Below are 57,671 nucleotides of genomic sequence, written 5' to 3' on the forward strand. Positions count from 1 at the left end.
AACATCACGGTGACGCCATCCACGCCGCCGGGTACCGCCGATTTCCTGCTGACCGACCTGTCCCCGCTGGAAGTGGATGGTCAGATTTCGGTGCCATCCGGAAATATCTTCCTGTCGTCGGCGGACCCGGGCGGCATCACGGTCTTCGGTCCGATCAACGCATCCGGCCGGGTCGGGCTGCAGGCGGACTCGGTGAATCTTGAGGCCAGCATTACCGCGGGGGTCTTCGAGCTGGCGCCCTTCACTCAAGGCGGGACGCTGACCCTGGGGACGTTCGTGGAAACCGGCTTGGCCCTCGACTCGCTGACAGTGGGTGAGGGTTCCTCCATTCAGGCGGGGCTTCTCCGTTTCGGTGCGGTAACACTGCCGGGCTCGGCCGCGCCCACCACCACGGCCGGCTCGATCGTCGTGGCCGGCACATTCGACGTCCTTGGTACGAACCTGGAACTCGACGCCACCGGCGGGATCAGCGAGACAGGGGGGGCTTTGCTCAATGTCGGAACACTCACCGGCACCGGCGGCGCCTGGACGCTGACCGACCCCGGCAACACGATCAATGTTCTGGGCAACATCACCGCCAGCAGCTTTGTCCTGAATGACACCGTGCCGCTTGGCGTAAATGGCACCCTTTCGGGCGGATCGAACGCCACGATCACCGATACCGCGGACCTGTCGGTCGGCGGCACGATCACCGCGGCGGCGGTGGGCCTGACGGCCACCAACCTGGCGATCGCCGGTCTGGTCAGCGCCACGACGGCAAACCTGGTCGCCACGACAGGGTCCATCGTCGAAACCGGTTCGTTGGTTGTCGGCACGCTGACCGGCACGGCAGCGGCCACGGCCAACCTGAACGGAGCCGGTCCGTCGGCCAACCAAATCACGACGCTGCAAAATTTCAGCGCGGCAGACCTGACACTACGCAACGGCACCGATCTATCGATCGCGGGCTCGTTGACAGCATCGAACATCACCTTGCTCGCGCCAACCAGTCAGATTTCCCTTCAGGACGGCGCGACCATCGTGACCGGGGGGACCGCTCGGCCGGCGGGACCGATTACGGTGTCGTTGGAACCCGCGAATGGCGGACCCGGCACATTCATCCAGGCCGCTGGCTTTACCCAGGTCGGCAGCAGTTCAATCCTTGGTATCGACGGTCCGGCCACGCTTCAGGTCAGCGTCACCGGCAATATCCAATTTGACCCGCCGCTCGGGCTGACGGGGAACACCACCTGGCTCATCCTGAATCTGACGAACGGAACCGCGGCCGGCAACGTGTTCGTCAACGCGCTGGACCTCAGCTACACGCAGCCCGGCGCAGCCACACTTTTGGGCAGTGTCGCGGGCAACGCCACCAAAACCGCGGCGATGCTTGCCTCCATCCAGCCGGCGGTCAACAACAACTACACACTCAATGGCTGCATCATCGGCGCCACCATATGCCAGCCGATCGTGGTGCCGCCGCCGATCGTGGTGCCGCCACCGATCGTGACACCGCCGCAGCAGCAGAAACCATCTCTTTCGCTCTACACATCGGTTCTCGGCTCGCTCTACTCGTTCTTGCCCGGCACACCCGCGCCGCTGGTCGCCCTGCCCAACTTCAAGCTGGTCGCACTGCCGGTTCTGCCGGCCCCGCCCGGCCAACTGACCGACCCCGATGTCGTACCGCCCAACATCTCGTATCAGGACTATTGACCATGCGCTCGAAGTCCGGGACCTGGCGGCACGTCCGCGAATTGCTTTCCGCGCTGGCGTTACCCCAGTTGGCTCTATTCTGCGTGGCCCTGTGCGTCGTGGCCGCGTGCGAGGGACCGCCACCAAGCGCCTATATCGGCGGCGCTCCCTCGGGGCGGGCGACGAGTCTTGGAACCGACGCCGGCGGCGATGCGTGCAATCTGCTGCCGTCAGGCGTTGCCAACTCCGCCGACATTTATTGTGGCACCTGGCAGGCGCCGGCAGCGCACGTACGCGTCGCCGGGTCGGGCGACCCGGCGTCTTTGCGTGCCCTCGCGACCACCGGACCCTGGCGTGAGACGTTGGACCTTCGTTACGCGTGCGATGCCCCGGTACCGACCACGATCCTGGGTGGTGAACCCGCGCTGGTGATGCAATGCACCCGCCGCGTTGGCGGTTGGCCGCAGATCGCGCTTGCCGCGGCGATTAACGGCAAGGCCTATCTGGCCGACGGCATCCTGCCGATATTGCCGGTGATGGAGCGTGCGATCGGTGTGCAGTCCGGACGCGTGACGGGCAATGTCACCTCACTGCAACGGTCTGCAATGGATGCGTTGCTCACCCGGCAACTTGCCGCCCATGCCTTCAGTGCCAGCGATGTCGGCGATTACGAGAAGCTGATGGCCCTGGGCGCGCGGAACAATCTGGCCGAGAATTTCGCAGCCGCCGAAACCGCATACCGAGCGGCCTTGGCTTTGCAGCAGAAGGCGCTTGGCGACGCCAATCCAGACACGGTCGATGCAATGATGAGCCTGGCGCTGCAGCTCTCCGACCAGCAGCGCTTCGCCGAGGCCGATGCATTGTTTCGGCGTGCAGAGCCGCTCGTATCGAGGGCCACCGACAAGGCCGCCCCGGCCCGCCTGTGGCACTATGAGGCACTGAACGACCTCAACCAAGGTCGGAACGCGCAAGCATTGACGCTGTTGGATCGAGCGGATGTGGGATACGCATCTCTGGTCCCGGCCGGCAGTCTCAGCGGCGCATCCAGCCCCGCGGCGGGCTTCGCCAGTAACGAGACCCAGGCGCAGGCTGTCGCGCCCGTGACCGATGCGCAACTGATGGTGGACCCCACCGCCCAATCCTCGTTGATGGGACTGATCGAGGTTCGCCGCTACAAGGCGATCGTCCTGCGTCTCCTCGGGCGTCCAGCCGAGGGTCAAGCTGCGATAGACTCGGCTGAAACACTGGCCAGAACGAACAGTTTGCTTGTCCCGTTGGTGGCCGCCCGGCTGATCCGCACCGCGGGCAATATCGATGCGGCGTCTGGCGAAACAGGTGCGACCGCGGCGTTGGCGCGATCGCAGCAGAATTTTTCCGATGTACTCCCACAGACAAGGCCGGTCGCCGAGACAGCACTGTTGCAGGCTCGGGAGTACGCCGCGCACGGCGACACCGACAGGGCAATCGCCCTGTGTCGTGGCGCGGCGACGCTGCTGCGGGAACTCCGGTCTGGTACCGACTCGGCCTTACTCGAACCGTGCCTCGCATCCTATGCGCTGGCCGCCAACAAAGATCCGGCGGCGCAGCAGGGTTTGCTGCGGGACATGTTCGAGACCGCTGAACTGGCGCAGGGCAGCATCACCAGCCGCGAAATTGGCGAGGCCGCGGCCAGGTTGGCCGCAAATGCGCGGGATCCCAAGGTTGCTGCGGCTATTCGCCGGCGCCAGGACGCCGCTGACAAATTGACCGGGCTGAATCGCCAGCGCGATGATCTCGCGCATCGCAATTCGCCGGATGCCGCGCCTCCCGCGGCAAGCGCCATCCCGCCGGCGGACCTCGACAAGGCAATCGCCTCGGCACAGGCCGATCTGGCAGACGCCGACGCGGCGTTGCAGGCAGCGGCGCCGAACTATGGCCAGTTGGTCCAGGAGGTCGTTCCGGCGAGCGACGTGCTGAAGTTCCTGCGGCCGGATGAGGCGTTCGCCGCCATCGTGCTCACCCACGACGGCGGCTGGACGTTCTTGCTACGCAACGGCCAGATCACCGCGGCGCCGATCCACGCTGATGCGGCTGCCATCACCGCCCTGGTTGTCCGCCTGCGCGCCAGTATCGAGGAGACCAGCGCGGGGGTGCCCGTGTTCGATATCGCGACCGCGCAGAAGATCTACGACGACACGTTGCGTTCGGTGGCGCCGGAGCTCGCGGGCACCAAGAGTTTGGTGGTGGCTCCATCAGGCGCCCTGCTGTCCTTGCCGTTTGGCGTGCTTCTGACCGGCCCCGCCGACCCGTCCAACCTCGCGGCGGCGCCATGGTTGATCCGGCAAGTGGCCGTCGCCCATGTGCCGTCCGCAGCCAATTTCGTCGCGCTACGCAAGGCTGGCGTGTCTCACGCGCCGAGGGCGTGGTTCGGCTTCGGCAACTTCCATCCCGTGACCTTGCGGCAGGCCGAAGCCACATTCCCGACCGCCGCTTGCCATGACAGCGCGGCGCTGTTCGCCTCATTGCCGCCGTTGCCCTCGGCACAGCGCGAACTCGACGCAGCGCGGGCGATCGTCGGCGGCAACGCGTCGGACCAGCTTATCGGTTCGGCATTCACCGCCGCCGCCGTGCAGCGCACCGATCTGAAACGGTACCGCATCCTGCACTTTGCCACCCACGCCCTGCTACCCGCCGAACTGCGCTGCCAGGATGAGCCGGCGATCGTGACGTCTGCGCCGACGGGTGCGGTGAACGCCACGGGTGCGCTTCTGACCACCAGCGACATCGTCAGCCTAAATCTGGATGCCGATCTGGTGATCCTGTCGGCCTGTAACTCCGGTGGGCCGGGCGGATCAACCGCCGGTGAGAGCCTGTCCGGTTTGGCTCGGGCGTTCTTCTATGCCGGAGCCCGCGCCTTGCTGGTGACACACTGGTCGGTGAACGACCAGGCGGCGGCTTACCTTGTGGTGGACACGTTGCATCGGCTGCAAACGGCGCCACAAGCCGGTCTGGCCGTGGCGCTGCAACAGTCTGAACTGAGTATGCTGAACGCCGCCGGCCACGGTATGCCCGCCGCCATTGCACATCCGTTCTTCTGGGCGCCGTTCGCGGTCACCGGCGACGCGGGTGCCCGGCTGCAGACCGCCACGCAGAAAAATCCGGAGAGCCCGTTTCCTGGTTGAATCCAGACCGTAGGAAAGACGCGGCCGGAGGCATCATGGCCTCCACGGATACACTCCGGCGCCGCGCGGGACGACGCAATGGACGGGGTCGTGTTCGTCGGCCTCCCGCAACGCCGCGTTCAGTTCGCGCAGCAGCTTGCCGCTGAGGGCGTTCCGCCACGCCCAGGGCAAGTGTTACGGCTTCCCGACTGCCCGAAACCACGCTACTCCCGCGTTACATGCCCCGGATCCATATCCTGGGAGCCTCTGGCTCCGGCACATCGACGCTTGGTACCGCCCTCGCCCGGCGGCTGCGTGTGCCGCATACGGATGCCGACAGTCTTTACTGGATGCCGACCGATCCGCCTTACACCACGCCTCGGGCGGCGGCTGACCGGCAGGCGCTGTTGCTGCGCACGCTTCCTGTCGACGGGCGCTGGGTGTTTTCCGGCGCGGCGACCAAGTGGGCAGCACCGTTGGAGGCGCATTACGACCTGGTGGTGTTCCTGCGGCTCGATCCGGCGCTGCGCATGGTTCGGTTGCGGCGGCGGGAAGCGGCTCGGTTTGGCGACCGGATCCTGCCGGGTGGCGATATGGCGGCGATCAGCGCGTCATTCTTTGCGTGGGCGGATGCTTACGATACCGCCGGGTCGTCGCGGCGCGGTCTGGTGACGCACGAGGCGTGGCTGGCCGATCAGCCCGCGCCGGTGCTGCGGCTGGATTCCGTTGCGCAGGTGGATGAGCTTGTCGATTCGGTGGTGGCCGCGATCGGATGCTTGGCGTCAAGCGGCGGTGGTGGTTGAACGGCGGAAAGCAGGGGGAAACCAATGGCTGACATTCTGATCGCCGGGGCAGGCCTGGGTGGGTTGACCGCCGCGCTGGCGCTGATCCAGCGTGGTCATCGGGTGCGGGTGTTCGAGCAGGCCAACGAATTGCGGGAAGTCGGCGCCGGCGTGCAGCTTGGCGCCAATGGGACTCGCGTCCTGATCGCTTTGGGGCTGGAGGCGGCGATGCAGCAGGTTGTTTGCGCCGCTACCAGCAAGGAAATGCGTCTCGGAACAACCGGCCAAAGCTGGCGGACATTCGACCTCGGGGAAACCTCGGTCGAGCGGTTCGGCGCGCCGTACTGGATGGTGCATCGGGGCGATTTCCACAAAGTGCTGCTGGATGCGGTTCGGGCCGCCAGCCCTGAGGCGGTCCGAGCAGGGAATGGCTGCGTGGGGTTCTCGCAGGCCGAGGATGCAGTGACCCTGCATTTGGCCAGCGGTGAGGCAGTCTCCGGCGATCTGCTGATCGGCGCGGACGGTGTTCACTCCCGCGTGCGCCAGCAGATGTTCGGCCCCGGCGCCGCGCGGTTCACCGGTATCATGGCGTGGCGCGGGCTGGTGCCGATGGAGCGCCTGCCGCCGCATCAGCGCCGGCTGGTCGGCGCCAACTGGATGGGGGTGGGCGGCCATGTCGTCACCTATCCGCTGCGGCGCGGCGAGATTCTGAACTTTGTCGGCGTGGTGGAACGCGACGACTGGCGAGTGGAATCGTGGAACGAGCCAGGCAGCCGTGAGGAATGCCTGCGCGACCTGGCGAACTGGCATGAGGATGTGAAGACGATCATCCGCAATATCGATACCCCCTACAAATGGGCACTGCTGGGGCGGGAACCGCTGAATCATTACGCTCAGGGACGGGCCTGCGTCATGGGCGACGCGGCGCATCCGACGCTGCCGTTCCTGGCGCAGGGGGCCAACATGGCGCTGGAGGACGCAGTGGTGATCGCGCGTTGCCTGGACCTGTGCGACAGCCCGGCAAAGGCGTTGCGCCGGTATGAGAATGCTCGGTTGCAGCGCACGGCGGCGATCGTGCGCGGGTCGTCGGACAATACCAAGCGGTTCCATAATCCGGCGCTGGGGAATGCCGAGGGGGCCGCGGCGTATGTGGAGCGGGAGTTCCAGCCGGAGAAGGTCCGGCAGCGTTACGACTGGCTGTACGAGTATGATGCGCTGACGGTGGCGCTGTAGGTTTATTCCGTCATCGGTTCGCAGAGGGGTTTGATCGGTTCCCCGGCCAGTATCTTGCGCAAGAAGGGGACGGAGTCCTTCAGCGATGCGTTCATCGTCTCGCCCTGGGCGAGGCCGGCATACAGGCACGCGGTACCAAAGTAGGCCTCGACGGGATCGGGCCGATCATCGCGAGGAAGCGAGCGTTCATGGCCTCACCACACGATTTGTAAAAAATGCCCGTTAGGGGATCCGGCCGCAGCGTGTGCCCAACCCGGGTTACATCTTTCGATTGTTCCGCCTATGAGCAATCAAAGCCAAATTCCGACGCGCCATCCAAAGGTTCCACAAATCCTTCGATGACCCATTGGTCGGCACAGCATGCGCCTTCAAACCGCCGCCGAAACTGCCACCGTCGGCACGCGGTGCGCACGGACGGTCATCGCGATCAACGCCGCGGCAACGCCAATCGCAGACGACGCGACATACAGCCATCCGTATCCGCGGAAATGGTCGAACAGCCACCCACCCACCGGCGCACCAAGCGCCATGCCCAGCGTCGAGATCATGGCGACAACACCGAAAACGCTGCCCATGATTGCCGCTGGAAAATACTCCCGCACCAGGATCGCGTACAGCGGCATCGCCCCGCCGTATGAAAAGCCGAACAACATAGACACAGCGTAAAGCGTGCTCAGGTCGCGGGCCGGCAAGTAGAGTGCGATCGCCACGGCCTGCAGCGCGAGGCACGCGACCAGGGTGTGTTTCGCCCCCATGCGGTCAGCCAGCAGGCCGCAGACGATGCGGCCGGACAGCGCCGCGAGGCCGGCTGCTCCGAGAACCGTTGCTGCTGTCAGCGGCGCCACCCCGCACTCAGCCGCATAGGAAACCATATGGAAGATCGGTCCGGAATGGGCGGCACAGCAGGCGAAATTTGCCAGTGCCAGGCTCCAGAACACCGGTGTCCTCAGCGCCTGTGCCAACGTCATGTCGGTCCGTTCCGCCACAATGGCGGTCGTGGTTTCACCAATAACCACAGGGCGCAGTAGCAGTGCGGCCGGCACGATGACCGCCCAGGCCATGAGGCCCAACGCACACATGGCAAAGCGCCAATCATGCGTGACGATCAGCCATCGGGCGAACGGCGCGATCAGCGTTGTGCCCAGCGCCAGACCGGCCGAGACCAGGGAGACAGCCAAGCTGCGATGGCGGGTGAACCAGCTTGCGGTGGCAGCGGTCAGCGGAACGTATACCGCCCCTACAGCGAGGCCGGCGACCATGCCGTAAGCCGCCAAAAACCAAGGAAGGCTTTGGGCCTGGCTCGCCAGCACGAGGCCAAGGCCTTGCAATAGTCCACCGAACAGGACGACGACCCGAGCGCCGTACCGATCGTATAGTCGGCCCCAGAGAAACCCGCCGATACCCATCGAAAGGAAGGCGAGGGTCGAACCGGTCGAAATTTCCGCGCGTGACCAGCCAAGGGAGTCGGCCATCGGCAGCAGGAAAACGCCGAACGACATCAGGCCGCCCATCCCGACGCAGCCGACGACCACGCCCACGGCGACAATCACCCAGCCATAATACAGTTTCATCTTGGACTTCCCTTGGTCGGTGACCGACAGCTTAACGCAAATCCGGAATTAACTCGATAGAAGTGGCCTGGATCAAAGACCGGCGCCCGGCATCTCCGACTCGATCTTGCCGATTGCCTGGCATGACTGAAAGGCGCGGATCTCTTGCAAAGGTATACCTTCGGTAAGGCGAAAGAATACTAAGCTGCGGATTGTGTTTCGTCGTCTTCTTATGATTTACCCCCCTGAATCATCGCACCGCCAGTCATGCAATCAGAAGACGAGCTTCGTCTGAAAGCCGAAAACCCACGCATCCGGGACGTGCTTGAACGTGAACGCGCTTGGATTGCCGACATATTGCACGTTCGGGTGGAGTAGCATCCAAGGGGTGACCTGCAGTCCGTACCCGATCTCCACATTGTTTTCGCCCAGTTCCAACGCCGGATTCTCTATGCCCTGTGCCTGCAGCAGGGCATTTTCCTTGCTGATCAAATTGCTATTGACGGTATCCCGGACGTAGCCAATCGCTATGAAATCATGTGGGCGGGCGGCGAACAAACCCTGCGCCACCAGCGCAGCGACATAATATGTCGGCATTTGTGCGGTCCTCTTGTCCGATACGGTCGCGTCCAACACCACGATCAGCCCGCGATCGGTTCCAGGCTCAAAACTCCAGACCATCTGGTCAATGAGAACGTAACCGCCGTATCGGCCAGAAAACGTGGCCTTCGTGTTCGTGACATCGGGCGCATCGGACGTATCGTAGTAACCGCCGATTTTGTAATGCCCGGGCAAAGTGCCCGCGCCGAGACTGACGGTCTTACCGAACTCGACCGGGATCAGCGCCCCGGTCGATCCCTGCAAGCTCAGCTTGAACCCGTTGTCGTGCTCGGCGTAGGTCGGGTTCACCTCGAACACCCCGGTCTCTGCATAGATGTCATCGGGCAGATTGAGCCGAACACGTGCGCCCCACTTTCCCGCGGGATAATCCGACCATCCGCTGTTGGTGGGGAGCGAATTCGCATGAGCGCAGAACGAGTCATTCTCGAAGTCGCACAGGAGCGCCGTCCGAGCGAAGTCATCGCCCATGACAACGAACCCCGCTTTCACGTTCAGGGTTTTGCCGAACAGAAACTGATCATAACTGAGTTCGGCCAGGCGGGTATTGTCTCCGTCGCCGTAGATCTCCTGGACGGCAATCTTGTTCCCGATGAAATCGGCCGACGTGCTGCGGCCCTCCCGGACATTGAAACTGACGTGAAAGGTGCCGCCGGTCAGATCGGCCACCTTGCCCATATCCACGTCCATTCCAATGGCGAGCTGTTGGGCGTAATCGCCGCCGATCCGTTTGCCGCCGGAAAAATTATAGGCATATTCGCCGATATAAGACGCCCTGAAGTTGAAACCATCCTGGCTCAGTCTGGCACGAAGACCCCCCCAGTCGCCTGTCATGGTCGATTGGGTCAGCCAGTTCTCCAGGGATTGGCCCAACGAGACCGTGGGAGGCGTCATGTTCGGAGAGCCAATTGTGACGGTTGGCGCGGATTGCGATTGGGCATGACCAGGTTGGCTGATGCAAATCACTAATCCCAGGGTGAGCAGTCGCAGAATGTGACCGCGGAATCTTCCGCCATGAACGGGATCGAACGATTGCCGACGTTCGATCCGGCAACGCATGATAGCTGTCATTGACGTTCCTCACCGTAACGAGTCGCTTTAGAGAGAAATGGACCACACCAGTTGACGCCGAACGCCAGCTTGTTGGACAGGAACCAAGGAACGGCCCAAGGAGACACATCATCGGGACCCAATCGACCGATCGCCTGGCAGTCAATTGGGCAGCCCTGAATGCAACCGGCTGGCGCTTTCGTCAACCGCTCGGCCCGCATTGCTTGCGGTTACGGTCGAATGTGGGCAGCCTGCTCCTCGAGAACGGAAATCCGCTATGACCCCGAGAACCAGTTGTAGCCCTGGTCTTCCCAGAAGCCGCCTGGATATGTGTTGGTTACGGAGATCGCCTGGATATTCTTGGCGCTCTTGAAACCAAGCTTGGTCGGTATTCGCAGGCGTACCGGAGCACCCCATTCAGGGGCGAGCGGTTGGTCGAGAAAATCGAGTGCCAGGATAGTTTGTGGATGCAACGCGCTCGGCATGTCGACACTGGTCGAATACCCGTCAAAGCACTTGAAGGACACATAGCGTGCCCTGAGGTCCGCACCGACCCTTTGCAGGAAGACATGCAGCGGCACACCGCTCCACTGTCCGATCTGGCTCCAGCCCTCAATGCAAATGTGCCGCGTCACCTGCATCTCGTTGGGAAGCGAGCGGAGCTTTTCCAACGTCCAGGGCGCCTTGTCCGCAACAAGACCCGACACTTCCAGCCGCCAATCCTCGGGCACGCCCCGGACCTGCCATTCCTCGTAATAGGCGTTGAACCGGAACGGTTTCGTTACGGCACTGGGTGGATAGGTTTGTGCAAGGCGCCGGCGGGAGAACAGCGCCGCCTGCACGCGGTCGTCGAATCGCAGCATCGCCCAAAGCGCCGCGTCGACACCGGAATGAGTGAATAGATCGCAGCCGGTCAACAGCGCCAGGCCACCGAGCGACAGCGCACGCTTGAGCGCGAAGCGCCGGCCGATCCGAATTAGGTCAGGCTGGATCTCGTCTTCCGTCACTGCCGCCTTTAGACGTTCCGTGTGAGGGCGGATCATCGTGCTGTCCCCTCGGGCTCGACGGCCACGTTCGCGACCATCGCGACAAGAGTGCGTGGGAAAATCGCCACCAGCGTGAGATGCACGATGAGGAACAGCGCGATACAGATCATCGCGGCGAGGTGGATGAGGCGGGCGATGGGATAGCCACCGAACAGGTCCGTGAGCCAGCCGAGTTGCACCGGCTTCCAGATCGACAGGCCGGTCGCGACCGCAACACAGATGGTCACGATAACGCCCGTGTAGAGCAGGCGCTGCACGGCATTGTAATGTCTGAGGCTGTGGCCGAGTTTGCCGGTCAGCGCGCCCCACATGTCACGGATGACCGCACGTGGCCCGCGTGGGCGGATATCCCGGCGGAAATGCCCGCTGCAGAAGCCATACAGCAGGTAGGCGCTTCCATCCACGAACAGCACCCACATAACGCTGATGTGCCATGCGATCCCACCCGCGAGCCAACCGCCCAGAGTAATCCAGCGGGGAAACATGAAGGGCAGGCTTGGCGACGCATTGTAGATGGCCCAGCCGCTCAGCATCATGCAGAGGACAGATACCGCGCCAACCCAGTGCATGATCCGGATCGGCAGGGGATGGGTCGGGCGCGCCGGCCCGTGTGTCGTGAGCACACGGGCCGCGTTGGCTTGGGACAGCGACGTCGTGCCCCGTCAGATCGGCGGAACCGCACCCTGAGTGCCGACAATGACCAGTCCGGCGGCGGTTTTGCCACCGTCCACGGCGGCATTCACGAATACCCCGACGCCGGGCTTGATATCGGACACGGCACCGAATTGCATCGTGACGATCTGTGCCGTAGGCGGCACAAGGACCCTCTGTTCGCCGCCCTTGTAGGTTATCGTCAATTGTTTGGCCCCACCGCTTGCCGACGCGGTCGCTGCCGTTCGTCATGGAGCTGTTCGTGGTCCCGCCTTGGGCAACGGCGGCGACGCTGCCGTTGGTCATGCTGCTGGCGGTGTGCGTGTCGCCGGCCAGGGTGGTGTCAGGCTCCTGTCCCAGCCGAAATGTCCTTCCGCCGCGCCCTTCATCGCCGGCGGGAAGATAATGATGTCGAGCGCCACATGCTTGCCACCGACGTCTTTGGCCGCCACGCCGATATAGCTGTCGGCCGTGATGTCTTTCAGGCCGGCGTGGACAGTCGTCAGATACTTTGTGTCGTCACTAACCGACATGGACACGTCGTCGGTCGCCGTATGCACTGTGACCTGGTTACCCGTAACCGTGGTCACGATACCGCGGAGCCGTTCGGGCTGGGGCGCTGCGCTGGCAGTGATCGCAGCGATGGAAATTCCCGCCGTGGCAACGAGAGACAGCCTGAAAGCTCGAATCATGGTGTTGTGTTCCTTATAAATTAGGACCCGGGAGCGGCTCGCCCATGGTGCCCGTTTCTGACCAGGCGACGTGTCGTGTTCGACCGCATGCACCACGCCGTGTCATGCTGTGCTACATCCCGATCCTCCGCGCATGAAGGCTGCGCTTCGGTTGGACCATGCCCGTGCTGCTGAGCAGAGAATAAGGTCAGTCAAGACGGAAGAAAATACTTGCTATTCGGCAGGCACTCCTTCGCGCCGCGATCGAATGACCGTTCATAGCCGCTCGGTGCAGGCGCCTACTGGCGCAAGTTCGCCCAGACGGAAGCGTCGGGGTTCTGTTACGACATTTTGTTTGGCCGAGAGCAGGACGGCGATGGTCTGGCCGCGGCTGTCGACTGCTCGATACAAGTACATGCAGCGACCTGTGACCCTGCCGTTGGTCATGCAAAGGTACGGTCGGATCCGCTTCTCCACTTCAACGGCATAGACCTGAATCCAGCGGAAGACGGTGGGGTGCTCCACCTTGACACCGCGATCCCGCAACATGAGTTCGAGATCACGATAACTGATGGGAAACATCAGATACCAACGAACCGCCCACAGGATCACCTCAGCAGTGACCTGCCGCCCTTTGAAGGCCTGATCAGCCGGTCGCCGCTGCTTCACCATGGCTTGGTTTGTATCCACCCCTCGCAGCGAAAAGTTGCAACAGAACCGGGTTGCGACGGTGCAAATGACTGTTTCGAGGACATCGGCAGCCCAGCGAAGATGCGGTGTCATCGGCCATATACGGGAGCTATATACTATCATCTATATAACGCATTATTATCATATAGAAACACATAGATAAATATACCGATAATATTTCTTTTTTACTTCCGGACCTCCGATATGAAATCGAATTTATAGATCATCCTGGTGCAATGTTGGGCACCAGTACGGGAACGGGATCATACAATCCGACATTTCGAGGGTGAACCCGCGGAATCCGGATGCCGGCGGCAAGATCAGGCAGTGTGTCGACGCAAAAAAGCGCGCGACTCACTGGCACGGGTCTTGCTGTCGCAATGATCATTGCCCCGAGGCGACAGGAGAGAGAAAGATGCGACTAACGTTACGTACTCACGGACCATTTGCCTGGCTTCTGGCAATGGCATTGTCTTCTGGAGCCGCCCTCGCGGCAGTATTGCCGGTAACGAGCCAGGACGCATCACCCTTCGACGGCACTTACCGAGGTATGAGCAGACTTGTCGAAACCAGCGCCGCACGCTGTGACGCCGGTACCGCGATCGATTTCCAGGTGAAACACAGCCAGTTTCATTTCGCTTGGCGACCCGGCCAGGATGCGATCGTCGATGTCGGTCCAAGGGGAACCTATTCGGCGATGTTGCGCGGCTCATTCGTCGCCGCGGACAAGCATATGGAAGTGCTGCCGCGCATCGACGGCCACTCGGACGGTCACGTTATGGCCGGCGAATATGGAACAAGGTGGTGTAAATACAGCTATCAACTCGATCGTATTTAGATCAAGGGCTGACCTGGGCGCGACACGCGCCGGGCGCTGTTCCCAAGGTTTGACCAGCGTTTCGGCCGCTGTCCGTGGATATGCGCGGCATCCAGATAACGCCGCGCGGCCTTACGTCACGGGACCGGAACGTCCCGGCGCAAGAAAAAGGATATAGAGAATGAAATTGGCCTTACTTGGTATTGCGGCCGCCTTTGGCGGCTGCGCCATGACGTTGCAAGGGGCATATGCCCAGCAGACTGAACCCGTGCAGGGTCCGGCAGTACCGCAAATCCAGATTGCCCAAGTTCCCCCCACGACGCCACCGGTTTCACCGCCGGCGACATGCACCGGCGCCCCCGATCCGTACAAGAATTACGCGTGCATGGATAATTATCTGGGTACCAGTGTCGCCGACCGATTCTACAACTATTATCGGTTGGAATGGGGTGAATCCGGCCCGCCGACCGATCCGAACGCACTGTCCAGCCGCAAGGCCGGCTGGGATCCCGCACCCGAGACGACACCGCCGATGCCGTTCACCGACTGGCCCTATGGCGGCACCACCGCGTTGGGGGGAAATCGTACCGGTTCGGTCGACAGCCCGTTGATGGTGGCCATCGCCAACACTGATGTCGGCAAATGGATGCAGGACACCGGCATCCAGCTTTATGGCTGGGTCGATCCCGGCTTCAATGTCAGCAGCAACACCGTCCGGAAGGGCGGCAATGCGCCGGTCGCTTACGCATACGATCCGAACACCGTGCAACTCGACCAGGCGGTAGTCTACCTTGAACGCACGCCGGACACGATCCAGTCGGATCATATCGACTGGGGTTTCCGGCTCTCGGCGATCTACGGCGAGAACTACCGCTACACGACCTCCTATGGCCTCGCAAGTTATCAGCTGCTGAAGAATAACCAGCAGAATGGCTACGATTTCCCGATGATCTACGGCGAGTTGTATATCCCGCAGGTCGCGGAAGGCCTGATGTTGCGCCTCGGCCGCTACATCTCTCTGCCGGACATCGAGGCACAGCTCGCGCCCAACAACTACATGTATACGCACTCCTTGACGTATGCATTCGACAACTACACTAACGAGGGCCTGCAGGCCTCGCTGGCGGTGACCCCCCACATCATTCTGCAACTCGGCTTCAATATCGGCACCGAAGCCACGGTCACGAATGTGGGGCAAACCATCCTCAATCCCTCGCCCGGCCCGCAGAACCTGCTGAATCCCGGCACCCGTCTGCTAAAAGACCCTGGCGCGCAGCCGTCATTCACCGCCTGCGCCCGTTTCGACTGGAACAACGGCAACGACAATTTCCAGCCATGCATGAACGGCATCAACAACGGACAGTGGGGGTATAACAACCTTCAGTGGTACGGCGCGACGTACTATCATAAATTCAACGACCATTGGCACATCTCGATGGAATCATACTACGAGTATGAAGACGGTGTGCCGAACCTCAACAATCCGGCCGTCGCCAGCGGGCTCGCCGCCGGCACGACCACAACGCCGTTCTCCATCCTGAACTTCAACCAGCCCGGCATGGCCCACTGCTCCAACCCGAACACGCTGCGCTGCGATGCGTATGCGATCGGCGCGGTAACCTACATCAACTACTCGCCCGAACCGCGGGACAATTTCTCGTTCCGGCCTGAAATCTATTACGATCCGCAGGGCCAGCGCACGGGTACGGCCGCGACCTACTATGAGTTCACGGTCGGCTGGCAGCATTGGTACTCGCCGCAGGTCGAGGTGCGGCCGGAAATCGGATACTACCACTCGAACGGTGCCAATGCCTTCAACGGCGGCACCAGGAACTTCACCCTGATCGGTGCCGGCGACGTCATCTGGCACTTCTGAACGCGGAACCGGCGGGCCGTTGTCTTTGGCCCGCCGCTCTTCCCGACCGGGCAAGATACAAGACAATTCGTAGTCGAACAGTTCGATAAATACGAGAAGGATGCCATGGATCAACAGGAACCCATTGCCGACCTGCAGCGTCCCGACACCACACCGGCCGCACCCGTGCCTGGCCTGTCCCGGACGGCGCAGGTCGGTGCCTTGCTGGTCGTCGCCGGTCTGCTGATCGGCGGGTTCGTCGCGACCCACGCGGTGTTTGGCGTGCAAGTGGCAAAGCCGGTGGTCGAGGCCGATCAACCGGCCGGCAACGACCAGTCGTTCAAACTGACCGACCGGCAATGGGCGACCTTGAAATTGCAACGTGTCGCTGTTCGGGCGTTTCAGGACGCCACCACTACGGATGGCAAAATAACCATCGACGACGATCTGGTGACGCCCGTGTTCTCGCCATTCTCCGGCCGCGTCACCAAGCTCATCGCTCGGCCCGGGGATACCGTGGCCCGTGGCGATCCGCTGTTTGCCATCCAGGCCAGTGAACTGGCGCAGGGTCAGAACGATCTGATCACCGCGATGGCGGCGCTGCGTACCAGCAAGGCACAGCTCAACCTGGCGCAAACCAATGAAAAGCGGCAGCACGCTCTGTTTCAGGCGCAGGGCGCGGCCTTGAAGGACTGGCAGCAAAGCCAGGTGGATCTGGCCAACGCCCAAGGAAGCCTGGCTGGCACATCGATCGCCCTTGCCGCGGTCCGCAACCGGCTGCGCATCCTTGGCAAGAGCGACAGCGACATCGACGCGATCGAAACCACGCCGGATCTTCTGAAACTCAACGCCGACAGTTTCGTCAGGGCACCGATCGGCGGCACCGTCACGCAACGTCAGATTGGTCTTGGGCAGAATATCGTCAGCGCGTCATCCGGTGCATCAAGTCCTGTCTACCTAATCGGCGATCTGTCAACAGTCTGGCTGGTCGCCAACGCTCGGGAAGAGGATGCGCCTCGGCTGCACACGGGCGATCCGGTCGAAGTCGATGTGCTGGCGTTCCCGGGTCACCCATTCAATGCCCGGCTGACCTACGTCGCCCCCTCGATCGACCCCACCACGCATCGCCTGCCGGTTCGTGCCGAAGTGACCAACCCTAATGGTGAGTTGAAGCCGGAAATGCTCGCCACGTTCCGCATCGTCACGGGTGAAGACAAGCCGACCCCCGCGGTGCCGGAAGACGCGTTGGTTTACGAGGGCGACACCGCGCATGTGTGGGTGGCCGATCCCGCGACCAAATCGCTGGCGATCCACCCAGTGCAGGTGGGCCGGTTGCGCGACGGGATGGCACAGATCCTGCATGGGCTGAGGGATGGTGAGATGGTCGTGACGGCGGGCGCCGTTTTCATCGATCGCGCCGCATCCGGAGACTAGGCCGGTTCGGCCGTACGAGACTGACTTGAACACCAGCAGGTTTATGACGTGAACAGTATCATCGTCGCGGCGCTGCGCCAGCGCATTCTGGTCGTTGTGATGCTCCTTGGCGTCTTCGCCGGCGGCATCGTGGCGTTCATGAATTTGAACATCGAGGCTTATCCCGACCCGGTGCCACCCCTGGTGGACATCATCGTCCAGAGCCCCGGCCAATCGGCGGAGGAGATGGAGCGATACATGACCATCCCGGTCGAAATCCAGATGGCCGGCATCCCGCATGTCAACGCCATTCGTACGATTTCCCTGTTCGGACTGTCCGACATCAAGGTGCAGTTCACCTACGACTTCACCTACGAACAAGCCGAACAATGGGTCATCAACCGGCTGTCGCAGTTACCGCCGCTGCCGAATGGCGCAACGCCGCAGATTTCCCCTGACAGCCCGATCGGCGAAATCATGCGCTACCGGGTGGTGGGGCCGCCCGGCTACTCGGTGCGAGACCTGAAGACTATCGAGGACTGGATGCTGGAACGCCGGTTCAAGGCAGTTCCCGGGGTAGTCGACGTCAACGGCTGGGGCGGCAAGACAAAGTCGTTCGAGGTGACCATCGATCAGGCCAAGCTGGCCGGCTACGGGCTAACCATTCCGCAGGTCATCGCCTCGATCAACAACGCCAACGTGAACGTCGGCGGCCAAACAGTAAACTTCGGCGACCAGGCGGCGGTGGTACGCGGCATCGGCCTGATCCACACGGTGGACGAAATCGGGGCAACCATGGTCGCTCCGAACAACGGTTCGCCCATCCTGGTGCGCGACATCGCCACCGTCACGGTCTCGAACCTGCCGCGCCTGGGTATCGCCGGGCAGGACAACGACGACGACATCGTCCAAGGCATCGTGCTGATGCGGCGCGGCGCCGAAAGCATGCCCACCATCAAGCGGGTCGAGGCGTTGATCGACAGTATCAACCATTCCTCCATCCTACCGCCGGGCGTCCATATCGAACGGATCTACGACCGATCCGACCTGATCAACGTCACCACGCACACCGTGCTGCACAACATGGTCGAAGGCATGGTGCTGATCTTCATCCTGCAATGGGTGTTCCTCGGCAATCTGCGCAGCGCCGTCATCGTGTCGGTGACCATTCCGTTCGCCCTGGCGTTCGCTATCGGCCTGCTGCTGCTGCGCGGCGAGTCCGCCAACCTGCTGTCCGTGGGAGCCATCGATTTCGGCCTCGTGGTGGATGCGACGGTGATCATGGTGGAGAACATCATCCGCCGCCTGTCACAGCCGCCGGCCACCCGTTTCCAGCGATCGCCTTCCGTGCAGCGCGGACGGGCGGCGGTAGAACTGCGCGGCAAGTTCTCGGTGATCGCCAATGCGGCAACCGAGGTCAACAAAAGCATCTTCTTCTCCGCCGCGATCATCATCGCCGGCTTCGTGCCGCTGTTCACCATGAGCGGGATCGAAGGCCACATCTTCGGCCCCATGGCGAAGACCTATGCCTATGCCATCGCCGGCGGATTGCTCGCCACGTTCACCGTGACGCCCGCTTTGTCGGCCTTGCTGCTGCGCGACCAGGAGACGGAACAGGACACCATCGTCGTTCGCGTCCTGCACCGGCTCTACGAACCGACCGTGCGGTTTGCCTTGGCCAATCGCATCCTGACCATCGGCATGCTGATCCTGATGCTGGCCCTCGCCGGCCTCGCGGTTCGCTCGCTCGGTCTTGAATTCCTGCCGAAATTGGAAGAAGGCAATTTGTGGATTCGTGCGACGATGCCAACCTCGCTCTCGCTCGAAGCCGGCGACGGCCCGGTCAACCGCATGCGGCAGATCATGAAAAGCTATCCGGAGGTGATCACCGTTGTTTCCCAGCATGGCCGGCCGGACGACGGCACGGATGCGACGGGCTTCTTCAACGCTGAGTTCTTCGTGCCGCTGAAGCCGTTCGATACCTGGCCCGCCGGGATGGACAAGGACAAGCTGGTCGCACAGTTGACCCAGCGGCTCAATGAGGAATTCCCCGGCGTCGACTTCAACTTCTCCCAGTATATCGAAGACAATGTCGAGGAAGCCGCATCTGGCGTGAAGGGTGAGAATTCCGTCAAGCTGTTCGGCGGCGACTTGGAAGTGCTGGAACGCACCGCCAACAAGATCAAGGACGTGATGGCGACCGTGCCAGGCATCACCGACCTTGGCGTGTTCGCCTCGCTGGGGCAGCCCACGGTGCGGATCGACGTCGATCGAGCCCGAGCGGCGCGGTATGGGCTGGCGCCGGGCGACATCAATACGACGATCCAGGCGGCGATCGGCGGTCAGGCAGCGGGCAACGCCTATGAGGACGGATCGGACCGAAATTTTCCGATTATCGTCCGCCTCGCCCCCGAATACCGCAAGAACCTGGCGGCGATCCGCAACATCATGATCGGCGCGCCCAACCCGAATGGCAGCGGCGTGGTCCAGATCCCGCTGACCGACGTGGCCCGGGTCGAACTGACCTCCGGCGCGTCGTTCATCTATCGCGAGGGACAGGAACGCTACATCCCGATCAAGTTCAGCGTGCGTGGACGCGATCTGGGCACAGTGGTGCTGGAAGCGCAGAAGAAAGTCGACGAGGCCGTTACGCTGCCGGGCGGCTATCACTTGGAATGGGTGGGTGAGTTCGGCAATCTGCAGGAAGCGATCGCCCGGCTGGAAATCGTGGTGCCGCTGGCGATCGGGCTGATCTGCCTGTTGCTGTATCTGAACTTCGGTTCGCTGATGGATATGGCGCTGGCGGCGAGCGTGATCCCAATGGCGCTGGTCGGCGGCATCTTCGCACTGTGGGCGACTGGCACGGCATTCAGCGTGTCCGCGGCGATCGGTTTCGTAGCCCTGTTCGGCATCGCGGCCATGGATGGGATCATCGTGCTCACCTACTACAACGGTGCCATCGAAGGCGGCCTGGATCGCGCCACGGCCATACAACGCACCTGCCAGGTGCAGATGCGGCCGGTGTTGATGACCTGCGTGGTGGCCTGTGTCGGGCTGCTGCCCGCGGCGGTGTCCACCGGGATCGGATCCCAGGTGCAGCGACCGCTGGCCCTGGTCGTCGTCGGCGGCGTGATGCTGGCACCAGTATTGATCCTCATCATCCTGCCCGTGCTGATCGACGTGTTTTCACGCCGCACCACACTTGAAGAACCCGAAAGCAAAAGCCTGAGGCCGGCGGAATGACCATGCGCCCGATCGTTATTGCTATTTCCGTCCTGGCCGCGTCGTGCGCCGTCGGGCCTGACTTCAAGCCGCCCGCGGCGCCGGCGGTGACCGGCTTCACCCGAGAGAAGCTGTCGCCGGACGTCGGTACCGCCGGCACGCCGCAGCGTTTCGTGGAGGGTATGGACATTCCCGGACAGTGGTGGCGGCTGTTCCACTCCGAAGCGTTGGACCGGCTGATCCGCCAGGCGATCGCAACCAATCCGAACCTGACGGCCGCCCAGGCGGCGCTGCGGCAGGCATGGGAAAACGTCTACGCGCAGCGGGGCAGCTACTTTCCGACCATCGGGGCGGAGTTGAACGCCAGCCGCAACCTGACGCCGACGGGGGCGCTGTCACCGGCCTCGGCCAGCGGCAACCCGTATTACAGCCTTATCACGCCGCAACTGAACGTGTCGTTCGTGCCGGATGTGTTCGGCGCCAACCGGCGTGCCGTGGAATCGCTGACCGCGCAGGCGGAAAATCAGCGGTTCCAGCTTGAAGCCACCTATCTGACGCTGTCGGCGAACATCGTGGCCGGCGTGGTGCAGGAAGCGTCGCTGCGTGGGCAGATCGCCGCGACCGAGGAAACGATCCAGATCGAGACCCACTCGCTGGCGATCCTCCGCCGCCAGCTTGACCTCGGGCAGGCGGCCGGGGCCGACGTCGCCGCGCAGGAAGCCGTGCTGGCGCAGACCCAACTGACCCTGCCGCCGCTGCGCAAACAATTGGCACAGCAGCGCGACGCCCTGACGGCACTGGCCGGTCGATATCCCAGCGAGGAAATCGCCGCCACGTTCCACCTGGATGACCTGACATTGCCGGCCGACCTGCCGGTCAGCCTGCCGGCCAAGTTGGTTCAGCAGCGGCCGGATATACGAGCGGCGGAGGAAACACTGCATGCGGCCAGCGCCCAGATCGGACAGGCCGTCGCCGCCAGGCTGCCGCAGATCACGCTAAGTGCTAACATCGGCAACAGCGCCAATAATGCCGGACAGCTTTTCACGCCGGGCACGAATTTCTGGACCCTGGCCGGTGGTTTGACCGCGCCGATCTTCGCCGGCGGCACATTGCTGCACAAACAGCGCGCGGCGCAGGCCGGGTTCGACCAGGCCGCGGCGCAATACCGGGCCACCGTGATCACCGCCTTTCAAAACGTCGCCGACGCCCTGCGGGCTCTGCAAGCAGACGCCGATGCCCTGACCGCGGCCACTGCGTCGGAGCAGGCCGCAGCGCGCAGCCTGGCCATTGTGCAACGCCAGCTCGACCTCGGCCAGATCGCCTACCTGTCGCTGCTGAATGCGCAGAACACCTTTCAGCAGGCGCGGGTGGCGTTGGTGCAAGCCGAGGCGAACCGGCTGGCGGACACTGCCGGCCTGTTCCAGGCCCTCGGCGGCGGGTGGTGGAACAGGGCGGATGGCGGGCCGGCTGGCAAGGTCGCCGCTCGCGACACATCACCCTAAGTCGAACGAGCCCATCCATGCCAGGCCGCCCCCGCATCCTGATTGCCGATCCCGACCGCGGTATCCAACGCCTGCTGCAACGGACGTTCGGATCCGCCGGGTTCATCGTGACAATCACGCATACCGCCGTATCGACCGTCACACGCATCGCCCAGACCGATCCCGATCTGATCGTGATGTCGGCGGAGTTCGAGGACATGAGCGGCAGTGAACTGGTTATCCGAGCGAGGGCTGAAACCGCGGCGCCGATTATCGCGCTGTTTTATCCGAACGGCCTGTCAACGACGCGAGATCTGCTGGACCGGGGAGCCGACGATTGCGTTGAAAAGCCGTTCCTGGTGGAAGAGTTGGCCGCGCGGGCAAGGCGGCTGCTGGTGCGAGCGGGCGTTTGGCTGCAACCCCATACTATCCCGACCGTTGCCGGGCTGATTACAATCGATCCGCTGTCACGGACGGTACAGCTCAACGAGCGCAGCCTGGACCTCACAAATCGGGAGTTCGAACTGCTGCTGATCCTACTGAACGCCGACGGCATGCCTGTGAGTCACGGCGAGGTGGTGCGAAGGATCTGGGGCAAACGCCAGGCGAACGCACAGCAGAACCTGCGGCGTGTGGTCGGTGCGCTGCGGGCACGTATCGAATATAACCCCAAGCGGCCGACTGTCCTGACCAATATCCGCGGTCTTGGCTACAAGCTGGAAATCTCCGAAAAGCCCTGAGTGGGCGCCGGAAAGCGCGGCCTGTCGTAGTCGGCCGCCTCCGGTTCGGCCAGGCTGAGGCGATAACCCACACCCTGTTCCGTCAGCAGAAGCATCGGCTGTTCCGGATTCAGTTCGATCTTGCGCCGCAGCGCAGAGACATAGATCCGGAGATACTGAATATCGTTGCCGGAACCCCAGACGTTGCGGATAATGAAACTATGGGTCAGTACCTTGCCTGCATGCGCCGTTAGCAGCCGCAACAGGTCATATTCCCGCGGCGACAGTTTCGTTTCCACCCCACGTATGGTCACACTCCGGCTGTTGAGGTTGATGCGCACGCCGCCGGCTTCCAGTGCCGTCTCCGGCGCCGGTGTCTGGACACGATAGCGCTGCAGCACACGAATCCGAGCGAGAAGCTCATCGATGCCGAATGGTTTGGTCACGTAATCGTCGGCGCCGAGGTCGAGCGCGGTCACCTTGCTGCTTTCGTCGTTTCGACTTGACATCACAATGATTGGCAGCAGCGAACCCGCATACCGGATCCGTTTGATGACTTGCAATCCATCGATATCGGGCAAACCAAGATCAAGCAGAATCAGATCGGCTTCGTCACGGCGTACCGCGTCGAGCGCAGCATAGCCCCGGCTTGCTCGGGTCACGACGAAGCCACTCGGTTCGAGCGCGAGACCCAGCATGTGTAGACTTTCTGGTTCGGCATCAACGATGAGGACGCGTAGTTTAGTTGGCAACGACAACATATCTATTGGCACCTGTCAGTTGAGTCCGCGGACCGACCGGCAGGCCAATCGTGATGAGCAATCACATCGCGGGTTGCCGCCGGTGCCACCACGGTTCGAGGGCGGTGGTTTCGGCTCAAGATCGGACATCGTCGCGCTACATCCGCCGGTGTTCGGTACGTGGCAATATTCATAATGAATATGGTCGATAATGCGTGATTGATATAGCCCGAATTTTGACAATTTTCATAAAAATGATACTATATAAAAGTCGTATGCGTCAGTTACCGGCACAGCAAATTGTTGCCGGGCGGCTTTCAACGGGTTAGAAACGACTCTGTCGCAAGCTTCGATCGCGGGCATAAACGCCTCAGGGAAATGATGATCCGATACAAGCACTTCCAACAAGTTGCGCCCTTGCGCCAAGCAGCGTACGCGATCGATGGGCATCGAGCGACTGCACGTGCACTGGACGATACCACCCCATACCCGTGGTCTGCGCGACCCCCCCCCCCGGCATCGTTCTGCGCCGGTGCGGCTTCAGCCCGAAGGCGCGCCAGATACGGTGCATCGTGCCGACCGACAGGCCGCTCTACCGCGCCATGCCGCCTAGGGCATGACCTCAACCACGACAGCGTGATCGCTGAGCGTCAGTGGAACACTGTTAACATTGGCGAACGTCCGGACCGGCCTGGTGCCACTGGTCACGTCATACACATTCACCACAGCGTGCGGGCTGCCGAAACCGACCACAACGTCGTTCGATCCCTGAATCTGCTCACCCCACACAACCAGATCGAATGCACCGCTGGATTTCTGCAACAGCAGATCATGCACCGTGACCGGTGCATTGGCGATCGAGTAGCCCAGCTCATGCGTTGCAGCGACGGCTCCGGTATCGGCCAGGATGGAGGTCAGGTTGTGAATATAGGTAGCCGCGGGCTTCGGGCTCCAGTCCCGATGAAACAGGCCCTGATTGCCCCCTCCCCCCTCGCCGTCCCCGAGTTCGTAGATGAACGTGTAGCGCCACCCACGGGCGTATTGGGCTAGATACGTGTTGACCAACACCTTGCCCTGGACGACCTCTCCTCCAGGATTAGAGACCGAGTCCCACCCAGTCTCAGTCGTCACGCGGGGAACAGCCGACAATTGCCCGCCTGCGTATCCTGGAAAGCCTCTCCTCCAGGTGTAGCCGTACTCGCCGAACAACCCATCCCAACATCTGATGGCTGTCGGGGCCGCAGCTTGCCAAGCCTGATTGTCCACGTATCGGTTGCAAGTTCCGATGACATAGTTATGTACGTTGGCATAATCGGCATACGCTGTGCCGGTTGGCATCATGGTTTCGGATCCGGCTGGGATCGTAAGCCATTGCATGCCGACGTTATCGACCTCGGCGCCACCTTCCGATACGTCGAAAATCGGATAATCCTTCAAGGCAGCGTCACCCTTCACGCTGGAATAAAGGTCCCGCTGGAAGTTGGCCACCGGCATCCACGACCCGGCGCCCCCACCGGTCTCGCCGTCATAGGTGATCGGAAAGTTATTGGGCTCGTTGGCTCCCTCGAAGCTCAGTAGACCCTTGGCGGCAGCCAATGTGCGGCCCGCACGAAGCAGCCCCGGGAGATCTCCCGCATTGAAGATATCGATCAGGACACCCGTCTTCTGGTGCAATGCCACGAGGTTCGGGACATTTCCCGTGGAATCCCGGACGGCTTTCACCCCCAGGTATTTCAGTGCGGGAATGTACTTCTCATAGTCGTATCCCTGAGCCACATGCGTATTAACACCGAGCGAGGCCAGGAAGTGAGTAACTGGAACCGCTGAGGTCTGTGCCTCGGCCGATCCCTCGATCGCCAGCAGGCTGGTGGCACAGCAAAGTACAAATCTGACGGTCAGCACGGTCGATATCCTGATCCCGCCGCGGCCGCAAATTCCGACCCGGAGAAGCCATTAGTGGCCGTTGCGCGCGCCTGGAGGGATTGACGACGGAAAGACGCACAGGCCGCCCTTCCGGAATACCGCTGCTTCATGTTCGTCATCCCCAATTCGGCAGGCGTCAACGACATAGTCAACGTCATGCTGACGCGCATAGGCGAGTTTGTCGGCGAGGCTGCCGAGAGCCATCACCTCGGATACCCGTGTCCGCCACGTCGCATAATACGACGGCGTCCACATCACCGCTGCACCGCGCCTGAAGTCGACCCAGACGCGCCGGTGCGACTCGAACTCGAATGTCTCGGAATTCTCTGTTGGATCGGGTGCCGCACTGCTCATCGCCGGCGCAACCGGCCGCGCATCGCTTGGCAGGGCCTTAATCGGGACAAGGAACATCGCATCCTGGCGCGTTGCTGTCCTGGCCCAATCGCCGACCGCCATCCAACCGCTTGTCTGCGCCGCGATCGCCCTGTTTGTAATAACGTCCTGCCAGACCAAACGCGGCCAGACAACCAGCACGAGCAAAGCACCCACAACGTAATCAGTCCGGAGCAAACACCATCGCCAACCACGCGATCTCACCACCGCTGCCACCGCGATCGCCGCCAACCCGAGCGGTAACACAGATCGCCAGGTACAATCGGCGAGCAGGAGGAGTGGTCCAAAAAACTTCGATCGATTGCGATCGTCGCCGCACAGCCAGGAAGTCGCCAATGATGCCGAGGCAAGGACGACCAACAACTGAATAACCACGCTTGACCGGATGAGATGGAAGTTGAGGAGCAACGGCAGACCGGTAAACGCGGGGAGCACGATGCCGATGCCATAAAGCAGCACGCTTCCCCAAAGGGCCGCTCGGAATTCGGCTGCGCGCTCCCCAAACATATAAAGGCAGATGAACCCATACACAGTCGCCACCGCGAGGGCCACCATGTGGCGGGGCGTGGCTATCATGAACAGGATATGGTCCGGGTAGTATTCCAGCAGGAAATGTCTGAAATCGACGCCGGCCTTGGCGCCAGCGTCGGGATTACTGACGATATTCCGCAACACGGGTAAGGCGAATAAGCCACCGACGATGAGCCCGCCGCCAAAACGCCGAAGGAAGGAGCGCACCTCCAATTCACGCCGCCACAACAACAATGCGGCAATCATTCCCAGGGGAATTATCGTCCAGATCGCCATAAACGCGTTGATAAAAAACGTAATGCCATTCAACGTCAGCGCCTCGGCGAAGCGCCCTCGTGCGGCAAAATAGAATGTCAGAAGGATCGTCCCGTTCGCAATCTCTGAATGTGTGAAATAGTTGATGAAAAGACCGCCGTTGCCGGGGTACGAATATCCGTGCAGCAGGCTGGAGAAGCATAGAATGACAACAAAGGTCACCCTCTGCCGTGTCGACGTCACACCAAGCAGCGATCCGCAACAGAGAAATGCGACAAACGAAAGCATGCGTGACAAATAATCAAGACCGAGGAACAACCAGTATGGCGAGACATAGCGTCCCGTCCCGTCCAGCAGCATCCAGACGCCCGACGAGTAGTGTCTGAGCGCCTGGATGAAGGCGTCGTCGCGGAACTGTGGCTCGTCATACAATGCGGCGACGATAGGCAAGTGGAACAGATTGTTAATGATACCGAACTGATAGCCCGTCAGAGCCAGCGAAACCGCAGCCCCCACGACACCCAGAACAAGAATTTCCAGGTGATTCACAGATAACCCCGCAACCGCGGCGGCCGTGGTGCGGCTTACTGTGCGAAAATCGGAATTGGCCAATGCCCCCGCATTGCCGCACCTGTCAGGGCTATTCATCGAAAGGAACTCTGTTTCCGAGACGCCCATCCGGTATCCAAACCACGCCGGGCCGGAATCGCCAATCGCGTGACCTTCCCGCTTCGTGCCAGCGACCATGCGATCAATCCGATCCAGAGCAGTCCGCTGAACAGCAGGTTCGACGCGCCAACGGTGCTATAGGCGTTCATAAGCACAGGATCGGAGAACTGTAGAGGCCGCACCAGGACTGTCGCCAGGACGACAGCCACCCAACCGAGTACCCGAGCGATAGATCCAGCGCCGAAAATTGATGTTGATCTCAGATGAAACGCGGCGGGTAGCAGCAGCCAGGCATAATAATGCGACCAGGAAAGTGGGCTGCTCACGACCGCAAGACACAGGACCAGAAGGAACTCCAGGTCTCTTCGAGTATCATCCGCGCCGCTCGTATTGTCTCTAAGTCGAGCCGCTCCCCGGATACAGGACCAGAGTGCTACGAGATAGAGCAGACCGATCAGGACATATCCGGCAAGGCGTTGACTTGTTCCGGGCGAATAGGTGGCTGTCCAATCGGTGAGCAGCGCCGGCGAGACTTGCAAACGCAATATAAAGCTTTGAATCGATTGCACGTTGAACGCGGCGAGCCACCGGCTGCCGAACTGCAGGACACAGAGTTCGAACCAGCGAACATGAAAGTCCCATCCGAACAGGATTACCGACAGCATTCCGGCCACAGCACAAACACCGGCGAAGCCGAGTGTACTGCGCAAATTACGCCGCAGAAGGAAGTAGACACCAAACAAAAGAAGCGGCAACTTCAGTACAGCGGCCGCCCCGAGCAGTGCCCCCGCTGCAACCGGCCGCCTGGCGCGCAAGAGATATAAACCGCCAGCCAACGCGACAAGGACCACGTGGCTCGTGTTGCCTTCCTTGATGCTGTACAGAAGTGGGCCATTCGCCACAAAGAGCAGCAGTAGTAGCCACCGTTCAGTCCCCTTCAACTCGGCGAGGCCAGCCAGCAGAAACCAGGCCACGCCCGTCATCGCCAACCCGAACAGGGTGAAAAGACCGATCGCGTATCGCAAGGAAAGCATACTGAACGGGGCAAACAGGTACGCGACGATCGGCAGGTTGACGAAGCCATTGACCCCCTTCCCGATCAGGACGGCCAGCGAAGCTGGATCATCAAGGACCGCCTTGCTTGCCGGATAATAGGCCGTCCGATAGTCCCAGAACGGGTACTGCGGATCCACGGCCAGGAATGTCAGTATCGCGAGAGCGAGGCAGCCCGCCGCCAGGAGTACCGCCGCCGGCCACCCAGTCTTCGGCCAGATCCGAACCGTAACGATGGCACAAATAACCGCGGCGATGTGCCCAAACAGCAGCACATAAGCGGGTACCGCTCCGGTCAAGTTCTGACCAGCCTAACCATGGCTCGCCAGTGACGCTCGACGCCCGTCGGAGTAGCGGCCTGTTTCATAGTGAGGCATCTGAATAAGCAGTGTGCCGCCGCGAGCAGCTTATGGAGGAGCACATTGATGAAAACCTCACGTTAAATCGGCAGCGGTCACGGCACATCGTTACCGTGTCGAGAGAAAATTCGGTATCATACAAAAGGCGGAGTCCGGCTTACCCTTTCGGTTATCATCCGAACGATGGATTTGCCAAAAACGGGTGCGATCTGACGGGGCTCCCGGGGCGCCTTGCATGCAACCGGGCACGAAGCGTCAGCGGCAGAACGATCCGACTCGCCACCAGCGGAACGTTCATCAACATCGCTCGGGCTTCTGCCTTGTCATGCTTCAGGGTTTCACGCAGCAGGTATGCGGCGGCACGCCAGTTCCGGTTCAAAATCGCTTTATCGAAAAGATAGGCTATCAATTCGCGGCGGCCGGCGGAGAACTGATCCGCATGTTCGGGGTACCGGGGGGCAAATTCATCAACGACCTGGTCGTACGACGACAGCATACGCTGCGTTTTACTTGATCTATTGTCTCTGGTTTGCCTATATCCAACCATATGTGACCGAACGACAGAAAAATTACCACGTTCGGCAAGCGAGAAGAACGTCTTGTAGTCCTCGTTGCCGCCACGAAGGCTGACATCCCAACCCCCTACGTCACGCAGTATCCGCGTCAGCATGATCGGCGAGCTGCCATTGCCAATCAGATTGCCGCGGCACATGCGGGACACGACATTGCCCTCCTCGCTGGGCTCAGCCGTGGACAGAATTCGGCTTTTCGCGTCAATGTAGGCGAACCACGTGTAGTTCAAAATCACACATCCGGAGCGATCCCGCATGGACTCAATCTGGTAGGCGATCTTGTCGGGATGCCAGAGATCATCCGCGTCGACAGTCGCAAATAACGCACCCGTCGCGCGATCGAGAGCTTCATTTCGCGCCGCGGCCACACCACCGTTCGCTGTCGCAATCAGCGCCACGCGCGCATCCGCCGATGCGTGCCGCCGCACAATCGCCGAGGTCGCATCCGTGGAACCGTCGTCAACGACGAAAATTTCCAACTCCGGATAGCTCTGGCGCCGCACGCTCATCAGCGTTTCATCCAATGTCGCAGCCGCATTGTACGCGGGAATGGCGACTGTCACACGCTCGGGGCACAGTTCAACCATTATCGGATACCTCCCTCGGAGCCTTTCATCTCAAAGTAATAATGCATTCATCCGCCGGTCATCTAGGTGGACTGACTTTGGCCCAGACTTCCGGTGTAACCTGCAAGGACAACGTGCTCATTGACACCGAATGACGCCAGGTTGATCGGTCTGTGTTGTTGTCTGCGTATAAGTCTGTCCGTCCGATACAGTGTTGGTGAAGGCATCAGGTACGACCTGACCATTCGTCAGGCTGCGCACATTCGTCTGGGTGTCGGCGAGGGTGTAAACGTATTGCCCATTGGGCTGAATAACGAGCGTACCATAGGTGCCAACAACCGTCGTCGTGCCGGTCACCGCGATCCCATCCACGGATGTGACGGAAAGCGTCAGGCCATTCGGATCGGTATCATTTGCAAAAATATTTCCCGTGGTCACCAGCGTTTCGTCTTCGGTCACCGACGCGGTGTCCGGTGTCAACACAGGCGGATCGTTTGTTATACTCACGCTTTGCTCTTCCGTCCGTATTCAGCGGTCGCCGCGAGAAGCCTGACATGCGAAACGCATGGGTCATCAAAAGCCGGTATTTCAACCATGGGCGACAAGCCAAATCCCCCCTATGACCACCAGAATTCCGCCGATCCGTTCAGCGGTCAGGGGTTCGCCAAAGAATGAGTAACCAAGGATGGCGGTCAGTACGAAACCGAGACCAACGAATGGATAGGCCTGGGAGACGTCGACGCGTGCCAGGGCCGTCAGCCACAGAAGCGTGCCGCAACCGTAAAGCGCCAGCCCGACCAGGACCCCCGGCGTGAGCATCGAATTGGCCAGCACCACCGCCGCACCACCGCCAGCCGCTGTGTGATTCGATGCGCCCGTCACACCCAGCTTGAACGAAATCTGTGCAAGAGCCGAAAAACTGACGCTGACCAGGATAAGTCCGAGTGTACTCCAACTCATGGCGCGCTTCCAAATAGCGGAAGAGGCACACCGATGCTTGCCGCCGTTACCACCGCGAAGATGCAGACCGCGACGATCCAGGAGACCCAATCACGGGTGGCATACACAATCGGGTCGTCATGCATGTGACCCCGGGCGGTCGACAACCAAAGCCGGCATTCCCAGAACAGCATCAGCGGTACGATGCCCCAAAGCAGCCCTGGCGTCGCGTACTGCGCCGAAGCCGCATCGCTGCCGACGAAAAGCGCCAGCACAACACCGGAAGCAAACGTAGATGCGCAACCGAAGCTCTGCAGGATGGGAACATCGCCGGGAAAATAACCGCGCCGTCCAGCGACACGTTCACCGCCGGAACGAGCCACGGCGGCCATTTCCTCAGTGCGCTTGATGAGGGCAAGTCCGAGGAAGAGAAATCCGCAAAACGCCAGCAGCCACAGCGACGCCCAATGCCCGGTTGCGACCCCGCCGCCGAACACACGTATCGTGTAGAGCCCCGCCAACATGAATACATCGACGAGGGGAAATTCCTTGAGCGCCAGCGAATAGCTGATCGATGCGATGGCATAGATCCCAACCACGACCGATGCGCCCACCAACGTAGAGAAACCAAACCCGACCACCAGCAAGACGCAGGCCAGGACAGCGCCAGGCATGAGCGGCAGGGCGCCGCTGGCGAAAGGACGACGACGCTTGCGTGGATGTTGCCGGTCGGCCGTCAGATCGGCGAGGTCGTTCAGCAGATAGATACCCGACGCCGTGGCGCAAAAAGCGACAAAGATGCCCAATGCATCCCGCCAGGCAGAGATGTCGGTGACCGCATGCGCCATAATCAGGGGAATGAAGACCAGAACATTCTTGGCCCACTGATGCGGACGCATTGCGGTCAATGCCGCTCGGAAAAGCGAAGATCGACCGTCGAAGTGCGCCTCGACCGTCACGCTCCGTCTTGCGCTTTCAACGACCGCGCGCGACGCATTTACCACAACCGCACTGTGGGCCGCCCGCCACACCGGCATGTCGCTCGATTCGTTGCCAACATAGGAGAAGCCGCGCAGGCCAAATCGCTCGACCAATGCTTGTGCTTTCGCCTTGCCTTTCAGATTATGCTCTCCGTCCGAAGCAATCACTTCGTCGAACAGGCCGAGATGATCGGCGACGGCATGCGCGACGCGCTGATCCGCCGCTGTCGCCAGCACCAGTTTCCGGCCAGAGGCTTGCTGTTCACGTAGATAGGACAGCAAAGGTAGGTTGTAGGGCAGAAGCGAGACATCGAGGGGTGCAAGAGCCGCCACGTTATGCTTAAGACCGGCGCGACTCGTTGCCATCATCCGTGGCCATTTGCTGACAAGCCGCCTGTTGGTCAGGATCGCGATCACGCCCTCGACCAGAAGGTCCGTTTGAATCAACGTCCCATCGAGATCTACGCACAATGGCACTTGGTTTGCCTCAAGCGCCTCTACATCCGGCTTGTCGGCGAGTACGGCCGGGGCGCCTTCTTCGAGCAGGCTGGTCATGCGTTGTGTCCCTCGCATGGTCCAACCGCTAGGCGGGGTCTGAACTGTTGTCCCTGTCATCTGTGATCCGCCATTGTATGATGCCTCTGGTCGATCCCAATTCACAACGCCTTTAGTCTTACCCAACGCCTGATATTTTTCGCTTTCATTGGCATGCCGCACAATATATCCGTCGCAAATGTGGCCAGATATTCTACTTCGGGACGAGTGCCGCCTAGTCCTTTTGATCAGTCATGGCCGATGGACTCGGGATGATTCAGGTGACGACCTCACAATCCCACGTGTCGGCCTCCGCCGTGTTCCCGCAATAACATCATTGGGTAGGCTAGCGCGGTGCCGCCCAACTCCACCTCCAGCAGGGTTGGACCATCCGTTTGGATCGGTAAGCGTGCCTGGCCATCGGTCCAGCGCCGCAACGTGGCCGTACCATGCCATTCCGCTGCCCACCACCCTTCGCCAAACGACGGATGGTCGAGCGGTATCGTTTCCATACCGTCACAGGTAAGCAGAGTCAGCCGGCTTACCATCACACCAAGCCGGCGTCGATCGTCGATCCAAGGCTGCGCATCGCTTGGCACCGTGGCTCGCGAGGTTAACCAGACGGCGTGGTCGGTTGCCGGCAGGGCAAAGACATATCGCCCATTATCCGCTGCAATCGGCTGCAGACAACGCTCGCCCAACACAACTTGCAAGTCGGGGTTTTCGGTGGATTCCGGCGTGCCTGGTAGCCGGTGACCCAACGTCGCGGAGCGCACCGCCAGCCACCGCCAGATCGGCCTTACCCGCGACGCATCCGCGGCGAAGGGGACGCAGGACTTCGCCTCGCGCCGTTCCTGACCCACGGGATCTGGATACAGCAACAAAGGCGTGCCGCTGTCGTCGAAAAAGCCACGATTGCCGGTGTCGAGATAGCTTTCCGCCGGCAACCCCTCAGCCAACAGCACGTCATGTGTATCCAATTCAATATGAAAGTAGCTGACCGCGTGGCAGTCAACGTCCCGCACGATACTCGCACCATTGGTCAGCAGCCGTATCGGGATCAGCAGGCCGTCGACTAAAACCCCATGGTCCGGAGACAGGTACAGGTCCCGCTGGGGCAACCCGTCGTCAAAAGCGTCTGCCAAAATGCGGATCGGCTGGGCGCGTTCCGGCACGCAATGTCGCGTCAGATCAATGAATCGCTGGCCGATCCAACGTATCGGGCGCGTAGAACCGCCGTGGGTTAGCACCATATCGCCGACGCGCAAATTTTCCACCTGAACCATGCCTTGCGGCGTGGCGATACCCGTGCCGGCCGCAAAGCAGACCACGTCCGTAACGTCGACGGTGAGCGTGGAACCCACGACAAGGGGTGTGGTGGTCGTGACGACCGTTGTAACCGGGCTGCCGCTGGTCGGCACATAAGGCTCGACAGTCCATCCCGAATTCAGCTGTGCACCCCAGAACTCGAAGGTCCCATATGCCGGCTGCGAGCCGGTGTGCATGAGCGCAATGTTGGAGTTGATATTACCATCGCCGGTGAAGGTCAGGCTGACCCGCTGCCAAGTGCCGTTGGCAACCAGGGTTTCGGTATCGCTCTGATTGACCGAACCGCTGTAATAGTTCAGGGCGAAATTGCCATCGCCGTTGACCAGCTTCACCCAAACGCTGAAGGTATAAGTGCCCGCCACGTTCGTCTGGTAGAAAAGGCCGGAATCGGGGCTCGTCAGTGTGACTGCGTCGGCCGTACTGGCGCCACCATTGGGACCGGTGTCAACATTGGGTGTCACCACCGGATTATTGGCCGAGCTAAATCGTACCCAGATCGGATCGTCGAAGGCTTCGGATTGCGGGATCAGGTTCTGGACTGTCTGTGTCGTCGACTGTGTATAAGTTTGCCCATCCGACACCGTATAGGTGAAGGCGTCTGGTACTACCTCGCCGTTCGCGAGGGCACGCACATTCGCCTGACTGTCCGCAAGGGTATAAGTGAATTCACCGTCCGGCTGCACGATCAGTGTGCCGTAGGTGCCGATGACCGTCGTCGTGCCGGTTACCGCGATGCCGTCAACAGACGTAACAAAAAGCGGCAGGCCATTGGGATCTGTGTCGTTACCGATGATATTACCGGTCGATACCAGCGTTTCGTCCTCAATCACCGACGCCACGTCCGGTGTCGCTACAGGAGGGCTATTTGTTCCGCCCATTTTACTCTCTCATATCTAGGGTTGGCAAATTCCGGCACTCTTTGATTGCGGTGATATAGACGACGGAACCCGCGCGTCACCTCAAGGAAGTAAGCCCTGATAGTAGGTTCCGGCTTCCTGTCGACGTCATATTCGTCCCTCCCCCTTTTGCTCGAGGTGCCTGATCGTGTCGTTACGAGAAAAACTAGACATCTCCCAACGCGTTAACCGTCACCATCCCGGTTCCGTCTTTATCTGGGCAACATTAGCTCAGATTTTATACGCGAGATGCGCCACTTTAGGAGAATTGGACTCTAATCCCTTCGACCACCCAGGCTCGGCTGAGTCACGAGCGACTTCCTGGCGGCCAAACCCCAGCTGAGGAGAAGCATCAGCAACAGAAGCGCACCGAAGAACAAATTTGCCTGCAGGATAGAAAACGGCGTTCGTGCAAGTAGGTTTGAAATGGAATGAAGTTAGCAACCAAAACCCAGGAAACACCAAGGCAAACAAGATTTATGCCGCGACGCGGTCCGGCAGGTTGCTCAAGCAAGTATTTCAAAAACATACCGAAAAATGGAAAAAGAATACCATAATGATGCTCCCACGCACCGGGAGAACTAACCACGGTGCAGATTGCACGCAACTCCAAAATCGGCGATTCTAGGCTTGGTTTTTCGACCCGACAACGGTAAATATACCACCGCCGCCAGTACCAAAGCCGAGGCCGCTACCGTTCCTGCGTAAACGATCGGATCGTATGGCGCAAACCGAAGAGCATCCCAATAGAGGCTGTTGTTTGATGAGATATAGCTGTTAAGGATCCCATTGACCGAATTGTTGGCAAAGAAACTCTCGCCATGACGGGAGAGAAACGCGAGAACGTTAAGATAATCAAGAAAAGCTTTCAGTCCATAACGAAACAGCGAGACGATCGCTACCGGAACAAGCGCGGCCAGGATGCCACAGCCGAAGGCCCACTCTCTCCACAGCACCCCAAAGCAGCAACAAGCCGAACTGCGGCTTTATGGTGCAGACCAACCCGATCAGGATTCCCGCAAGAAACCGCCGTCCAAGCAGCCAAGCGATGACCGCGGACGTGAACAGGAGGTCGATCCAAACCCGAATCTGGCCCAAAACAGCGGCGCGGACGTCCGGATAGAATGTAAACGCAGTGACAAAGCCGATCGCTACCATGCTGCCCGAATGGAGGCCAGGACCGCTGCGTCCGGCTATTCGGTCTCGTCCCCCGAATAGAAGCCACATCAGAAATCCGGCAGCCCCGGCATTGAGAAGATAGACAACCAAATTGATCGCATTCAACGCTCGGAAACTCGTGATGCCCAGCGCGGAAAGCAAATCCAGGGACACCAGGCTGGTCGGCGGATACTGGAAGCGAACATGGCCAGTGAAAAAGAGGACTTGGTACAGCGCATCTCTATCCGGGCCATGCAAGACATGGAGGGCCTGAAGCATGGGCCCCCGCGAGTCGGGCCTTATCGACGAGTGCAACATACTTGCAAGCAGCACTGAAAGTGAGTCGAAATCAGTGAATTCAATAGGAACGACACCGCGCAGAGTGCCAGCATACAGCCAACCCAGGACACTGATCGCGACCATCGGCGCAAATACGCAAAGCATAACGACGATCGTGGGACGATGGCTGAGAAACCGGCCGGATGTAACCGCCGGTATCTCCCGCGCGACAGTCCTCATACGCGTGCTCCCGGACGCTCCTGCGTCATCGATGCGCCCAATCCGACATCATTCGGATGGCTTTCGAGATCGTTCAAAGAGACCGTCCCGGTCCGCTTTGGTTTGCCGGAGGCAAAATACCGCTTCAAGTCAAGGAAAGGCTTTTCCCACAAATTGAAGCTCAGCCATGCAACCAGCAGGTCTAGGACCAGGGCGATCAGGGCGGCCAGCAAAACGGCTGATTTTCCAGAGGCTGGGGAGACAAGCGCCACCCGCGAGTGCAGTAGGACCATTCCGATGATCGGATGCCATACGTAAAGCCCGAAGCTATACTTGCCGAACCACCGGAGCAGCCGTAGAGACAGGAAATACCTGACAGGACCCTGCCCATCCCGACCAGCAGCCCGGCTGCCGTCGCAACCGCCACCAATGGATAAGCGAAGATCCGCATAGCCGGGTCCGTCTGATGCGTCGTATGGCGTATGACAAGCAAGCCGAGAAGCAGCAATCCGGCCGCCACAAACGCGACCCCTGCCCTTTGCCCGACGACGTCCATTCCGACCGGATGATGCGTCTGCGCAGAAAAACGAATGGGCTGACACCTGCAGCCGAATACGAAATGACAAAGCCCGATATGACAAAGAAGATCTCGACCCCGACCCAGCCAAGCCACGTGATTTTAGCCATAGATGGGAATTCCGCCACGCCGCCCGAAACGCTCTTCGTCAGGCTCTCCACCGGCGCCCAGGACCAGTACGTCAAATGAAAGAATGTGACCATCAGCGCCGCGCAGAAGCGAATGACGTCAAGACCAACGATGTGTCCATTTGAGCCTTTCACACACGTCTGCTCCCCAATTCCAATCGCCTCATCCTGTTCGTCTGTCTTCTTTCCATGCCATCAAATCGGCCAACATGAACTGGCTGAAGACAGCCGTTCTTCATCCAATACGTGTAGACACAAGCTAACCGAATATCCGATCGACGACGCCCCCTATTTCCGCTCTGAAGCGCGCCTCCGAGAACCGAAGCGCATTCATCCTGCAGGCATCGCTGGTGATCTGGTGCTCAAGTGTCTCAAATCGGTCAACCGCCTCGGAGATCGCGTCCGGGGTCTGCTGGTCGAACAGCAATCCAGTTTGCCACTCTGCTTTCTCTGTTCTTACGATGTCGATCGCACCGCCGCGGCCATAGGCAATAACAGGCGTACCACAGGCCTGCGCCTCCACCAGCGTGATGCCGAAATCCTCCTCGGCGGCAAACACGAAAGCGCGAGCGCGCTGCATCAAACCAATCAGTACGTCCCGTCCGACGGTGCCAACGAACTCTATGTTCGGCGCCCCTCGGGCGGCCGCGCGCACCCGATCGGCCTCAGGCCCGTCGCCCACCACCACGAGGCGCCGATCGCCTCGATGCGCGAAGCTCTGAACCACCACGTCAGCCCGCTTGTACGGCACGAACCTGCAGGCAAGTAGAAAGAAATCCTCCTTCCTGCTACCCGGTACGAAGTGATCGATATCGACGGGCGGATGGATAACCATCGCCTCACGTCTATACGTCCGTCTGACGCGCCGCGCGATATAGCTCGAATTTGCTACAAAATAATCGACTTGATGGGCGGTTGAGACATCCCACTGACGCAGGCGCGCGAACTGCCAGCGCGCATATATGCTCTTCAGTCCGCGATCGATGCCCATCTGGCCGAGATATTGATGCTGCAGATCCCAAATATATCGCATAGGCGAGTGCATGTAGCTGATATGGACCTGATCGGGTCCGGTGAGGACACCTTTGGCGACCGCGTGGTTGCTGGATATGACAAGGTCATAGCCACTAAGGTCAAGTTGCTGCATCGCAATCGGCATCAAACCGATATAGTGGCGAAAGTAACGACGTGCAAACGGTAGCCGCTGGACAAACGACGTCTGCACTTTGCGTCCCTGCAGGAAGCCGCGTTCCCGCTCGCCCATGAAATCCACGACAGCAAAAATGTCAGCGGACGGAAAACAGACCAAGAATTGCTCGAGAACGCGTTCGGACCCGCCGTAAGTATCGAGCCACTCATGCACGATGGCGACCCGGAGTCCGCCGGCTCGTCCCGGGCGCGGTCTTGCGGCACGTACGGCCGCCGCATGATCAGACCAACTCGTCTCATGGCCTTCCCGAAACAGCGGTATCTCGGCTCCGATACCACCGACATCGGGCTCGGCGGTGTGCCGGTAGGCAAAGGATTCGCCGCGGTTGGACGCTGCTCCTTCAGTTACAGGTGTTTTCTCCTCGACGAATTCCATTCGCACCTCATCCCAACCGCCGCAACCAGCTTCTCAACGAAGGGGGAGATTAGGCCATGGCAACCCGTTCTGTGAGGTGGATACTTCGACGGATGCAATGGAGCGAACCGTAGCCATTGTGATTAGAAACAGCATGGCGGAGGTGACAATCGCGTCGCGTACTCCGCCCCATGTTCAGCCCCAACGTATCCGCGCGAAGTGCCGCTCGAAGAACACGAACGACAGTCGGGCGGTTGTCACCGTAAGTAGAAAAGCGCAGACGAACAAGCCAACATGGCTGGCGACCCATAGCGGACCACTCCCTGGTACCGAGAAGATGGGCACGAACGCTCCCAGCAAAGCCAGTATCGGAATATGAAAGAGGTATCCGGCATAAGAGATGCGGCCGATCGCCTGTAGGCTCTGAGACCGGCATACCAGTAGGCAGAGACGTTCGCCCGAAAGGATTCCAGTCAGAATCGTGACGCCGATGCAGGTCGGCAACAGATAGACTGTGATCTCCCGCCCCTGCCCGTACAAAATGCCTGAGACGATATTACGTAGCGCATCAATGGAGAATTGGCCTGCTTCCGTCACACCGTACGTTGTATAGAACCCCACATATACGACGGCGATAATTGCTGTGACCACCATACTGGCGACGGCGAAGCGGCGGCTGCGGGAGATTTCATCGCGAAAGAAGGCGACCAGGCTTCCGGCGGCAAAGGCATCAAAATGGGCCGGACCAAACGCATAGACCGCGAAGGCGATTCGTCCAGGATCCCAACCAAGCCCGGCAGCCCAGTACGCGACCGCGGCGCGGATGAGCGGCGCAACAGCGATCACGCCCAGCAAGACAAGGCCCCGCGCAAACCGGCCGCGTAGGATCAGCAGAAGTGGGAACACCAGGTAGAATTGCTGCTCCACCGCCAGCGTCCAGAGATGTCCGAAGGCAGACCAATTGGCCGCGGGCGTATATTCGGTGAAGATCATTTTCAGGTTCTGGGTGAAACTGAGCAGCCAAGGTAAGTCTTCCAGCGGTTCGGTCCTGCCGATCGCCTCTAGCACGATGACGTTCAGCACAACGAAGGCAAAGTACAGCGGCCAAATGCGTAGCGCGCGCCTGATATAGAATCTGCCGACGGCCGCACCGATGCTCGCTGCGGGGTGCCGTCGGGAAAGGAGCGACGTGGTCACCGAAAACCCTGATACAACATAGAATAGCCAGACCCCCATCCAACCGAACGGCATAAGCTTACAATGGAACGCAATGACCGCCGTCATTGCGATGGCACGCAGTGCGTCGACCTCTGGCACATAGGTGCTCACCCCGCCCACAGGTGCCAGCCGAGAGGGACGAACTCGTTCGGCCAATACCGTGGAGGTGATGCCTCCGGCCGCGGCCACCATTGTCCCGCCAGTTTTCGCGTCACGAATATCCCAGACCCGGCGGATCTCCTTGAGTTCGCTGTTTTTGTCGTCGTGCATCTCACGGGGAGCCACTGACATGATCAACCCGTGGAGATGCACTTTCACTGCATCCACCCCCGACCAGGAGACACCGTCGATATCATCGTGCGAGCATGTCCTTGATCTTCGGTTTCTGGAGAGCGTGAGCGACGTGTTCATGTACGCCCGATCGTACATGCGGCAAACCTCGACTAAAGGATGACAGAGATCGTTCCCTGGTGGGGCCTTCATATTCCGTCAACAATCCGATCTTGGGCATCGCACTTTGATCGCCTATGCTCGCGACATCTTCATCGAGGGTGGGATGACCGTGAAGCTGATTTGCGAGCCCGACGGACTGGGCCATCGATACCTTCCCACCGCACAATCTCGACCAGATAGTTCTACCCATTATGGTTGGGGGCGAACGAAATACCACCACCTAAATGGTGACATCACAAAACAGTCCCAGCGTTCTACGTTGGCGCCGCCGCTTCCCGCCTACGGCTCTCAGTTCGGAAAGTTCATTCATGCGTCTTGTTCAAGAAAACATTAGCCCCGCAGAAAAGGGCGAAATTCTATCAGATCTGGCTCAGTTGTTCCGAGACGTATTTGACGACCAGGAAATAGTCCTGGGGCCAGAGACAACTGCTGACGATATCGTCGGATGGGACTCGATGTCACAGGTCAGACTGGCAGTTGAGATCGAGCACCGGTTCGGTGTAAAAATAAAATCAGCCAGGATGGAAAAACTACGCAGTGTCCGCGGGATACTTGAACTGATTGGGGGGCGGTCGACGATGGTTCCCGTGTGAAACGGTAGCGCATCTTGCCCGCCGCCGGTCATGCTGTTCAATTCCTACATTTTCGTATTTGCATTCCTTCCGATTGCATTGTGCGGCTTCCATATTCTCGGACTGTTTGGTCGCCGGTTACCGGCCATATGGTTGGTTTTGACCTCGGTTCTCTTCTACGGTTGGTGGAATCCGCAATTCGTGGTTCTGCTACTGGCCTCAGTTGGCTTGAACTACCTCGCATCCGTAGTCATCAACGCCACCGAGCGCCAACCGACTGTGCAGACGGCGTGCTTGACGGCGGCGATAGTTGCCGACGTGTTCGTTCTGATCTACTATAAATATCTGACCAGCATTATTCAGGTCGCGATTGGAATGGGTTTGATCGCGGACACCACAGCCAATATCGTTTTGCCACTTGGCATATCGTTCTTTACGTTCACGCAAATAGGATACTTGATCGATACGAAGCAGGGGATAACGAAAGACCGTCGGCTACTCAACTACGTTCTATTCGTGACCTTCTTTCCCCACCTGATCGCAGGCCCGATCCTGCATAACCAGGAGATCATGCCGCAGTTCGGCGAGCCGGCCACTTATCGGTTCTCCGGTGAAAACCTTTCTGTCGGCCTGTCGATCTTCGTGATCGGGCTTGTGAAAAAATGCTTGTTCGCGGATACAATCGGTACGGGTGTGTCCCAGGGTTTTGGGGCAGCAGACCATCTGCCGTTGCTCGCCGCCTGGAATGTGGCACTCTGCTACTCGTTGCAGTTATATTTCGATTTCTCTGGCTATTCCGATATGGCGATCGGGCTTGCACGCATGTTCAACGTGCGCTTCCCATTAAATTTCAACTCACCTTACAAGTCAGCGTCTATCATTGAGCATTGGCAGCGTTGGCATATGACACTGTCGCGCTACCTGGCGCTTTATCTATATAACCCAATCGCCTTGGCAGTCACACGCTGGCGCGCCAACCGCGGTCTCGGCATAAACAGAACCGCACAGACAAAACCCGGTGGGTTTGCCGCCATGGTGATGTTCCCGGTTGTAACCACTATGGCGCTTGCAGGCATTTGGCATGGAGCCGGTCTGAATTTCCTGGCGTTTGGCTTGTTGCATGGAATTTATCTCACGATCAACCATGCGTTTCGCATTTTCCGGCCGAGTTCCTCGAAAACACGGCCAAGCGGACGGCTCGGACACGGGGCCAAGATCCTGATCACCTATCTCGCTACACTGGTCGCATTGGTGTTTTTCCGCGCATCGTCGGTTCGCTCGGCGCTGTCCTTGTTAGGTGGGATGATCGGGCTCCATGGTGTCGATGCTCTTGCCATACCGAACGTCATCCTTGCTCACCTTGGCGTGCCAGGCGACGCGCTGGTAGCGAAAGGCCTCGTCGTCGACGTTTCGCTCGTCGATTTCGCAACAAGCACAAGCCACTTGGTCTGGATGGTGGGCCTCTACATCGTTGTATGGTGTCTGCCGAACACGCAACAGATCATGCGCCGGTTCACTCCGGCGCTTGGCATGATCCAACGAGGACCATTCGAACGGTTCGTCTGGCAGCCAACCCGAGGGTGGGCAGTGGCGATCGGCGTCGCAGCCTGTATTGGCGTGCTGGCGATCGGCGGCACATCCGAGTTTCTGTATTTCCAGTTTTAGTCGCCACACGGCAGCAGAATATGAGCAGGTGTGTGGGCCATCGCTTGAGAAGAATGGATGACTTCAATGACCCAAAGTCAGACCGCGGGACCGGGTATGTTGACGCAAGACCATACGCCGAGCCGCCGACTCAAAGAAGCGGCCGCCGAAACATCGGCCGAGGGATCGAGGAAGGTCGTTCCGACATTAGACAACACCGCGGACCAGCCGCGGGACCCACCGTCCGCTGCTTTCCTGGCGTGGTTTGGGGTTGCCTTCGTGGTCGCGTTCGGGGTCGTGTGGATCTACGTCGCCATGGCTCCTATGGCTTTTCTCAGCCGCGACTACCCGCTTTGGGTTGCGAAACGAATGCTGATGGATGAATGTCGACTTGGATCGGTCTTGGTTTTCGGCGACAGTCGTGCGATGGCGGCTACGGTGCCAGACGTTATGCCGATGTCCGTCACCAATCTTGCACAGTCTGGTGCTAGCCCGATAGAAACCTATTTCGCCGTGCGCCGAGCGCTCCGCTGCCCAACCTCGCCGAAGCTCGTCGTGATTGCGCATAGTGCGTCGAAATTTGGCGGTGACTCGGATTACTGGACGTCTTTCGCCCGAAATGGCTTTCTGGACTATGGCGACATGCGGGAGGTCGATCACGACGCAGCACGCTTGCACGACAAGGAAATCTTCGATTTGCCGTCCATGGATCATCTTCAACCGGCACTGCGGGATTTTCTGTTCTCCGTGCGTTTCCCACCACTCTATTTCGGTAGCCTGGTGAACGGCTTTATCGCCGCACGTTGGAAACACAATCACGACGCACTGCATGACGGTCTTTTGTCATCGGGCCATGCCGTATTCGGCAATCGCTCGGGCTCCAGCAGCATCGCCGGCGAAGGTCACAATCCGATTTACAAAACTTCACCGCTCATGAACTTGTACTTTTCTCGCACACTCGCACTATTATCCGACCGAGGTATCCCGGTGCTTCTTTTCTCGATGCCGGTCAACCGAGCGACCTATATGCGCATGCCGCCAGAATTCACCATTCGGTTCGAGGACTATCTTCAGGCAGAAGCTCGGCACTTCCCAGGCATACACGTGGTCGATCCGGTCATTCCCTGTTGGCCTGATAGATTTTTTGGCGACGCTTGGCATTTCAACGCTCAAGGTGCCACCGCGTACAGCCGCGAACTCGGCGTTCGGTTACGGGACGTGCTTGCCGATGGGATCGTTAGAAACTCGCCGAACGCCTGTACCGATTCGATGCCAGCGATGGGTCCGTCTGAGTCAACCGTTACCTTGCGATAGACTACCTATATTGATCTAAGACGCTTCAGGACAATCGACCAAAGAGAGGACGTTACGGATCGAGTTCCACTGCCTAGACTTCTGAGGGACAAGTTTTGGCAGTTTGTTATGGGCTTACTCTTCATGTGCTCGACCGAATGAACATGCCCGTCGTCCAGGATGTGGCCGATCCAACCGATAGCCCGGACGATCGAACAACGGTCGTCCTTTCGGTTTCTCACGCCCCGCATGGGACTATTGAACACCAACCGGGACAGTCACCTCACATGCAGGCAGTGGCATTCGAGGGCTGCTTCGGATGGTTGCACCAGGCGACCGAGTCATTTCTGAGCGACACCGCGATCCTGCTGTGCCCCGGGTTGGGCCGCGACGCGAGTAGAGCTCACCGTTCATATCGCATAATGGCAAACCAGTTTGCCACCGAGGGCTACCCCACGCTCAGGTTTGACTATCCGGGCGCGGGTGATTCCTGTGAGATTGATGGCCGGGAATGTTGGACGGTTTGGCAACAAAGCGTACAAAATGCTGCAGACTGGCTGCGTGCCAACACCGGTGCTCGGCGAATCGTGATGATCGGTCTGCGTATCGGGGCAACACTTGCCGCCCTTGCCGCCTCCACCCGCGACGATGTCGTCGGTCTCGTGCTGCTGGAACCCGTTCTACGCGGCAAATCCTATGTCAGTCAGCTTATGGTTGAGTCGCGCCTGCGAAGCGACTCTGCGACCATGCCGGATGATGGTTTGGAAATCGATGGCCTTTGTCTCGATATGGGAACCGTCAAGCTATTGGGCCAAGTAGATTTGCGACAAGTCAAGTTATTACCTGGCTGCTCGATTTCCATCTTCAGCCAATTTCGTACACCCGTGTTGGCTGCATGTGTGGAAGCATGGCGCGATACCGGCGTTCCCATCGTTCTTCAAAATCTCGGCAGTCTAGACGCACTATTGCGACCCTGCCATTTGACCGACGGGCCCGACGCCGATTTCAGGCCAATTTTGTCTTGGCTGCAGGCTGCGATCCCCCTGCGGCAAATACCCCGCACGGCCGCGATAGCGTTACCGCCGAGCCTTGTGTCGCGTATCGCCACCTTGCGACCGGAAAATTCTGTCGAATCCCCGCTCCACTTTGGAGAAAATGGCCATCTGTTCGGCGTGCTGTGTCGTCCGACAGAGGACATTCCTTGCGATAGCGCCGTCATCATCGGCAATACCGGTGGCGATCCACATTATGGTTTGGCGCGCTTCGCTGTCGAGTTCGCGCGCCGCCTGGCCGCCCAAGGAATAGCCTCGCTGCGCATCGACTTTGCCGGCCTTGGGGACAGCATCAGTTCCCCCGACGGCGGCGAGGATCTAACCCAAATATTCGGCATAGACCGAACGCCGGCGTTTGGTGCGGCCATCGATATGATGGAACGGTTGGGGTTCCAGCATTTCGCACTGAATGGACTGTGTTCAGGTGCTTATCACGCGTTTCTGGGTGCCCTCGCGGACGACCGGGTCACCGCGTTACTCTCGATCAATTTGCCATGGTTTACCGTGCGCTATGATAAACCAGGACCGGAAAGCTTCGCTCGTCAAGCCATAGCGGAACTGTCGCATCGGCAGGTCCGCGCGTTGCTGCTATTCTCGGCCGGAGACCCGGGCATAAAAGCTTTGGAACAACATTTCGGACTGGAGGGCACCAATTTACGCGACACACCAAGCGTCGTCGCGTCGATCGTCGCCGGCTTGGACCATGACCTCACCCGCCGCACCATGCGACAGATCGCAGCGGATAAGATGATTGATTTCCTTCAGCAAAACCCGGCATTCCAGAGTAAATCACCGGCGGTCGATCAGAACACCGGCCCCGATCCCATTCATGCATCGGTCTCGTGAGGAATTAGAACCATGTCGATACGATCTATTATCCTGGAACGGGTTACCATGATCGCGGAACAGCAAGGGAAGCAGCTTGCTCCTTTGACTGATGAACTACCCTTGTTGAATTCGGGGCTCGACTCGCTTTGCATCGCGATCGTCGTGGCGAATCTGGATGACGAACTTGGACTCGATCCTCTCTCTTCGGACGACCAGTCGGCGTTTCCTGTGACACTTGGCGATTTCATTCGGCTCTACGAAGATGCAGCAGCATAAAAGGCGATCGCTCTGGTCCCTTCTCGCACCCGCGGACGCGGCGCCGAGGCGGTTTATCGCCGACCCACTTACGCACCTTGCGATCCGCGACCTTGCCCGCGGAACCGCCATGGGCGCACCGCTGGAGGCGCTTCGCGGACGGTCGGTGATGATTTCGACCGAACGACAACTGACGGCCGCATTGGCGCTGTGCGAACTTGATGGTATCGCCCGGCGCATGCTGCTTTGCACGCCGGACATGTCTCCCACCCATGTAAGTTCAGCCATTACGGATGCCGAAATCGACACGATCGTAACTGATGGAGGCGGACCCGCAAAGAACGTTGCTCATGACACAAGCTTGATCTTCGTCGGCGATCGATTGAAGCCATGTGAAGGTACGCCCGACCGAAGCGTCGACACCGAATGGTTGCTGCTCACATCAGGCACGACGGGCCGGCCAAAGCTGGCCGTACACACGCTCGCAAGCCTGGTCGGGCCACTGAACGACGGTCTCGTGGTCCAGGATGCTCCCGTGTGGAGCACCTTCTATGACATTCGTCGCTACGGTGGTCTTCAGATTCTGCTACGAGCCTTCGTAGGTGGTGGTTCGATGGTGCTATCCAGTGCCGGGGAACCGGTAGCCGACTTCCTGAGTCGTGCTGGAGCCAATCGAGTGACCCATATCTCGGGTACCCCGTCCCATTGGCGTCGAACATTGATGAGTGCGGCGACGAGCAGGATGAATCCGCGCTATGTGCGCCTTTCGGGAGAGGCCTGTGATCAGGCAATATTGGACAACCTCCGGCAGGCCTATCCCGACGCCAACGTCGCGCATGCTTTTGCGTCGACCGAGGCGGGCGTCGCCTTCGATGTCCGTGATGGCCAGGCTGGGTTTCCCGCGTCCTTGATTGGCCAAATCGGCAAAGACGTCTCGATACGTGTGGAGGACGGCTCTCTCCGCATCCGCTCCTCTCGCGTCGCGGACCGTGTCATCGGAAACCATGGCCGAGCCCTGTCGGACGCGGAGGGTTATGTCGATACCGGAGACATCGTCGAATTGCGTGGGGACCGCTACTATTTCGCCGGACGCCGGGAAGGCGTCATCAACGTCGGCGGCCTCAAAGTTCACCCTGAGACAATCGAAGCGGTGATCAACCAGCACCCTGCCGTGCATATGTCCCGTGTGTCAGGGCGTTCGAGTCCCATCACCGGGGCGATTGCCGTTGCCGAAGTCGTCATAAACCCCTCGGCTGCCGCATGCGGCGTATCATTCGCGGCTATCAGGAACGAGATTCTTGGTTTGTGTCGGGGTCGGCTCGCACCCCACGAGATTCCAGTCACAATACGAGAAATTTCATCGCTGGAGATCGCGGCATCCGGTAAATTGGTCCGGCGACATGCGTAATGTGGTGGTGACGGGCGGAAGCCGCGGTTTGGGGCTGGGAATTTCTCAAAAGCTCGCGGCGTCCGGATTTCGGGTGGTGGCGATTGCCCGCAAAACCAATGACCAACTTGATAAGGCCATGGCGGAGGCCGCGAGTCGAGATCTGGGTTCGCTTCACTTCTGGCCATCTGACCTCGCGGATATCCCAGCGCTGCCCGCGCTGGTGAAAACATTGCGATCGGAATTCGGACCAATTTACGGCCTGGTCAATAACGCCGGGATCGGGACAGCCGGCATTCTCGCCAATATGAAGGACACCGATATCGAGGGGCTAATACGCCTTAACGTTCTTATGCCAATCACACTGACCAAATACATCGTTCGCTCCATGATGTCGGCGGGCAGCGGACGCATCGTAAACATCTCATCGATTGTCAGCCACACTGGATATAGCGGGCTTGCCGCCTACAGCGCCACCAAGGCTTCCATGCTGGGTTTTACACGCTCGCTAGCCCGAGAAGTTGGTCCGATTGGGATAACCGTCAATGCTATCTCACCGGGGTTCATCGATACCGAGATGACGCACGCTCTCAGCGTTGTCGATCGGGCAAAAATCGAGCGCCGTAGCGCGCTTCATCGGATGCCGGAAATCGACGACGTGGCCAATCTGGTTGACTATCTTTTCAGCGAGAAGGCTCGGAATATCACCGGGGTATCGATGACGGTTGACGCCGGAAATACGGCTTAGCGGAGTCTGAAAATTCAACACCAATTTAGGCACCGCGGAATCGCATGACATTTGCCATTCTTCCGCTGCTGACGCCTGCACCTCCTCTTGTTTGGACTCTACTCCACATCCTGTTTTTCAGGCTATTTCAGCGGCCTATACTTTCGGATGAATTGCCATTCTAATGAGTAATCGAGATGCTAGCGCAGCCAAATCGCAGTTGTCCGCGGACAAGGCGAGAGCTACGGCGTAAGATAAACACGTTCATCGGTGCTCCAGTTACCATGCACAGCGAGACGATAGCTCTTCATGCTGGATTCGACATGGACCCCGCGACCCACGCAGTCGCGGTGCCGATCTATCAGACAGTTGCTTATGGTTTCGATAATGCCGAACATGGCGCAGCCCTGTTCAATCTCGAGGTCGAGGGTCATCGCTATAGCCGAATCAGCAACCCGACCAATACGGTTCTCGAACGGCGCGTTGCGGCGCTGGAAGGGGGTGTGGAGGCCGTCAGCGTAAGCACTGGCCAAACCGCGCTTTATTACGCGGTATCGAACGTCTTGGGCCCGGGACAGAATTTGATCTCCGTGCCGCAACTCTATGGCACGACGCATTCCTTGTTCGCTCACTTCCTTCCCAACACCGGCGTTCAGGTCCGATTCGCGGAGAGCGATCACCCATCTGATATCGAAAAGCTTATCGATCGCGATACACGGGCGGTATTTTGCGAGAGCGTGGGTAATCCGGCCGGGAACATCGCGGACATTGCCGGACTTGCGGCCGTCGCCCACAGGCATGGGATACCTTTGGTCGTTGACAATACGGTTGCGACACCAATCCTGTTGCGCCCGATTGATCATGGCGCGGATATTGTTATTCATTCACTCACCAAATTCATGGGCGGCCATGGCACCACACTTGGTGGCATAATCGTCGATGGTGGGAAATTTCCCTGGGCCGAACACGGTGAACGGTTTCCGATGTTCAGCCAACCAGATCCCTCCTACCACGGCCTTGTCTATACGGACCATTTCGGTCCGGCGGCCTACGCGGCACGCTGCCGCAGCGTCTATTTGCGGACAACCGGGGCGGCGTTGTCTCCATTCAACGCATTTCTGCTGCTTCAAGGCATCGAGACCGTCGCGATCCGCATCGATCGTCATGTCGAAAACGCGAGGCGGGTTGCGGAATTTCTGCGTGACGACTCACGGGTCGAATGGATCAACTATGCCGGGTTCGAGGACAATCCCTATCACCCCCTGGTCCGGAAATATCTCGGCGGCCGTGCCTGCTCACTGATGACCTTCGGGGTAAAAGGGGGATTCAGCGGTGGCGTACGATTCTATGATGCGCTGAAACTTATCAAGCGCGTCGTCAACCTGGGCGACTCCAAATCCCTGGCGTGTCATCCCGCCTCCACGACCCATCGTCAGATGCCGCCAGATGTACAACTGAAGGCTGGCGTAACGCCGGCTACGATCAGACTGAGTATCGGAATTGAGCACGCCGACGACATCATCGCTGATATCGACCACGCACTCGCAGCGGCGGCGGCCGCTTTTGACCTCGTTGATAAAGACCATATCAGGCACCCGTCCATTGAAGGTCGACAATGACCAGGCCCGACGACTCGTTCCTCACTCAGTATGGCGGCGAGTCGAACCGCCCTCTGACTATCGGACTGGTCAACAATGCCTCGGACCGAGGGCTGAAGTCCACGGAACGCCAATTCCTGAACGTGCTACGGGCGGCATCCAACCACTTGGAACTAAAGTTCCGCTTCTTTACCTGCCCAGAGATACGGCGCTCGGCACGTCCGCTATCGTTCACGGGTTCTCCCTACGCAAGCGTCGACGAATTATACGATATGCCGCTGAATGCGTTGATCGTCACGGGCATGGAACCGCAAGCAACTATGTTGCGAGACGAACCGATTCAGGAAAGCCTGTCCAGGCTCGCGGATTGGGCGGAGGAACAAGCGGTTCCTGTGATATGGTCGTGTCTTGCCGCCCATGCCGCTGTTCTGCACCTCGATGAAATTCCGAGATGTCGGCTCCCCGCAAAGTTGTCCGGCGTCTTCGAGTGCGACATCGCGGCAGCCGATCACAGATTGATGGCCGGGCTTCCGTCGCGGTGGGCCATGCCTCACTCGCGTTACAACGGTCTGAATGAAGATCTTCTCATCGCAAAGGGCTATCAAATCCTTTCACGATCGCACGAAGCGGCCGTCAACATTTTCTCAAAGCAAGGTGCCACGACCTTCGTGTTCGTCCAGGGGCATCCGGAGTATGATGGCGACACGCTTCTGCGTGAATATAATCGGGACGTTGGTCGATTTGCCCTGGGGGAAAAACAAGAATTCCCGCTGGCCCCTAAACACTACTTTACTGCTGATTTGGAGGCCACACTCAACGAACTACGTGAGAATGCATTACAAGGTAGGCCCGATCCGGCGATATTGGGTGTCATATCCAAGCTGGTTGGGAACCAAGCGCATTCCAACACTTGGCATATACCCGCGATCCAGTTCTATGCGAACTGGCTGACAGCCATTGCGAGAGATGATCTACGCAATTCCAGCAGCGATCGAACGCGCTTCTGCGGCAAAGAGCAGCGGCTGTGGGCGAATCCGGCTGCGGCCGAGGTTGCATCGATCCAATGAACCTCAAAGATGTGTCCGTCGCACCGATAGCTTCTTTGTTTTATGAGCCGGATGACCGGGAACGATGGGACGATTTCCTAACGATGGCCTTGAGTGAGGCCCTCCAGAGCGTTCCAGGAAGACCCGTGAACCCCATCCTGGATATTAACGTCTTTAGACAAACTTTACAGAGTTTTGATTTTCAGCTGCCCCGCCCGCTGTTCGAATTACTTCCATGGGTTATCGACCAACTGCAAAGCGGGGTCGTCCAGATGACCCATCCGCGTTATTTTGGTCTCTTCAATCCATCCCCTTCGTTCCCCGCGGAGTGTGCCGAACGCATTGTGTCGGCATTCAACCCCCAGCTTGCCACCTCGACGACATCGCCCATCCCTGTCGAGATTGAAGCGCATGTCATCCGGTCGATCGCGCATCGGGCAGGGCTTCCACCCGGTTCCGCCGGTCACTTCACGACAGGTGGGTCCGAGGCAAATTTCACCGCTCTCATCTGTGCCTTGACGAACGCCAACCCGCGCTTCGGAGCTGATGGAGTTGCCGCCTTTGCGGGATCTCCCACCATCTACGTCTCCCAAGACGCGCATCTGGCATGGCACAAGATCGCACATCAGTGCGGGATAGGCCGCGCGTCTGTGCGTCTGATAGAAACAGACCATCTGGGTCGGATGGAGCTAAGTTCGCTGTTCGATATGATTGGATCTGACAGGGCTGCAGGCCACACGCCCGTCATGGTTGTTGCGACGGCCGGAACGACGGGCGCCGGGATGATCGACCCCCTGGCTGATTGCGCCGCTATCGCCCGTGTGGTGGGCGCCTGGTTTCATATTGATGCGGCGTGGGGTGGCGCGCTTATCGCATCGGACCGCTTGCGAGGCGCGTTGGCCGGAATCGAAACAGCGGATTCGATAACGGTGGATGGGCACAAATGGTTTGCGACAACCATGGCCTGCGGGATGTTCATCACCCGAGATGCAAGACTTCTCTCTGACGCGTTTCACGTCTCGACGAACTACATGCCGTCCAACGTCCAACATCTCGATCCGTATGTCACGACAGCCCAATGGTCGCGGCGCTTCCTCGGGCTTCGGCTCTTTCTCTCTCTGGCCGCGGCGGGGTGGGGCGAATACGCAAAATATCTGGAGCGGTCGGTTGCCCTGATAGATTTCCTGAAGGAGCAACTGGTCGAACTTGGATGGACGGTGGCGAATGACTCGCCGTTGGCCGTACTATGCGTAGAACCGCCGATGGGCTTCCCGAGCGTTCGTTCTATCGTACGCGATATCGTTGCTTCGGGTTCTGCCTGGATATCGATCACGACGTTCAAAGGCCGGGATGTTATTCGGATCTGTGTCACCAATGGTCGGACGATGCCGCGAGATATCCAAGCCTTGGTGCGATCTCTGCGACACTTCGCACGCGGTGGAGAAGATCTGGCGCGGGATAGTCAAGAAGAGGGCGTCAAGTAAAAAACATTAATTCAACATCTACCGGCAATGGCTGGGTTATCGGTCTCTGTCGGACTAATCATCTTCCTGCATCACTTCGGAGTGCCCAATCATGAAGGTCGTGGAACGCTTCCAATATCAGAAAACAATAGATGAAATTTGTCAGTTGGAATGGGACTCGCTAACAGCTCACGACATGATCTGTGTGGCGTGGGCGTATTACTATTTCTCGATCCAATTCCGGGAGAACCTCAAAATCGCCCGTAGCATTTATCCGAATGACGAAAAACTGAAAGATCTGGAGCGCGAGGAATGCGATACTGACAACCTTTCTCCCTGGCCAGGAGTAGCCGATGTTGGAGAAAAGATGAACCATGACGAGTACATGCGAAGAGTGCTCGAAATGCACTCTATCGATTTGTCGCAAGTGCGATATTTCAAATCGGTCGGAGAAGGCTACCTGGAAGAAATGCGGGGACTGGATGACGTTTCCCGGGCGCTCAGCATTGCGAGCTATGAAGATGGCGGTCTCGAAAGGATATTTAGGGCCATTCTCGAGTTTCGTCATTGGGACAACGCACTTTTAGGCGCGTTCAGGCATTTCCTGTCCGAACACATACGTTTCGACTGTGACCCAACTCAGGGTCATGGCGCGCTGAGTCGTCATTTAAGGCCAGACGATCGCGTTCTGCCCCTGTGGAGCTCTTTCAAGTCTATTCTTATCACATGTGTGCCCAGATTGTCTCCCTGGTCGGGATCTGGCTCCGAGCTTCCTGCATGGGAAGGCTCCATTGCGCAACAGGAGAGCTGAGTGGTCTCTCGCTCCGCGGTGAATGATTGGGTGCGTGCGCTTCAATACAAAAAGCAACTGTACGCCAGTTCCAATACGACGCTTCTTTCGATGATCGAGGATCTGGCCGAAACGCGGGGGGATGCGCTCGCACTGTTTGGGCAAGGCGGGCAGTTGACCTATCACGGGCTTGTCGAGCGGTCGTATTGCTACGCAAACTGGACGTTGACCCAGGCCATAGCAAAAGGCGACGTCGTTGGCCTGCTAATGCCAAACTGCACGGATTACGTTGCTATTTGGCTAGGTATCACGCAAGCCGGCTGTGCCGTTGCACTGATCAACACGAATTTGGTCGGCGATACCCTTGCCCATGCCATCCGCGTAGCCGGGGCGAATCATCTTATCGTGGCAGATTCCCTGTTGAAAACTGTCACGGCCACGAAACTTCCGGCCGGAATGCGCGTTTGGGTGCACGGCGACGGCGCCGAGAGCAATCTGCCGCGGATTGACCGCGATATTGGACGTTACGGCGGTGAGCGCACGAATGCTCTCCGCGCACGACTGCCCTCGCGTCGAGATCGGGCTCTGCTAATCTACACATCCGGGACAACTGGCGCTCCGAAGGCCGCCAACGTCACACATGAGAGAGTGCTGGAATGGAGCTTCTGGTTCGCCGGTATGACGGACGCCCAACCTGAAGACCGGCTATACAATTGCCTTCCTATGTACCACAGTACGGGCGGCGTGGTCGCGATCGGGTCGATGCTGGTTGTCGGCGGGTCGGTCATGATCCGCCCCCGCTTCTCAGTCAGCCGCTTTTGGGATGAAGTTGTCAGCGGGGGCTGCACGGTTTTCCAATATATCGGCGAACTTTGCCGCTATCTCGCAAGAAGCGAGCCACAGCCGCTGGAATCCACTCATCGACTCCGGCTTTGCTGCGGAAACGGTTTGCGCGGCGACGTGTGGGACGAATTTCAAAGTCGATTCCGCATCCCGCGGATCCTGGAATTCTATGCCGCCACGGAAGGCCACGTATCCTTGTACAATTGCGAGGGGAAGGTGGGCGCCATTGGACGTATTCCAGCTTTCCTCGCGCATCGATTTCCGGTGGAAATTATTCGGTCCGATATTGATACCGGCCAACCACTGCGTGACGACGGCGGGTTTTGCATTCGGTGCGCGATAGATGAACCTGGAGAGGCAATAGGGCAAATCAGCGGCGGAAGCTCATCACCGGAAAGGCAGTTCGACGGTTATTCCGATCCGAAAGCATCCGATGCCAAAGTGCTGCGCGACGTATTCTCCGTAGGGGATCGTTGGTTCCGGACAGGTGATTTGATGCGGAAGGACAAGGCCGGCTACTATTATTTCGTCGATCGCATCGGCGACACGTTTCGCTGGAAGGGCGAAAACGTCTCTACCGCAGAGGTGGCCTCGGTGGTTGCGGCCTGCAAGGGTGTCATTGACTCGGTTGTCTACGGGGTGGCGATCCCGGGTAAAGAAGGCCGTGCCGGCATGGCGGCGATCACCACGGATGAAAGCTTCGACTTTGCAGTACTCAATGCGCACCTCCATGCAAATTTACCAGCATATGCCTGCCCATTATTCATTCGCCTCTGCAGTGACATTCCCAGGACCGGCACCTTTAAATTGATGAAAAATTCCCTGGCGCTTGAGGGTCTGTATCCGTCCATGCCAACCGACACAGTTTGGTTCAAAGACCAAAAGGTCTGTCCGGGATCATTCGTGCGTCTGGCGTCGCGACCTGATGACCAGTTGGCTTCGATTTGACGTAGCTGCCCTACTGAAGGCGGCGCAAATCCGCGGCGAAGTGCATCAGGTCAATACGCAACAGGCGTAGGACCATCACATAGACAATGGCGCCCACGCCCCCGCCGCTCATCACCATGCCGAGGGCGGATTCCGATACCAGGGGCAGAAGCGGGACCAGGTGGACAACGCCGGCCGCTGGGATGATCGCAAAAATACAACGTATGGCGAAATCGATGACCGGCGGTCCGGGCACTTCCGGACATTTTCGCAGAAGCATGCTCAATATCACGGTCTCGTCCACCAAGGTGGCCCAGGCAGCACCCTCAGCCCCACAATAAGGTATCAGGATCGCATTGAGCAGAACGCCCGTTCCGGCGCCAACGGCCATTACCCGAAGGAACGCATTCTGCCGGCCTATTGCCAGCATCGACGTCCCGAAACCAATATTCAGGGCGACGACCAAGGCGTTCAGCAGCAGCACGACAACAGTCTGCGACGCGGGCAGATAGGCGGGTCCAAAAACAAGTGTGAGAATATGTGGGGTCAGCAAGCACCCGAATACGGTGGTGGGGACTGCGCAAACGATAATGCCCTTCAGGAAGAGCTCCATCGACCGCTCGCGTTCCGCGACTTGCGTCGTCAAATTGGCAATGCGCGGCATGAACAGTGTGGCGATCAGATTGGGGGCAGCAATAGCAAGGATGAACAGTTTCCAACCCGCACTGAAGAAACCAACTTCGGTGGCGTTGCGTGTCAGGCCAAGCATCACGATGTGCGTGTTGTAGGTGATGGTTATCATCAACAACGACCAAAAAAAAGACGTCGAACCCCGGATGACCTGGAAGTCTGTTCGGCTGGGCAGTCGGATACGCGGAATGCCGAACTCGGCCGCATAGTGCGTTAGCAGCGCTAGATTGGTCATCATCTGTGTGCCGACAGCGATACAGACCGCGAACACAAGGTCGTCGGGGTTTTGGACCAGCCAGAGTATGCCCAAAACATTGACCAGGCTGGCCACAATCTCCCGCCACGCGACCAGCCGCATGCGTTGCAGCCCCTGGTAGACGCAGGTCAGCCCGATCGCTGAACTGAACAGGTTGGCACCTTGGATCAGCACCACCGTCCGCGCTATCGCGCTGGTTTGCAGCAGGGACATGCTGCCAAACAGAAGGATGATCATCCCAGCCGCCAGCAACAGGCGCATCGCAATGACACTGTTGACCAGTGATCGTAATCGCGAACTGTCGGCCGCGATCTCTCGTGTCAGATACGTCTCAAAACCCCAATTCACCACAATGAGAAAATACGAGACGTATGACGCCGCGAAACTGTTGACGCCGAAATTCTCGGCCCCCAGCGCATGAGCCAGACGGCTTGTCGCGACCAGATTCAAACACAGTGCCCCGGCGCGGGCTGCTCCCAGATAGCAAAGATTGGAAAATAGCGATTCCGTTCGTCGCAGCGGCATGCACAGTGCTCCGGTCAGGCTGTAAGTAAAAGACCGGGCAAGCCAGGTCGCCGAACAGACATAAAATAGGTCATCCTCATTTTATATATAGAAGCTCCCGGGCGAAATGGTCTTTGATCGATGTCGGGTATCTGATGCAGGTCGGATCCAAACATACCGACTCCGTTACAATAGGGCGCGACCGATGGTCGGGCCTGAAGCGTGCCCGCAAAGTGGGATGAAGAGAGCCGTGCCGTCCATAATCAAAAAGGCTGATCCCCAGTACAAAGGGATGCTGTGACGCGACCGGTTCCGGTATTGCACCGATCAGGCGGGATGAGACACGATTGGGCGCTGGCGATCAGCAGGCAACCATGCAAACGAGCATATTAATGATCCGGAATGCCTATTAGTACGACTACAATCTTCCGGCGACTTGTCTGCATGATTGGCAAGGACGGCTCCGCTGGCGGGCCGATCAAGAATTTCTGACATGATACTTAAAGGACCTCTGATCGTGAATGGCGAGCGACAAACGGGAAGCCTCGGAGGTCTAACCTGGAACGACGTGCTGCCAACCAAAATGCCACCACCGAACCAGGCTCGGTCTGCCGGTCAGGAGCGCACATTCGTGCTGTCTAGAGCCTATGGCATGGTAAGGAACGGGTGGGACGCCGCCAGCACCTATTCCCGACTGCACGACCGCGTCTCATTCCACGACCGCCGAACCGACGCGCCCGTCCTGGTCTGCATGCTGGCAGGCTACAAACCCGATCTTTGGCGCTTCGTCATGCCGCGCTTCCGCGCCGCGCTTCCGGAAGCCGATATATGCATAGTCTCGCCGGGCCTGCGCCATGACGATCTCGCCGACCTCTGTCGCCGTGAAAGATGGAGTTACCTGAGTACGGCAACCAACGATGTCGCGTTGGCGCAGAACGTTTGCTATCGCCTGCACAACTCAGCGAAGATGATCGTCAAGCTCGACGAAGACATGTTCCTGTTGCCTGATACCATCAATGAGCTGTTGGCCGCGTATCGCGACATCAAAGCGCAGGGCGTGGTGGATCCCGGGTTCGTCGCGCCGATGATTCCGCTAAATGGGTTCTGTTACCGTTATCTGCTCGAAATGCTGGGGCTGCTCGACGACTACGAAGCAGCCTTCGGTCGGGCGCAGCTCGCAACGTCGGGTCTTCCCGTCCACACCGATCCCGCGGCGGCACGGTGGATATGGGAGCGGACGGCGCCACTCGCGGCAACAGCGGCTCGCCTCAATTCGTTGGAACGGCGTGTCCTTCTCTGTCCGATCCAGTTCAGTATCGGTCTGATCGCCTTCGAGCGCGAGTTCTGGCAGCAGATCGGGTCCTTTGTGGTACATCGCCACCGTTTGCTCGCCGGCCTCAGCACACTCGGGGGCGACGAGGCCTATCTTTGTGCGCGGGCGGTAGAGACGTCCCGGCCCGCGGTCGTAACGACGGCCGCACTGGCCGGCCACTTCTCCTTTGGGCCGCAGTATGCGGGGTTGAAAGCCCTGCTCGACGAGCGGCCAGAACTGTTCAGCGCGTAACCAGGTCGCATCGGCGACACCACCGCCTCCAACGGAGACCGCAAGCTATGCCACGCTGGGATTGGTTGATTGTCGGCGCCGGGTTCACCGGTGCGGTATTGGCCGAACGGATCGCGAGCCAGCTCGACCAGTCGGTGCTCGTTATCGACCGGCGGGGCCACATCGCCGGTAACGCCTATGACAGTCCGGAGAACGGACTGCTGGTGCATCGCTACGGGCCACACATTTTCCACACCAACAGCGAACGCGTGTGGACGTATCTCAGCCGGTTCACGACCTGGCGCCCCT

The 57,671-nt window shown here is 59.4% G+C and carries 47 protein-coding genes (1 of these 47 only partly in view); 24 read left to right on the top strand and 23 right to left on the bottom strand.

Going from position 1 to position 57,671, the window contains the following annotated elements:
* Window positions 1–1,692, top strand: a 1,692-nt coding sequence (locus GSQ89_RS18575) for a hypothetical protein (protein ID WP_158927934.1), incomplete at its 5' end; no start/stop codon positions are given.
* Window positions 1,693–1,694: 2 nt separating this feature from the next.
* Entirely contained in the window at window positions 1,695–4,832 is a 3,138-nt protein-coding gene (locus tag GSQ89_RS18580) for a CHAT domain-containing protein (RefSeq protein ID WP_158927936.1), read from the top strand.
* A gap of 33 nt (window positions 4,833–4,865) precedes the next feature.
* Here the strand turns inward: GSQ89_RS18580 and GSQ89_RS18585 are convergent, their stop codons facing one another.
* Entirely contained in the window at window positions 4,866–5,003 is a 138-nt protein-coding gene (locus tag GSQ89_RS18585) for a hypothetical protein (protein ID WP_158927938.1), read from the bottom strand.
* Window positions 5,004–5,050: 47 nt separating this feature from the next.
* On the opposite strand from GSQ89_RS18585, the gene GSQ89_RS18590 reads away from it, so the two are divergent.
* Both GSQ89_RS18590 and GSQ89_RS18595 read left to right on the top strand, forming a co-directional pair.
* Window positions 5,051–5,614 carry an AAA family ATPase gene (locus tag GSQ89_RS18590; protein WP_158927940.1) on the top strand — a complete coding sequence of 188 codons (564 nt, stop codon included), beginning with the start codon at window positions 5,051–5,053 and terminating at the stop codon, window positions 5,612–5,614.
* A 24-nt stretch (window positions 5,615–5,638) separates the two neighbouring features.
* A complete protein-coding gene (locus GSQ89_RS18595) occupies window positions 5,639–6,826 on the top strand; it encodes an FAD-dependent monooxygenase (protein WP_158927942.1) in 1,188 nt (395 codons plus the stop codon).
* Window positions 6,827–7,194: 368 nt separating this feature from the next.
* On the opposite strand, the gene GSQ89_RS18600 is transcribed toward GSQ89_RS18595, so the two are convergent.
* From GSQ89_RS18600 to GSQ89_RS18625, 7 genes are all read right to left on the bottom strand, one after another.
* Window positions 7,195–8,397 carry an MFS transporter gene (locus tag GSQ89_RS18600; protein ID WP_158927944.1) on the bottom strand — a complete coding sequence of 401 codons (1,203 nt, stop codon included), beginning with the start codon at window positions 8,395–8,397 and terminating at the stop codon, window positions 7,195–7,197.
* A gap of 252 nt (window positions 8,398–8,649) precedes the next feature.
* The gene (locus GSQ89_RS18605) at window positions 8,650–10,053 is read right to left on the bottom strand and encodes a carbohydrate porin (protein ID WP_158927946.1); all 1,404 of its coding nucleotides are present in this window, start codon (window positions 10,051–10,053) and stop codon (window positions 8,650–8,652) included.
* 266 nt (window positions 10,054–10,319) lie between these two features.
* Window positions 10,320–11,087 (bottom strand): molybdopterin-dependent oxidoreductase, encoded by a 768-nt coding sequence (locus GSQ89_RS18610; RefSeq protein ID WP_158927948.1) that lies wholly within the window; start codon window positions 11,085–11,087, stop codon window positions 10,320–10,322.
* On the bottom strand, window positions 11,084–11,713 hold the full coding sequence (locus GSQ89_RS18615; RefSeq protein ID WP_256367334.1) for a cytochrome b/b6 domain-containing protein: 630 nt from the start codon (window positions 11,711–11,713) through the stop codon (window positions 11,084–11,086). The genes GSQ89_RS18610 and GSQ89_RS18615 overlap by 4 nt, the downstream gene beginning before the upstream one ends.
* A 39-nt stretch (window positions 11,714–11,752) precedes the next feature.
* On the bottom strand, window positions 11,753–11,947 hold the full coding sequence (locus GSQ89_RS38565) for a hypothetical protein (protein ID WP_216856260.1): 195 nt from the start codon (window positions 11,945–11,947) through the stop codon (window positions 11,753–11,755).
* Window positions 11,948–12,043: 96 nt separating this feature from the next.
* The gene (locus tag GSQ89_RS38570) at window positions 12,044–12,433 is read right to left on the bottom strand and encodes a hypothetical protein (RefSeq protein ID WP_216856261.1); all 390 of its coding nucleotides are present in this window, start codon (window positions 12,431–12,433) and stop codon (window positions 12,044–12,046) included.
* A 255-nt stretch (window positions 12,434–12,688) separates the two neighbouring features.
* Window positions 12,689–13,084 (bottom strand): hypothetical protein, encoded by a 396-nt coding sequence (locus GSQ89_RS18625; RefSeq protein WP_158927950.1) that lies wholly within the window; start codon window positions 13,082–13,084, stop codon window positions 12,689–12,691.
* 433 nt (window positions 13,085–13,517) lie between these two features.
* On the opposite strand from GSQ89_RS18625, the gene GSQ89_RS18630 reads away from it, so the two are divergent.
* From GSQ89_RS18630 to GSQ89_RS18655, 6 genes are all read left to right on the top strand, one after another.
* A complete protein-coding gene (locus tag GSQ89_RS18630; protein ID WP_216856262.1) occupies window positions 13,518–13,940 on the top strand; it encodes a hypothetical protein in 423 nt (140 codons plus the stop codon).
* 160 nt (window positions 13,941–14,100) lie between these two features.
* Window positions 14,101–15,795, top strand: a complete 1,695-nt coding sequence (locus GSQ89_RS18635; RefSeq protein WP_216856263.1) for an outer membrane beta-barrel protein — start codon at window positions 14,101–14,103, stop codon at window positions 15,793–15,795.
* 105 nt (window positions 15,796–15,900) lie between these two features.
* On the top strand, window positions 15,901–17,208 hold the full coding sequence (locus GSQ89_RS18640; RefSeq protein ID WP_158927954.1) for an efflux RND transporter periplasmic adaptor subunit: 1,308 nt from the start codon (window positions 15,901–15,903) through the stop codon (window positions 17,206–17,208).
* Window positions 17,209–17,256: 48 nt separating this feature from the next.
* A complete protein-coding gene (locus tag GSQ89_RS18645; RefSeq protein WP_158927956.1) occupies window positions 17,257–20,430 on the top strand; it encodes an efflux RND transporter permease subunit in 3,174 nt (1,057 codons plus the stop codon).
* Between the two features lie 2 nt (window positions 20,431–20,432).
* The gene (locus tag GSQ89_RS18650; protein WP_254073272.1) at window positions 20,433–21,911 is read left to right on the top strand and encodes an efflux transporter outer membrane subunit; all 1,479 of its coding nucleotides are present in this window, start codon (window positions 20,433–20,435) and stop codon (window positions 21,909–21,911) included.
* 17 nt (window positions 21,912–21,928) lie between these two features.
* Window positions 21,929–22,630, top strand: a complete 702-nt coding sequence (locus tag GSQ89_RS18655; protein WP_158927960.1) for a response regulator transcription factor — start codon at window positions 21,929–21,931, stop codon at window positions 22,628–22,630.
* Here GSQ89_RS18655 and GSQ89_RS18660 read toward each other — a convergent pair.
* The 14 genes from GSQ89_RS18660 to GSQ89_RS18725 form a co-directional block, all read right to left on the bottom strand.
* Complete coding sequence (locus tag GSQ89_RS18660) at window positions 22,600–23,307, bottom strand: response regulator (protein WP_254073273.1); 708 nt, start codon at window positions 23,305–23,307, stop codon at window positions 22,600–22,602. The two genes, GSQ89_RS18655 and GSQ89_RS18660, sit on opposite strands and share 31 nt — an antisense overlap.
* Window positions 23,308–23,958: 651 nt before the next feature.
* Entirely contained in the window at window positions 23,959–25,251 is a 1,293-nt protein-coding gene (locus tag GSQ89_RS18665) for a glycosyl hydrolase (protein WP_158927964.1), read from the bottom strand.
* Window positions 25,252–25,302: 51 nt separating this feature from the next.
* Window positions 25,303–27,198 (bottom strand): hypothetical protein, encoded by a 1,896-nt coding sequence (locus GSQ89_RS18670; RefSeq protein ID WP_158927966.1) that lies wholly within the window; start codon window positions 27,196–27,198, stop codon window positions 25,303–25,305.
* A complete protein-coding gene (locus GSQ89_RS18675; RefSeq protein WP_158927968.1) occupies window positions 27,096–28,472 on the bottom strand; it encodes a glycosyltransferase family 87 protein in 1,377 nt (458 codons plus the stop codon). The genes GSQ89_RS18670 and GSQ89_RS18675 overlap by 103 nt, the downstream gene beginning before the upstream one ends.
* A 232-nt stretch (window positions 28,473–28,704) precedes the next feature.
* Window positions 28,705–29,691 carry a glycosyltransferase family A protein gene (locus tag GSQ89_RS18680; protein ID WP_158927970.1) on the bottom strand — a complete coding sequence of 329 codons (987 nt, stop codon included), beginning with the start codon at window positions 29,689–29,691 and terminating at the stop codon, window positions 28,705–28,707.
* Between the two features lie 117 nt (window positions 29,692–29,808).
* Complete coding sequence (locus tag GSQ89_RS18685; protein WP_256367336.1) at window positions 29,809–30,177, bottom strand: VCBS domain-containing protein; 369 nt, start codon at window positions 30,175–30,177, stop codon at window positions 29,809–29,811.
* An 81-nt stretch (window positions 30,178–30,258) separates the two neighbouring features.
* The gene (locus GSQ89_RS18690; RefSeq protein WP_158927974.1) at window positions 30,259–30,630 is read right to left on the bottom strand and encodes an SMR family transporter; all 372 of its coding nucleotides are present in this window, start codon (window positions 30,628–30,630) and stop codon (window positions 30,259–30,261) included.
* Window positions 30,627–32,144, bottom strand: coding sequence for a UbiA family prenyltransferase (locus GSQ89_RS18695; RefSeq protein ID WP_158927976.1), 1,518 nt, complete (start codon window positions 32,142–32,144; stop codon window positions 30,627–30,629). The genes GSQ89_RS18690 and GSQ89_RS18695 overlap by 4 nt, the downstream gene beginning before the upstream one ends.
* Before the next feature lie 269 nt (window positions 32,145–32,413).
* Complete coding sequence (locus GSQ89_RS18700; RefSeq protein ID WP_158927978.1) at window positions 32,414–34,330, bottom strand: Hint domain-containing protein; 1,917 nt, start codon at window positions 34,328–34,330, stop codon at window positions 32,414–32,416.
* A gap of 873 nt (window positions 34,331–35,203) precedes the next feature.
* Window positions 35,204–36,025, bottom strand: coding sequence for a glycosyltransferase 87 family protein (locus GSQ89_RS18705; RefSeq protein ID WP_158927980.1), 822 nt, complete (start codon window positions 36,023–36,025; stop codon window positions 35,204–35,206).
* Complete coding sequence (locus GSQ89_RS18710) at window positions 36,022–36,237, bottom strand: hypothetical protein (protein ID WP_158927982.1); 216 nt, start codon at window positions 36,235–36,237, stop codon at window positions 36,022–36,024. The genes GSQ89_RS18705 and GSQ89_RS18710 overlap by 4 nt, the downstream gene beginning before the upstream one ends.
* Before the next feature lie 94 nt (window positions 36,238–36,331).
* Complete coding sequence (locus GSQ89_RS40180; protein ID WP_371734275.1) at window positions 36,332–36,784, bottom strand: hypothetical protein; 453 nt, start codon at window positions 36,782–36,784, stop codon at window positions 36,332–36,334.
* Between the two features lie 184 nt (window positions 36,785–36,968).
* Window positions 36,969–38,294: a glycosyltransferase gene (locus GSQ89_RS18720; protein WP_158927986.1), complete on the bottom strand. Its 1,326-nt coding sequence runs from the start codon at window positions 38,292–38,294 to the stop codon at window positions 36,969–36,971.
* Window positions 38,295–38,468: 174 nt separating this feature from the next.
* On the bottom strand, window positions 38,469–39,902 hold the full coding sequence (locus GSQ89_RS18725; protein ID WP_158927988.1) for an acyltransferase: 1,434 nt from the start codon (window positions 39,900–39,902) through the stop codon (window positions 38,469–38,471).
* A 350-nt stretch (window positions 39,903–40,252) separates the two neighbouring features.
* Here GSQ89_RS18725 and GSQ89_RS18730 point away from each other — a divergent pair, with 350 nt between their 5' ends.
* From GSQ89_RS18730 to GSQ89_RS18785, 12 genes are all read left to right on the top strand, one after another.
* Entirely contained in the window at window positions 40,253–40,537 is a 285-nt protein-coding gene (locus tag GSQ89_RS18730) for an acyl carrier protein (RefSeq protein WP_158927990.1), read from the top strand.
* A gap of 30 nt (window positions 40,538–40,567) precedes the next feature.
* Window positions 40,568–42,181: an MBOAT family protein gene (locus GSQ89_RS18735; RefSeq protein ID WP_158927992.1), complete on the top strand. Its 1,614-nt coding sequence runs from the start codon at window positions 40,568–40,570 to the stop codon at window positions 42,179–42,181.
* A gap of 66 nt (window positions 42,182–42,247) precedes the next feature.
* Entirely contained in the window at window positions 42,248–43,474 is a 1,227-nt protein-coding gene (locus GSQ89_RS18740; RefSeq protein WP_158927994.1) for a hypothetical protein, read from the top strand.
* Between the two features lie 137 nt (window positions 43,475–43,611).
* A complete protein-coding gene (locus tag GSQ89_RS18745; protein ID WP_158927996.1) occupies window positions 43,612–45,351 on the top strand; it encodes an alpha/beta fold hydrolase in 1,740 nt (579 codons plus the stop codon).
* Window positions 45,352–45,399: 48 nt separating this feature from the next.
* Complete coding sequence (locus GSQ89_RS18750) at window positions 45,400–45,609, top strand: hypothetical protein (protein WP_216856265.1); 210 nt, start codon at window positions 45,400–45,402, stop codon at window positions 45,607–45,609.
* 109 nt (window positions 45,610–45,718) lie between these two features.
* Entirely contained in the window at window positions 45,719–46,996 is a 1,278-nt protein-coding gene (locus GSQ89_RS18755) for an AMP-binding protein (protein WP_216856266.1), read from the top strand.
* Window positions 46,989–47,723 carry an SDR family NAD(P)-dependent oxidoreductase gene (locus GSQ89_RS18760; protein WP_158928002.1) on the top strand — a complete coding sequence of 245 codons (735 nt, stop codon included), beginning with the start codon at window positions 46,989–46,991 and terminating at the stop codon, window positions 47,721–47,723. Before GSQ89_RS18755 ends, GSQ89_RS18760 begins: the two co-directional genes overlap by 8 nt.
* Before the next feature lie 263 nt (window positions 47,724–47,986).
* The gene (locus tag GSQ89_RS18765) at window positions 47,987–49,321 is read left to right on the top strand and encodes an O-acetylhomoserine aminocarboxypropyltransferase/cysteine synthase family protein (protein WP_158928004.1); all 1,335 of its coding nucleotides are present in this window, start codon (window positions 47,987–47,989) and stop codon (window positions 49,319–49,321) included.
* A complete protein-coding gene (locus GSQ89_RS18770; RefSeq protein WP_158928006.1) occupies window positions 49,318–50,367 on the top strand; it encodes a homoserine O-succinyltransferase in 1,050 nt (349 codons plus the stop codon). The genes GSQ89_RS18765 and GSQ89_RS18770 overlap by 4 nt, the downstream gene beginning before the upstream one ends.
* Window positions 50,364–51,830 (top strand): pyridoxal-dependent decarboxylase, encoded by a 1,467-nt coding sequence (locus tag GSQ89_RS18775; RefSeq protein ID WP_158928008.1) that lies wholly within the window; start codon window positions 50,364–50,366, stop codon window positions 51,828–51,830. The genes GSQ89_RS18770 and GSQ89_RS18775 overlap by 4 nt, the downstream gene beginning before the upstream one ends.
* Before the next feature lie 91 nt (window positions 51,831–51,921).
* On the top strand, window positions 51,922–52,620 hold the full coding sequence (locus GSQ89_RS18780) for a hypothetical protein (RefSeq protein WP_158928010.1): 699 nt from the start codon (window positions 51,922–51,924) through the stop codon (window positions 52,618–52,620).
* Window positions 52,621–54,390: a long-chain-acyl-CoA synthetase gene (locus GSQ89_RS18785; RefSeq protein WP_158928012.1), complete on the top strand. Its 1,770-nt coding sequence runs from the start codon at window positions 52,621–52,623 to the stop codon at window positions 54,388–54,390.
* Between the two features lie 10 nt (window positions 54,391–54,400).
* Here the strand turns inward: GSQ89_RS18785 and GSQ89_RS18790 are convergent, their stop codons facing one another.
* Complete coding sequence (locus tag GSQ89_RS18790; protein WP_158928014.1) at window positions 54,401–55,840, bottom strand: oligosaccharide flippase family protein; 1,440 nt, start codon at window positions 55,838–55,840, stop codon at window positions 54,401–54,403.
* A gap of 730 nt (window positions 55,841–56,570) precedes the next feature.
* On the opposite strand from GSQ89_RS18790, the gene GSQ89_RS18795 reads away from it, so the two are divergent.
* A complete protein-coding gene (locus GSQ89_RS18795) occupies window positions 56,571–57,383 on the top strand; it encodes a hypothetical protein (RefSeq protein WP_158928016.1) in 813 nt (270 codons plus the stop codon).
* 47 nt (window positions 57,384–57,430) lie between these two features.
* Window positions 57,431–57,671 carry the start of a UDP-galactopyranose mutase gene (glf, locus tag GSQ89_RS18800; protein ID WP_158928018.1) on the top strand. It continues 941 nt past the right edge of the window, so only the first 241 of its 1,182 coding nucleotides appear in the window; it begins with the start codon at window positions 57,431–57,433; its stop codon lies off the right edge, out of view.

Source organism: Acidisphaera sp. S103 (assembly GCF_009765975.1).
In the GTDB taxonomy this organism is placed as follows: domain Bacteria; phylum Pseudomonadota; class Alphaproteobacteria; order Acetobacterales; family Acetobacteraceae; genus Rhodopila.

Excerpts from the sequence above, each read along its gene's own strand:
- GSQ89_RS18720 (WP_158927986.1), bottom strand. The coding sequence starts at position 38,294 with ATGGAATTCGTCGAGGAGAAAACACCTGTAACTGAAGGAGCAGCGTCC.
- GSQ89_RS18650 (WP_254073272.1), top strand. The coding sequence starts at position 20,433 with ATGCGCCCGATCGTTATTGCTATTTCCGTCCTGGCCGCGTCGTGCGCC.
- GSQ89_RS18760 (WP_158928002.1), top strand. The coding sequence starts at position 46,989 with ATGCGTAATGTGGTGGTGACGGGCGGAAGCCGCGGTTTGGGGCTGGGA.
- GSQ89_RS18605 (WP_158927946.1), bottom strand. The coding sequence starts at position 10,053 with ATGCGTTGCCGGATCGAACGTCGGCAATCGTTCGATCCCGTTCATGGC.
- GSQ89_RS18670 (WP_158927966.1), bottom strand. The coding sequence starts at position 27,198 with ATGGTCGCTGGCACGAAGCGGGAAGGTCACGCGATTGGCGATTCCGGC.
- GSQ89_RS18795 (WP_158928016.1), top strand. The coding sequence starts at position 56,571 with ATGCTGGCAGGCTACAAACCCGATCTTTGGCGCTTCGTCATGCCGCGC.
- GSQ89_RS18635 (WP_216856263.1), top strand. The coding sequence starts at position 14,101 with ATGAAATTGGCCTTACTTGGTATTGCGGCCGCCTTTGGCGGCTGCGCC.
- GSQ89_RS18590 (WP_158927940.1), top strand. The coding sequence starts at position 5,051 with ATGCCCCGGATCCATATCCTGGGAGCCTCTGGCTCCGGCACATCGACG.
- GSQ89_RS18755 (WP_216856266.1), top strand. The coding sequence starts at position 45,719 with ATGGGCGCACCGCTGGAGGCGCTTCGCGGACGGTCGGTGATGATTTCG.
- GSQ89_RS18595 (WP_158927942.1), top strand. The coding sequence starts at position 5,639 with ATGGCTGACATTCTGATCGCCGGGGCAGGCCTGGGTGGGTTGACCGCC.
- GSQ89_RS18630 (WP_216856262.1), top strand. The coding sequence starts at position 13,518 with ATGCGACTAACGTTACGTACTCACGGACCATTTGCCTGGCTTCTGGCA.
- GSQ89_RS18695 (WP_158927976.1), bottom strand. The coding sequence starts at position 32,144 with ATGACCAGCCTGCTCGAAGAAGGCGCCCCGGCCGTACTCGCCGACAAG.
- GSQ89_RS18610 (WP_158927948.1), bottom strand. The coding sequence starts at position 11,087 with ATGATCCGCCCTCACACGGAACGTCTAAAGGCGGCAGTGACGGAAGAC.
- GSQ89_RS18705 (WP_158927980.1), bottom strand. The coding sequence starts at position 36,025 with ATGAGGACTGTCGCGCGGGAGATACCGGCGGTTACATCCGGCCGGTTT.
- GSQ89_RS18770 (WP_158928006.1), top strand. The coding sequence starts at position 49,318 with ATGACCAGGCCCGACGACTCGTTCCTCACTCAGTATGGCGGCGAGTCG.
- GSQ89_RS18765 (WP_158928004.1), top strand. The coding sequence starts at position 47,987 with ATGCACAGCGAGACGATAGCTCTTCATGCTGGATTCGACATGGACCCC.
- GSQ89_RS18600 (WP_158927944.1), bottom strand. The coding sequence starts at position 8,397 with ATGAAACTGTATTATGGCTGGGTGATTGTCGCCGTGGGCGTGGTCGTC.
- GSQ89_RS18580 (WP_158927936.1), top strand. The coding sequence starts at position 1,695 with ATGCGCTCGAAGTCCGGGACCTGGCGGCACGTCCGCGAATTGCTTTCC.
- GSQ89_RS40180 (WP_371734275.1), bottom strand. The coding sequence starts at position 36,784 with ATGGTCACATTCTTTCATTTGACGTACTGGTCCTGGGCGCCGGTGGAG.
- GSQ89_RS18725 (WP_158927988.1), bottom strand. The coding sequence starts at position 39,902 with ATGAACACGTCGCTCACGCTCTCCAGAAACCGAAGATCAAGGACATGC.
- GSQ89_RS18790 (WP_158928014.1), bottom strand. The coding sequence starts at position 55,840 with ATGCCGCTGCGACGAACGGAATCGCTATTTTCCAATCTTTGCTATCTG.
- GSQ89_RS18780 (WP_158928010.1), top strand. The coding sequence starts at position 51,922 with ATGAAGGTCGTGGAACGCTTCCAATATCAGAAAACAATAGATGAAATT.
- GSQ89_RS18730 (WP_158927990.1), top strand. The coding sequence starts at position 40,253 with ATGCGTCTTGTTCAAGAAAACATTAGCCCCGCAGAAAAGGGCGAAATT.
- GSQ89_RS18735 (WP_158927992.1), top strand. The coding sequence starts at position 40,568 with ATGCTGTTCAATTCCTACATTTTCGTATTTGCATTCCTTCCGATTGCA.
- GSQ89_RS18640 (WP_158927954.1), top strand. The coding sequence starts at position 15,901 with ATGGATCAACAGGAACCCATTGCCGACCTGCAGCGTCCCGACACCACA.
- GSQ89_RS18655 (WP_158927960.1), top strand. The coding sequence starts at position 21,929 with ATGCCAGGCCGCCCCCGCATCCTGATTGCCGATCCCGACCGCGGTATC.
- GSQ89_RS38570 (WP_216856261.1), bottom strand. The coding sequence starts at position 12,433 with ATGATTCGAGCTTTCAGGCTGTCTCTCGTTGCCACGGCGGGAATTTCC.
- GSQ89_RS18680 (WP_158927970.1), bottom strand. The coding sequence starts at position 29,691 with ATGGTTGAACTGTGCCCCGAGCGTGTGACAGTCGCCATTCCCGCGTAC.
- GSQ89_RS18775 (WP_158928008.1), top strand. The coding sequence starts at position 50,364 with ATGAACCTCAAAGATGTGTCCGTCGCACCGATAGCTTCTTTGTTTTAT.
- GSQ89_RS18745 (WP_158927996.1), top strand. The coding sequence starts at position 43,612 with ATGAACATGCCCGTCGTCCAGGATGTGGCCGATCCAACCGATAGCCCG.
- GSQ89_RS18750 (WP_216856265.1), top strand. The coding sequence starts at position 45,400 with ATGATCGCGGAACAGCAAGGGAAGCAGCTTGCTCCTTTGACTGATGAA.
- GSQ89_RS18625 (WP_158927950.1), bottom strand. The coding sequence starts at position 13,084 with ATGGTGAAGCAGCGGCGACCGGCTGATCAGGCCTTCAAAGGGCGGCAG.
- GSQ89_RS18690 (WP_158927974.1), bottom strand. The coding sequence starts at position 30,630 with ATGAGTTGGAGTACACTCGGACTTATCCTGGTCAGCGTCAGTTTTTCG.
- GSQ89_RS18660 (WP_254073273.1), bottom strand. The coding sequence starts at position 23,307 with ATGCTGGGTCTCGCGCTCGAACCGAGTGGCTTCGTCGTGACCCGAGCA.
- GSQ89_RS18740 (WP_158927994.1), top strand. The coding sequence starts at position 42,248 with ATGACCCAAAGTCAGACCGCGGGACCGGGTATGTTGACGCAAGACCAT.
- GSQ89_RS18700 (WP_158927978.1), bottom strand. The coding sequence starts at position 34,330 with ATGGGCGGAACAAATAGCCCTCCTGTAGCGACACCGGACGTGGCGTCG.